65 protein-coding genes and 1 pseudogene (2 of these 66 only partly in view) are annotated in these 52,434 nt (G+C 73.2%); 26 read left to right on the top strand and 40 right to left on the bottom strand.

Features of this window, described 5'->3' with window-relative positions:
• Positions 1–60 carry the 5' portion of a LysR family transcriptional regulator gene (locus KSNIM_RS35805; protein WP_263107353.1) on the bottom strand. The gene continues 792 nt to the left of window position 1, outside the view, so only the first 60 of its 852 coding nucleotides appear in the window; it begins with the start codon at positions 58–60; the stop codon falls past the left edge of the window.
• An 81-nt stretch (positions 61–141) separates the two neighbouring features.
• On the opposite strand from KSNIM_RS35805, the gene KSNIM_RS35800 reads away from it, so the two are divergent.
• Positions 142–636: a cupin domain-containing protein gene (locus tag KSNIM_RS35800; RefSeq protein WP_263107352.1), complete on the top strand. Its 495-nt coding sequence runs from the start codon at positions 142–144 to the stop codon at positions 634–636.
• Between the two features lie 46 nt (positions 637–682).
• Complete coding sequence (locus KSNIM_RS35795; RefSeq protein WP_263107351.1) at positions 683–1,042, top strand: DoxX family protein; 360 nt, start codon at positions 683–685, stop codon at positions 1,040–1,042.
• A gap of 806 nt (positions 1,043–1,848) precedes the next feature.
• Here KSNIM_RS35795 and KSNIM_RS35790 read toward each other — a convergent pair.
• From KSNIM_RS35790 to KSNIM_RS35775, 4 genes are all read right to left on the bottom strand, one after another.
• The gene (locus KSNIM_RS35790) at positions 1,849–2,064 is read right to left on the bottom strand and encodes a hypothetical protein (RefSeq protein WP_263107350.1); all 216 of its coding nucleotides are present in this window, start codon (positions 2,062–2,064) and stop codon (positions 1,849–1,851) included.
• A gap of 40 nt (positions 2,065–2,104) precedes the next feature.
• On the bottom strand, positions 2,105–3,523 hold the full coding sequence (locus tag KSNIM_RS35785) for a mycothione reductase (protein WP_263107349.1): 1,419 nt from the start codon (positions 3,521–3,523) through the stop codon (positions 2,105–2,107).
• A complete protein-coding gene (locus KSNIM_RS35780) occupies positions 3,520–5,796 on the bottom strand; it encodes a catalase (RefSeq protein ID WP_263107348.1) in 2,277 nt (758 codons plus the stop codon). Before KSNIM_RS35780 ends, KSNIM_RS35785 begins: the two co-directional genes overlap by 4 nt.
• A 76-nt stretch (positions 5,797–5,872) precedes the next feature.
• On the bottom strand, positions 5,873–6,136 hold the full coding sequence (locus KSNIM_RS35775) for a hypothetical protein (RefSeq protein WP_263107347.1): 264 nt from the start codon (positions 6,134–6,136) through the stop codon (positions 5,873–5,875).
• Between the two features lie 535 nt (positions 6,137–6,671).
• Between KSNIM_RS35775 and KSNIM_RS35770 the strand changes: the two genes are divergently transcribed.
• Positions 6,672–7,130 (top strand): STAS domain-containing protein, encoded by a 459-nt coding sequence (locus KSNIM_RS35770; protein WP_263107346.1) that lies wholly within the window; start codon positions 6,672–6,674, stop codon positions 7,128–7,130.
• Between the two features lie 252 nt (positions 7,131–7,382).
• On the opposite strand, the gene KSNIM_RS35765 is transcribed toward KSNIM_RS35770, so the two are convergent.
• Together KSNIM_RS35765 and KSNIM_RS35760 are read right to left on the bottom strand one after the other, a co-directional pair.
• Positions 7,383–7,799 carry an ATP-binding protein gene (locus tag KSNIM_RS35765; RefSeq protein ID WP_263107345.1) on the bottom strand — a complete coding sequence of 139 codons (417 nt, stop codon included), beginning with the start codon at positions 7,797–7,799 and terminating at the stop codon, positions 7,383–7,385.
• A gap of 109 nt (positions 7,800–7,908) precedes the next feature.
• On the bottom strand, positions 7,909–8,340 hold the full coding sequence (locus tag KSNIM_RS35760; RefSeq protein ID WP_263107344.1) for an STAS domain-containing protein: 432 nt from the start codon (positions 8,338–8,340) through the stop codon (positions 7,909–7,911).
• A gap of 293 nt (positions 8,341–8,633) precedes the next feature.
• On the opposite strand from KSNIM_RS35760, the gene KSNIM_RS35755 reads away from it, so the two are divergent.
• The 3 genes from KSNIM_RS35755 to KSNIM_RS35745 all read left to right on the top strand — a co-directional run bounded on the left by KSNIM_RS35755 (position 8,634) and on the right by KSNIM_RS35745 (position 11,775).
• Positions 8,634–8,957, top strand: coding sequence for a plasmid stabilization protein (locus KSNIM_RS35755; RefSeq protein WP_263107343.1), 324 nt, complete (start codon positions 8,634–8,636; stop codon positions 8,955–8,957).
• 138 nt (positions 8,958–9,095) lie between these two features.
• Positions 9,096–11,318 (top strand): SpoIIE family protein phosphatase, encoded by a 2,223-nt coding sequence (locus tag KSNIM_RS35750; protein ID WP_263107342.1) that lies wholly within the window; start codon positions 9,096–9,098, stop codon positions 11,316–11,318.
• Between the two features lie 70 nt (positions 11,319–11,388).
• The gene (locus KSNIM_RS35745) at positions 11,389–11,775 is read left to right on the top strand and encodes a hypothetical protein (RefSeq protein WP_263107341.1); all 387 of its coding nucleotides are present in this window, start codon (positions 11,389–11,391) and stop codon (positions 11,773–11,775) included.
• Positions 11,776–11,785: 10 nt separating this feature from the next.
• Here the strand turns inward: KSNIM_RS35745 and KSNIM_RS35740 are convergent, their stop codons facing one another.
• Both KSNIM_RS35740 and KSNIM_RS35735 read right to left on the bottom strand, forming a co-directional pair.
• On the bottom strand, positions 11,786–12,529 hold the full coding sequence (locus tag KSNIM_RS35740) for an MgtC/SapB family protein (protein WP_411543824.1): 744 nt from the start codon (positions 12,527–12,529) through the stop codon (positions 11,786–11,788).
• Between the two features lie 95 nt (positions 12,530–12,624).
• The gene (locus tag KSNIM_RS35735; protein ID WP_263107340.1) at positions 12,625–13,026 is read right to left on the bottom strand and encodes an ATP-binding protein; all 402 of its coding nucleotides are present in this window, start codon (positions 13,024–13,026) and stop codon (positions 12,625–12,627) included.
• A 220-nt stretch (positions 13,027–13,246) separates the two neighbouring features.
• Here KSNIM_RS35735 and KSNIM_RS35730 point away from each other — a divergent pair, with 220 nt between their 5' ends.
• Complete coding sequence (locus KSNIM_RS35730) at positions 13,247–13,603, top strand: STAS domain-containing protein (protein WP_263107339.1); 357 nt, start codon at positions 13,247–13,249, stop codon at positions 13,601–13,603.
• 47 nt (positions 13,604–13,650) lie between these two features.
• Here the strand turns inward: KSNIM_RS35730 and KSNIM_RS35725 are convergent, their stop codons facing one another.
• On the bottom strand, positions 13,651–14,193 hold the full coding sequence (locus KSNIM_RS35725) for a hemerythrin domain-containing protein (protein WP_263107338.1): 543 nt from the start codon (positions 14,191–14,193) through the stop codon (positions 13,651–13,653).
• 113 nt (positions 14,194–14,306) lie between these two features.
• The gene (locus tag KSNIM_RS35720) at positions 14,307–14,777 is read right to left on the bottom strand and encodes a hypothetical protein (protein WP_263107337.1); all 471 of its coding nucleotides are present in this window, start codon (positions 14,775–14,777) and stop codon (positions 14,307–14,309) included.
• Positions 14,778–14,997: 220 nt separating this feature from the next.
• Here KSNIM_RS35720 and ddaH point away from each other — a divergent pair, with 220 nt between their 5' ends.
• From ddaH to KSNIM_RS35700, 6 genes and pseudogenes are all read left to right on the top strand, one after another.
• On the top strand, positions 14,998–15,840 hold the full coding sequence (gene ddaH, locus KSNIM_RS35715; RefSeq protein WP_263107336.1) for a dimethylargininase: 843 nt from the start codon (positions 14,998–15,000) through the stop codon (positions 15,838–15,840).
• Positions 15,841–15,873: 33 nt separating this feature from the next.
• Positions 15,874–16,896, top strand: coding sequence for an iron-containing redox enzyme family protein (locus KSNIM_RS35710; protein ID WP_263107335.1), 1,023 nt, complete (start codon positions 15,874–15,876; stop codon positions 16,894–16,896).
• Complete coding sequence (locus KSNIM_RS39540) at positions 16,839–17,144, top strand: CinA family protein (protein WP_411543906.1); 306 nt, start codon at positions 16,839–16,841, stop codon at positions 17,142–17,144. The genes KSNIM_RS35710 and KSNIM_RS39540 overlap by 58 nt, the downstream gene beginning before the upstream one ends.
• A gap of 7 nt (positions 17,145–17,151) precedes the next feature.
• Positions 17,152–17,331, top strand: a pseudogene (locus tag KSNIM_RS39535) (CinA family protein); the annotation flags it as partial.
• A 105-nt stretch (positions 17,332–17,436) separates the two neighbouring features.
• The gene (locus KSNIM_RS35705; protein WP_263107334.1) at positions 17,437–18,120 is read left to right on the top strand and encodes a HemK2/MTQ2 family protein methyltransferase; all 684 of its coding nucleotides are present in this window, start codon (positions 17,437–17,439) and stop codon (positions 18,118–18,120) included.
• Positions 18,104–18,322 (top strand): CDGSH iron-sulfur domain-containing protein, encoded by a 219-nt coding sequence (locus KSNIM_RS35700; protein WP_263107333.1) that lies wholly within the window; start codon positions 18,104–18,106, stop codon positions 18,320–18,322. Before KSNIM_RS35705 ends, KSNIM_RS35700 begins: the two co-directional genes overlap by 17 nt.
• 190 nt (positions 18,323–18,512) lie before the next feature.
• Here KSNIM_RS35700 and KSNIM_RS35695 read toward each other — a convergent pair whose 3' ends face one another.
• A complete protein-coding gene (locus tag KSNIM_RS35695; protein ID WP_263107332.1) occupies positions 18,513–19,460 on the bottom strand; it encodes an AraC family transcriptional regulator in 948 nt (315 codons plus the stop codon).
• A gap of 221 nt (positions 19,461–19,681) precedes the next feature.
• On the opposite strand from KSNIM_RS35695, the gene KSNIM_RS35690 reads away from it, so the two are divergent.
• Positions 19,682–20,239: a hemerythrin domain-containing protein gene (locus KSNIM_RS35690; protein WP_263107331.1), complete on the top strand. Its 558-nt coding sequence runs from the start codon at positions 19,682–19,684 to the stop codon at positions 20,237–20,239.
• A gap of 274 nt (positions 20,240–20,513) precedes the next feature.
• Here KSNIM_RS35690 and KSNIM_RS35685 read toward each other — a convergent pair whose 3' ends face one another.
• Complete coding sequence (locus KSNIM_RS35685; protein WP_263107330.1) at positions 20,514–20,927, bottom strand: DoxX family protein; 414 nt, start codon at positions 20,925–20,927, stop codon at positions 20,514–20,516.
• A 58-nt stretch (positions 20,928–20,985) separates the two neighbouring features.
• Positions 20,986–21,336 (bottom strand): STAS domain-containing protein, encoded by a 351-nt coding sequence (locus tag KSNIM_RS35680; RefSeq protein WP_263107329.1) that lies wholly within the window; start codon positions 21,334–21,336, stop codon positions 20,986–20,988.
• A gap of 290 nt (positions 21,337–21,626) precedes the next feature.
• Between KSNIM_RS35680 and KSNIM_RS35675 the strand changes: the two genes are divergently transcribed.
• Entirely contained in the window at positions 21,627–21,986 is a 360-nt protein-coding gene (locus KSNIM_RS35675) for an STAS domain-containing protein (protein WP_263107328.1), read from the top strand.
• A 20-nt stretch (positions 21,987–22,006) separates the two neighbouring features.
• Here the strand turns inward: KSNIM_RS35675 and KSNIM_RS35670 are convergent, their stop codons facing one another.
• The 6 genes from KSNIM_RS35670 to KSNIM_RS35645 all read right to left on the bottom strand — a co-directional run bounded on the left by KSNIM_RS35670 (position 22,007) and on the right by KSNIM_RS35645 (position 24,685).
• The gene (locus KSNIM_RS35670; RefSeq protein WP_263107327.1) at positions 22,007–22,477 is read right to left on the bottom strand and encodes an ATP-binding protein; all 471 of its coding nucleotides are present in this window, start codon (positions 22,475–22,477) and stop codon (positions 22,007–22,009) included.
• Positions 22,478–22,517: 40 nt separating this feature from the next.
• On the bottom strand, positions 22,518–23,012 hold the full coding sequence (locus KSNIM_RS35665; RefSeq protein WP_263107326.1) for a DUF6480 family protein: 495 nt from the start codon (positions 23,010–23,012) through the stop codon (positions 22,518–22,520).
• A 349-nt stretch (positions 23,013–23,361) separates the two neighbouring features.
• Positions 23,362–23,724 carry an STAS domain-containing protein gene (locus tag KSNIM_RS35660; RefSeq protein ID WP_263107325.1) on the bottom strand — a complete coding sequence of 121 codons (363 nt, stop codon included), beginning with the start codon at positions 23,722–23,724 and terminating at the stop codon, positions 23,362–23,364.
• Between the two features lie 83 nt (positions 23,725–23,807).
• Positions 23,808–24,023, bottom strand: coding sequence for a hypothetical protein (locus KSNIM_RS35655; protein WP_263107324.1), 216 nt, complete (start codon positions 24,021–24,023; stop codon positions 23,808–23,810).
• A 28-nt stretch (positions 24,024–24,051) separates the two neighbouring features.
• Positions 24,052–24,438, bottom strand: coding sequence for a DUF2267 domain-containing protein (locus KSNIM_RS35650; protein WP_263107323.1), 387 nt, complete (start codon positions 24,436–24,438; stop codon positions 24,052–24,054).
• A gap of 34 nt (positions 24,439–24,472) precedes the next feature.
• Positions 24,473–24,685, bottom strand: coding sequence for a hypothetical protein (locus KSNIM_RS35645; protein WP_263107322.1), 213 nt, complete (start codon positions 24,683–24,685; stop codon positions 24,473–24,475).
• A gap of 322 nt (positions 24,686–25,007) precedes the next feature.
• Between KSNIM_RS35645 and KSNIM_RS35640 the strand changes: the two genes are divergently transcribed.
• From KSNIM_RS35640 to KSNIM_RS35630, 3 genes are read left to right on the top strand one after another with little or no spacing between them, the layout of a single operon-like run.
• The gene (locus KSNIM_RS35640) at positions 25,008–25,646 is read left to right on the top strand and encodes a nucleotidyltransferase family protein (protein WP_263107321.1); all 639 of its coding nucleotides are present in this window, start codon (positions 25,008–25,010) and stop codon (positions 25,644–25,646) included.
• The gene (locus KSNIM_RS35635) at positions 25,643–25,924 is read left to right on the top strand and encodes a hypothetical protein (RefSeq protein ID WP_263107320.1); all 282 of its coding nucleotides are present in this window, start codon (positions 25,643–25,645) and stop codon (positions 25,922–25,924) included. Before KSNIM_RS35640 ends, KSNIM_RS35635 begins: the two co-directional genes overlap by 4 nt.
• A gap of 41 nt (positions 25,925–25,965) precedes the next feature.
• Positions 25,966–26,715, top strand: coding sequence for a metallophosphoesterase (locus KSNIM_RS35630; RefSeq protein ID WP_263107319.1), 750 nt, complete (start codon positions 25,966–25,968; stop codon positions 26,713–26,715).
• A 365-nt stretch (positions 26,716–27,080) separates the two neighbouring features.
• Here KSNIM_RS35630 and KSNIM_RS35625 read toward each other — a convergent pair whose 3' ends face one another.
• Positions 27,081–27,467 carry a hypothetical protein gene (locus tag KSNIM_RS35625; protein WP_263107318.1) on the bottom strand — a complete coding sequence of 129 codons (387 nt, stop codon included), beginning with the start codon at positions 27,465–27,467 and terminating at the stop codon, positions 27,081–27,083.
• Positions 27,468–27,597: 130 nt separating this feature from the next.
• On the opposite strand from KSNIM_RS35625, the gene KSNIM_RS35620 reads away from it, so the two are divergent.
• Positions 27,598–29,472, top strand: coding sequence for a transketolase (locus KSNIM_RS35620; protein WP_263107317.1), 1,875 nt, complete (start codon positions 27,598–27,600; stop codon positions 29,470–29,472).
• 108 nt (positions 29,473–29,580) lie between these two features.
• Here the strand turns inward: KSNIM_RS35620 and KSNIM_RS35615 are convergent, their stop codons facing one another.
• Complete coding sequence (locus KSNIM_RS35615) at positions 29,581–29,748, bottom strand: hydrophobic protein (RefSeq protein ID WP_263107316.1); 168 nt, start codon at positions 29,746–29,748, stop codon at positions 29,581–29,583.
• Between the two features lie 90 nt (positions 29,749–29,838).
• On the opposite strand from KSNIM_RS35615, the gene KSNIM_RS35610 reads away from it, so the two are divergent.
• Positions 29,839–30,210: a low affinity iron permease family protein gene (locus tag KSNIM_RS35610; protein WP_263107315.1), complete on the top strand. Its 372-nt coding sequence runs from the start codon at positions 29,839–29,841 to the stop codon at positions 30,208–30,210.
• A gap of 326 nt (positions 30,211–30,536) precedes the next feature.
• The gene (locus tag KSNIM_RS35605; protein WP_263108236.1) at positions 30,537–31,292 is read left to right on the top strand and encodes an SDR family NAD(P)-dependent oxidoreductase; all 756 of its coding nucleotides are present in this window, start codon (positions 30,537–30,539) and stop codon (positions 31,290–31,292) included.
• A 96-nt stretch (positions 31,293–31,388) separates the two neighbouring features.
• Here KSNIM_RS35605 and KSNIM_RS35600 read toward each other — a convergent pair whose 3' ends face one another.
• A complete protein-coding gene (locus KSNIM_RS35600) occupies positions 31,389–31,952 on the bottom strand; it encodes a hypothetical protein (RefSeq protein WP_263107314.1) in 564 nt (187 codons plus the stop codon).
• 426 nt (positions 31,953–32,378) lie between these two features.
• Between KSNIM_RS35600 and KSNIM_RS35595 the strand changes: the two genes are divergently transcribed.
• Positions 32,379–33,380, top strand: a complete 1,002-nt coding sequence (locus KSNIM_RS35595) for a pirin family protein (RefSeq protein ID WP_263107313.1) — start codon at positions 32,379–32,381, stop codon at positions 33,378–33,380.
• 480 nt (positions 33,381–33,860) lie between these two features.
• Here the strand turns inward: KSNIM_RS35595 and KSNIM_RS35590 are convergent, their stop codons facing one another.
• On the bottom strand, positions 33,861–34,712 hold the full coding sequence (locus tag KSNIM_RS35590) for an SDR family NAD(P)-dependent oxidoreductase (protein ID WP_263107312.1): 852 nt from the start codon (positions 34,710–34,712) through the stop codon (positions 33,861–33,863).
• A gap of 104 nt (positions 34,713–34,816) precedes the next feature.
• Between KSNIM_RS35590 and KSNIM_RS35585 the strand changes: the two genes are divergently transcribed.
• Positions 34,817–35,425, top strand: coding sequence for a CGNR zinc finger domain-containing protein (locus tag KSNIM_RS35585; protein ID WP_263107311.1), 609 nt, complete (start codon positions 34,817–34,819; stop codon positions 35,423–35,425).
• 186 nt (positions 35,426–35,611) lie between these two features.
• The gene (locus KSNIM_RS39530; RefSeq protein ID WP_411543823.1) at positions 35,612–36,355 is read left to right on the top strand and encodes a hypothetical protein; all 744 of its coding nucleotides are present in this window, start codon (positions 35,612–35,614) and stop codon (positions 36,353–36,355) included.
• Here the strand turns inward: KSNIM_RS39530 and KSNIM_RS35580 are convergent.
• From KSNIM_RS35580 to dnaK, 9 genes are all read right to left on the bottom strand, one after another.
• Positions 36,273–36,713, bottom strand: a complete 441-nt coding sequence (locus tag KSNIM_RS35580; RefSeq protein WP_263107310.1) for a DUF1931 family protein — start codon at positions 36,711–36,713, stop codon at positions 36,273–36,275. The two genes, KSNIM_RS39530 and KSNIM_RS35580, sit on opposite strands and share 83 nt — an antisense overlap.
• A 47-nt stretch (positions 36,714–36,760) precedes the next feature.
• Positions 36,761–38,437 carry an FAD-dependent oxidoreductase gene (locus KSNIM_RS35575; RefSeq protein WP_263107309.1) on the bottom strand — a complete coding sequence of 559 codons (1,677 nt, stop codon included), beginning with the start codon at positions 38,435–38,437 and terminating at the stop codon, positions 36,761–36,763.
• Positions 38,438–38,529: 92 nt separating this feature from the next.
• Positions 38,530–38,793, bottom strand: a complete 264-nt coding sequence (locus KSNIM_RS35570; RefSeq protein WP_263107308.1) for a UBP-type zinc finger domain-containing protein — start codon at positions 38,791–38,793, stop codon at positions 38,530–38,532.
• On the bottom strand, positions 38,790–39,323 hold the full coding sequence (trxA, locus tag KSNIM_RS35565) for a thioredoxin (protein ID WP_263107307.1): 534 nt from the start codon (positions 39,321–39,323) through the stop codon (positions 38,790–38,792). The genes KSNIM_RS35570 and trxA overlap by 4 nt, the downstream gene beginning before the upstream one ends.
• 8 nt (positions 39,324–39,331) lie before the next feature.
• Positions 39,332–41,947, bottom strand: a complete 2,616-nt coding sequence (gene clpB / locus KSNIM_RS35560; RefSeq protein WP_263107306.1) for an ATP-dependent chaperone ClpB — start codon at positions 41,945–41,947, stop codon at positions 39,332–39,334.
• Positions 41,938–42,216, bottom strand: a complete 279-nt coding sequence (locus tag KSNIM_RS35555; RefSeq protein WP_411543822.1) for a chaperone modulator CbpM — start codon at positions 42,214–42,216, stop codon at positions 41,938–41,940. The genes clpB and KSNIM_RS35555 overlap by 10 nt, the downstream gene beginning before the upstream one ends.
• 107 nt (positions 42,217–42,323) lie before the next feature.
• Positions 42,324–43,301 carry a DnaJ C-terminal domain-containing protein gene (locus KSNIM_RS35550; protein ID WP_263107304.1) on the bottom strand — a complete coding sequence of 326 codons (978 nt, stop codon included), beginning with the start codon at positions 43,299–43,301 and terminating at the stop codon, positions 42,324–42,326.
• Positions 43,302–43,308: 7 nt separating this feature from the next.
• Positions 43,309–43,881, bottom strand: coding sequence for a nucleotide exchange factor GrpE (locus KSNIM_RS35545; protein WP_263107303.1), 573 nt, complete (start codon positions 43,879–43,881; stop codon positions 43,309–43,311).
• Between the two features lie 9 nt (positions 43,882–43,890).
• Positions 43,891–45,804, bottom strand: a complete 1,914-nt coding sequence (dnaK, locus tag KSNIM_RS35540; protein WP_263107302.1) for a molecular chaperone DnaK — start codon at positions 45,802–45,804, stop codon at positions 43,891–43,893.
• 563 nt (positions 45,805–46,367) lie between these two features.
• Between dnaK and KSNIM_RS35535 the strand changes: the two genes are divergently transcribed.
• Positions 46,368–47,918: a PucR family transcriptional regulator gene (locus tag KSNIM_RS35535; RefSeq protein WP_263107301.1), complete on the top strand. Its 1,551-nt coding sequence runs from the start codon at positions 46,368–46,370 to the stop codon at positions 47,916–47,918.
• 209 nt (positions 47,919–48,127) lie between these two features.
• Here KSNIM_RS35535 and KSNIM_RS35530 read toward each other — a convergent pair whose 3' ends face one another.
• The 7 genes from KSNIM_RS35530 to KSNIM_RS35500 all read right to left on the bottom strand — a co-directional run bounded on the left by KSNIM_RS35530 (position 48,128) and on the right by KSNIM_RS35500 (position 52,067).
• Entirely contained in the window at positions 48,128–49,252 is a 1,125-nt protein-coding gene (locus KSNIM_RS35530; RefSeq protein WP_263107300.1) for a hypothetical protein, read from the bottom strand.
• Positions 49,253–49,511: 259 nt separating this feature from the next.
• On the bottom strand, positions 49,512–49,745 hold the full coding sequence (locus KSNIM_RS35525; protein ID WP_263107299.1) for a DUF6296 family protein: 234 nt from the start codon (positions 49,743–49,745) through the stop codon (positions 49,512–49,514).
• 13 nt (positions 49,746–49,758) lie between these two features.
• Positions 49,759–50,163: an STAS domain-containing protein gene (locus KSNIM_RS35520; RefSeq protein ID WP_263107298.1), complete on the bottom strand. Its 405-nt coding sequence runs from the start codon at positions 50,161–50,163 to the stop codon at positions 49,759–49,761.
• Between the two features lie 139 nt (positions 50,164–50,302).
• A complete protein-coding gene (locus KSNIM_RS35515; protein WP_263107297.1) occupies positions 50,303–50,701 on the bottom strand; it encodes a DUF2267 domain-containing protein in 399 nt (132 codons plus the stop codon).
• Between the two features lie 57 nt (positions 50,702–50,758).
• Positions 50,759–51,163: a DUF2267 domain-containing protein gene (locus KSNIM_RS35510; RefSeq protein ID WP_263107296.1), complete on the bottom strand. Its 405-nt coding sequence runs from the start codon at positions 51,161–51,163 to the stop codon at positions 50,759–50,761.
• 45 nt (positions 51,164–51,208) lie between these two features.
• Entirely contained in the window at positions 51,209–51,358 is a 150-nt protein-coding gene (locus KSNIM_RS35505; protein ID WP_263107295.1) for a hypothetical protein, read from the bottom strand.
• A 274-nt stretch (positions 51,359–51,632) separates the two neighbouring features.
• Positions 51,633–52,067 carry an Hsp20/alpha crystallin family protein gene (locus KSNIM_RS35500; RefSeq protein WP_263107294.1) on the bottom strand — a complete coding sequence of 145 codons (435 nt, stop codon included), beginning with the start codon at positions 52,065–52,067 and terminating at the stop codon, positions 51,633–51,635.
• A gap of 109 nt (positions 52,068–52,176) precedes the next feature.
• On the opposite strand from KSNIM_RS35500, the gene KSNIM_RS35495 reads away from it, so the two are divergent.
• Positions 52,177–52,434 carry the beginning of a type III effector protein gene (locus KSNIM_RS35495; RefSeq protein ID WP_263107293.1) on the top strand. Its footprint extends 432 nt past the window's final position, so 258 of the gene's 690 nt are visible here — the first part of the coding sequence; its start codon is at positions 52,177–52,179; the stop codon falls past the right edge of the window.

The following is a 52,434-nucleotide window of genomic DNA, read 5'->3' as shown; positions in this document are numbered from 1 at the left end:
CCGGCCGAAGTGGAGTTCCTCGGCGACGGCCACGAAATAGCGCAAGATCCGTAGCTCCACGCTGCAACGATACTCATGGAGTATCGGCGCTGCGGGACGGGTCTTGGACACCGGCAGGCCGCCGGCGGTGCACTGGTGACCATGACCGAAGAAGCAGAGGCCAACGCGCCGCAGGCCGACCCCGCCGTGTCGGTAGTCGGTCCCGGCGACGGCGAGACGATCGTTCTGGGCACCACACGCATGCGCGTCCTGGAGGACGGCAGCCACACCGGGCACCGCCTCGCGATCGCCGAGTCCGTCCTCGCCCCGCACACCCAGGGACCGCCGCAGCACCGCCACGCCCGGCACGACGAGGGCTTCTACATCCTCTCCGGCACCGTGCGGTTCACCGTCGGGGACAAGAGCCACGACGCCACCACGGGCACGCTGGTGATGGTTCCGCCCGGCACCCCGCACACCTTCGCCAACCCGACCGACCAACCCGCCGTCATGCTCAGCACGTTCACCCCCGACCTGTACGTGCAGTACTTCCGGGAGCTCCAGGAGGTGCTCGCCGGCGGCCGGCCGCTGACGCCGCAGGCCAATGTCGACGCGATGAGCCGCTACGCGACCGAGCCTGCCACCGACCTCGCCTGAAACAGCCGCCGGGTCCCCGTGCACCGGGGCCCCATGAACGGGAACCATGAACACCACCTACTGGATCGTCGCGGGGCCGCTCGCCCTCTTCTACCTCTACGCGGGCACTCTGAAGGTGATCCGCAGCCGCGACCGGCTCCGACCGATGATGGCCTGGGTCGATCGCGTACCACTGCCCGCCCTCAGGGCGCTGGGAACGGTCGAAACACTCGGCGCGATCGGCCTGATCCTCCCGCCGCTGACGCGCATCGCACCCCTGCTGGCGCCGGGCGCGGCCTGCGGCTTCGTACTCCTCCAGGCCGGAGCGATCGCCGTCCACCTGACCGGCGAGGACCGCCGGATCGCACTCAACATCGGCCTCATCACCACCGCGGCCGTGACCGCCTGGCTGGCCAGCGGGCTGTGACGGAGCACGGCCTCCGGTCCGACTCCGCGCCGACCCGGCCACCCCATCACGGCCTGCGACGACTCCGAATCCCATTCTGAAACCAGCAGTCGGCCGCCCGGGGAACGGCTCACGAACGCGACCACGCCCTGGACAGCGATCACTCCCGACGTGCCCGTCGGAGGTGATCGCTCGTCAGGTCCACGTCCCACCTTTCCTGTCCGTGGATGCTGCCGGTCTGCTCGTCGCGGCCTGTGGTCAGCCGGCGGTGTGGTCTCCGGTGTTGCCGGAGGGTGAGCTGCTGGTCCTCTGCGACCCCTTGAAGACCCAGCCGTCGGCGGTGATCGTGAGGCTGGCGGGCAGGGCGGGGGCGCCGCTGCGGACCCGCAGCCGCTGCTTGACGTTCAGTCACCGTGCGGCTCAGACAGCCCTCCCCCGCCTCGACCTCCTCGTCGGAGGCGGGGAGCCGGGTCTCGGAGGCGACGGTGCCGACGACGGTGCGGTCCCCGTGGGAGACCCGGTCCTGGGCGGTGGTGGAGGGGAGGCGTTCCTTGCCGTGGGCGAGTACCACGCGCGGGCGGTGCCCGGTGGTCGTGGATCCGGAGCCGGTGACCACGGCGACGGCGACCGTGGAGAGCGTTGCCCGCGATCGCTCCCGAATGACCGTCAGCGCGGCATTGTCGGTTTGGCCCACCGGAGGATCTCTGCGTGGGGTGACGCCCGAGGACGAGGAGTGCCGACCCCGGGCACTCGGCCGTAACAGCAGAGGTTCACGCAGAGACGCTCGACGCCGCCCGGAACGTCCACCCACTGGGCCCACGACGGGCCTACTCGTTCCGGGTCTCCTCGGCCTCGGCCGTGGCGTCGTAGCGTTCCCGTGGCCCTCCGGTCTCCGGGCGTGCGCCGCCGACCGGGTCCCGGGCTCCGGCGGCGCGGTCGCCGTAGGCACGGTCCCCCGCCGCCTCGTCCCAGGGTTTGGTCGTACGGCGCGGTTCCTCCTCCGGGCCGCGGGTGTCGGGCGGGTTCTGCCGTCGATTTCTCATGGGTGCTCCTCTGTGCGGCTGTGCGGCGCGGCGGTCGGCGCTACTCCGTCCGGAGGCCGAGCAGGGTGTTCTCGACGACCTCGGTCAGTGCGGGGTGGATCCACAGCTGCCGCCGGGCGGCCTCGTGGGCGGTCATGCCGATGGCCATGGCGAGGACCAGGGGTTGGAGGAGTGCGGCCGCCTGAGGTCCGATCAGGTGGGCGCCGAGAAGTCGTCCGGTGGACCGCTCGGCGAGGATCTTGCAGAATCCCTCGGTGTTCTCCAGCGCCCAGCCGTAGGCCACGTCCTCGTACCGGTGGACGGCCACCTGGTGGTCGATGCCCTGCGCCCGGGCGTCCTGCTCGGTGAGCCCGACCTTGGCGATCTGCGGCCGGGTGAAGACGCCGGAGGGCACCGCGTCGTAGGACATCGTGCGGGGCGTCCCGGGGTGGAGCAGGTTGTGCGCGACCACGTCCGCCTCCCGGTTGGCGACGTGTTTGAGCGGTACTCCCGTCACGATGTCGCCGAGCGCCCAGACGCCCTCGGCGCTGGTGCGCATCTGTCCGTCGACCCTGACGAGGCCCTCGTCGGTGCAGGCGATGCCGCCCTTCTCCACGGCGAGGCGGTCGGTGTTGGGCCGGCGGCCGACCGCGACCAGCAGCGTGTCAGCCGCCACGACCGCGCCGTCGTCCAGGACCAGCCGCAGGGCGCCCGGGGCGCCCTCGACCCGCGTCAGCTCGCGTCCGAGGCGCAGGTCGTAGCGGGACTCCACGGCCCGGGTGAAGGCGGCGGAGACGTCTTCGTCCTGGTCGGTGAGGAGCTGCTCGCGCTGTTCGATGATCGTGATGCGGCTACCGGCCGCGTGGAAGACGTGGGCGAGTTCGGCGGCGATGTAGCCGCCGCCGAGTACGGCGAGGTGCGCCGGGGGCACCGGGGTGCGCATGACGGTGTCGGAGGTCTCGTAGGGCAGGCCGGAGTCGGCGACGGCCGGGGGGACGGTCGGCCGGCCGCCCGCCGCGAGCACGACACGCCGGCCGGTCACGTCCAACGGTCCCTCGGCGGTTTCGACGCACAGCCGCCGGGCGCCCGTGAACCGGGCCGTGCCGCGGTGGACCGTCACGAAGGGCGAGGAACGGCGCCGGTCCTCCTCCTTCCCGGAGACGGCGTCGAGCCGGCCGAACACCCGGCGTTGGACGTCGGGCCACCGCAACCGGTGGAGGGTGGCGTCCGCGTCGTGCCGGCCGGCGTCGCGGACGGCATCGGCGACGTCGGCGGTCACGGCAAGCATCTTGCTGGGGATGCAGCCCGTGTTCAGGCACGTCCCGCCGAAGGGGCCTTCCGCGACCACCGCGACGTCCAGGTGCGCGAAGCGGTCGTCGACGAGCGCGTTGCCCGTGCCCGCGCCGACGACCACGAGATCGTGGCGGCGCGCGGAGGGAGCGGGTCCGTCCGCGGGGGAATCCTGCTGGGCGGGGGTCACTCGGTGGTTCCCGGTGGCGGGAAGCGGTCCCAGACGCGGTGGGCGGCGAGGAGGTCGGTGATCCGGCCGAGGACGGACTCGCCGTCGTCGCCGAGCACGACGCCCGGCGCGTCCGCGGGGATGCCGGCGGCCCGCAGGGCGCGTTCGGCGCCGTTCCAGCCGCCGATGGCCTTGGCATGCCGCCAGGCCTCGCCCACCATCAGGGTGATGCGGGGGTCGACGTCTGCGGTCGGGCCGGAGGGGCCACCGGCCTTGGCGTCGCGGCCGCCGTCCGCGTCACCGCCGGGAGCGGGGGCACCGGCGAGCAGCACGGCGTCGAATTCGACGGACCGTGCGGTGGCGAAGGTCCGCTGGACGTCCACCGGGTCGGCACCGTCGGCCGTCAGCCGTCCCCCGGTGGGTGCGACGACCAGCGGCACCATGTCCGCCGCCAGGACCGCTCGGCGAGCGGCGGCGAGTGCTTCGAGTTCGCCCGCCGGACCGGCGACGATGCCGACCACCCGGCCGTCGGTCGGCCAGCTCCGGCCGACCTGGGAGAGGGCGGGGCTGGGGGTCGCCTCCGGGTGCGCGCTCGCCTCCGGCGCGGGCAACCCGAGTCCGTGGGCCACCTCCGCACAGAGTTGTGGGTCGATCTCGGCCAGCACCTTGAGGTTGCGTTCCTTGACGGCCTGTTCGTAGCACTTGGCGAGTTCGAAGGTGTACGCGGCGACGATGTGTTCGCGCTCGGGCGGACTCATGCTCGCCCAGAACAGCCGGGGTTGGCCGAAGTGGTCGTCGAAGGAGGCGGGTGCCGCACGGACCTTCGCCGCGGCGGGCAACGGAACGGGGTGCTCGATGAAGGCGTGCTCCTCGGTGCCGGCGAAGAACGGGCAGCCGCCGCCCAGGGAGTTCGGCTTGTACGGCGCCACCCCGTCGTGCACCGCGTCCTGGTGGAAGCCGTCGCGCAGCATGTCGTTGACCGGCGCGTGGGTGCGGTTCACCGAGATCTGGGCGAAGTTGGGGCCGCCGAGGCGGGTGATCTGGGTGTCGAGGTAGGAGAACAGCCGGCCCGCGAGCAGCGGGTCGTCGGTGACGTCGATGCCGCGGACGAGGTGACCGGGGTGGAAGGCGACCTGTTCGACCTCGGCGAAGAAGTTCGTCGGGTTGCCGTTGAGGGTCAGCAGGCCGACCGGCTGCACCGGGGCCAGCTCCTCGGGGACGAGCTTGGTGGGGTCGAGCAGGTCGATGCCCTCGAAGGTCTGCTCAGGGGTGTCGGGGAGCGCCTGGACGCCCAGCTCCCACTGCGGGAAGGCGCCCGCCTCGATGGCGTCGTACAGGTCGCGGCGGTGGAAGTCCGGGTCCGCCCCGGCGATCAGCTGCGCCTCCTCCCAGGCCAGGGAGTGCACGCCGAGCTTCGGCTTCCAGTGCCACTTCACCAGGCAGGTGCCGCCCTCGGCGTCGACCAGGCGGAAGGTGTGCACGCCGAAGCCCTCCATCGTCCGGTAGGAGCGGGGGATGCCGCGGTCGGACATGTTCCACAGGGTGTGGTGGGTCGCCTCGGTGTGCAGGGAGACGAAGTCCCAGAAGGTGTCGTGGGCGGACTGCGCCTGCGGGATCTCCCGGTCCGGGTGCGGCTTGGCGGCGTGCACGACGTCCGGGAACTTGATGGCGTCCTGGACGAAGAAGACCGGGATGTTGTTGCCGACCAGGTCGAAGACGCCCTCGCTCGTGTAGAACTTGGTGGCGAAGCCGCGGGTGTCGCGCACGGTGTCCGCGGAGCCGCGGGAGCCGAGCACGGTGGAGAACCGGACGAACACCGGCGTCTCGACGTCCTCCGCGAGGAAGGCCGCGCTGGTGAGGGGCGCCGCGGTGCCGTAGCTGCGGAACACGCCGTGGGCGCCGGCACCGCGGGCGTGCACCACGCGTTCGGGGATGCGCTCGTGGTCGAAGTGGGTGATCTTCTCCCGCAGGTGGTGGTCCTGCAGCAGGACGGGTCCGCGCGGGCCGGCCTTGAGGGAGTGGTCGGAGTCGGCCGGCCGGGCGCCCTGCGCCGTGGTGAGGAACTCCCCGTTCTGGGCGCGTACCCCGGGCTCCGAGCCGGCCGAGCGGCCGGTCGCCGAGACGGGGCGCGGGGTGGTCTGGTCGGGCTTCGGCGGCAGCGGGGGCCGCGGCTCGGTGGGCTCCGCCGCCTGCGGCGGCTCGGACCCGGGTGCGCCAGGCCGGTCGGGCCGTACGTCCCCCGTCGTGTCCGCAGGCTCGTCCACGGCCTTCTTCGCCTGTCCTGGCTCGTTCATCTCGTCCTCCCGGGTCACTGTCGCCGCACGGGTACGCGCCTACCCCCGAGGACCGGACGAAACGGCGGCAGGCCGATCACCTGCTGCTGAGCGGCTGCGGGTACAGCGTTCTGATCACGCTGTCGGCCCACCGCGTCTGACGCGGGGTCTGCGGACGGCGGTCGGTGGCGAGGCCGGGTGCAGGCGGCCGTCGCGGGTGGCGTGCCACCTGGGCGGGCATCTCCCAGTGGTGGGAGTTCTCGGTGGCGGCGAGGTGGAGAAGCCGCAGGTCGTCCGGCAGCAGGCCGCTCTTCGGACGCCGCCCGAGGGTGTCGGCGGTCTGCGCCTGGGCTGTCGCCACCGGGCCCGGGCAGGGCGAGGCCGTACGTCGGTGCCGGAGCGCGGCGCCAGGTACACGGCAGTGCGGCGGGCCACCGCAGTCGGGCGCGGGTCGACGCACACCGGCGACGGCCAGTCCGGCTCGTTCGCCGACGTCGACCACGCCGACGTCATCGCCCTGTTCGGGCACACCATGGCGGAGACCCGACCGGTGCTGGGGATGCCGGTCCCGGACCGCCTCGCCGCGCCGACCCGCCACGGCTCGTCGGAGGCGGCCCGGCGTGCACCCGGTCCGCCGCCGGCCATGCGGCTGCGTGACTGCGCCGTCCCGGCAGGCAGCCGACACGGTCCGCCCGGCCTCGGACGCTCGTCCGTGCAGCCGGCAGGTCGGGCGGCGAGCCCCGCCGCGCGACCTTCGTGGAACGGCCTGCCGGAAGCGGCGGCCTTCGTCCCGGGGGATGCGGACGCGGCGGCGGTGCCTCCAGGCTGTCAGTGCGGGAAGGTGCGGGAAGGCAGGACTCGTCCGAGGCAAGCAGACCGATCGGCAGGAGACCGAGGTGCAACCTGTGCTCGGCATCGCCCATCGCAGTGGGCCGGGAGGCGTGCGGGTGGTGGCGGTCTCCGGTGACGCCGACATGGACACCACCGACCCCCTTCGAACGGCCCTGCGCACGGCGGTGGGCGCGCGACCGGTCCCGGCCGCCGTCGTGGTCGACTGCAGCGGCCTGGAGTTCTGCGCGGCCGCCGGACTCAACGAGCTGTTGCGCGCCCGCGAGGCCGCCCTTGCCGCCGGCATCGCCTTCCGCCTCGCGGCTCCTCGGCGGCAGATGCGCCAGCTGCTGCGCCTCACCGGGGCCGACCGCGTGTTCGCCGTCGACCGGAACTGCCCGGCGGTCACGTCAGCCGAATCCGGCCGGGCCGGGCACGGGATGCCTCGGACGAACGGCCGTCCGCACCCTCTGGGCGATCCGGGAACGGGAGTTCCGAGCGCGGCAGATCCGGTCCGCCGGCCCTGAGCGGTGCCGGGCGGGCCCGCCGCCCGGGTCGGCAGGTGGTCTGCATGGACAGTGTCGGCGAGTGGTCGACGGTGTCGGAGAAGGCCGAGCACACGGGCCTCACCGTCCCGCTCGCCGTGACGGTGGCCTGCTCCGCCGTCCCCGGGCGCCTTCCGCAACATCGCCGCACCGGGGGTCGGCCTCCACTCACCCTGATCCGGGTTCGTCATATCGAAGCAGGCCGCGCCACCCGTGGTGCGTGGTGAGGTGGCCTCAGGGCAGGTGGAGTTCGGCCCAGACGGTCTTGCCCGCGGCATTCGGACGGCTGCCCCAGGCCGCGGCGATGTGGTCGACGATGCGCAGCCCTCGGTGGTGCGGCTCCAGCGGCCGGACGGGCCGGATCCCCGGTTCGGCGATGGCTGCGTCGTCGACGTCGATCCGCAGGCGGTCGGCCCGCCGGTCGAGACGCAGCTCCATGGCCAGTGGGCCACCGGCGTGGTCGACGGCGTTGGCGAGCAGTTCGGCCGCCACCAGGATCACGTCGTCCGCGACCGCCGGGTCGGTGCCGGGCCGCCATTGCGCCAGGGTGAGGCGGGTGAAGTCGATGCCGCGGCGGACGCAGCCTCTCCGCTCGCCCGGATCGAAGGCCAGGCGGCGATGGTGGTTCGCAGAGGTGGCGAGCGGTGGCATGAGTGTTCCCGAGCGGACCGACAAGGGCGTTCGCTGGTGCTCGCGTGTCCCCGCTCCGCGGCGTCCTACACCCCGTACGCATCGCTCGGCGACGGGGATGCGCCCCGGTCTACACCCCGTACGCATCGCTCGGCGACGGGGATGCGCCCCGGTTGGACGCGCCCTGGTGGGCCAGCGCCTGCTCGACGGTCGGGAAGACCGGAAGGACCAGGTGGGCCTCGGTGATCTGCAGGACGCGCCACACGCTCCGGCTCGGGGCCACCAGGACCATCGGCACTCCCTCGGCGTGTGCGGCACGGCGGGCGACGAGCAGCGCGTTCAAGCCGCTCGAGGTGAACACCTGCACGGCGGACAGGTCGACGGCGAGGACGGCCGGGCGCCGGCCGATGGCCTCGCGGAGCGTCAGCCCCACCTGGTCCTCGCTGTCCAGGTGCAGGTTCCCGGCGAACGAGCAGGTCACCGCCTCCCCCGCCGAAGCGGTGCAGGCTTTCAGGTCCGGCGCCGGCGCGACGGGCGGCGCAATGCGGTCGAAGGAAGCCATGACGTGCCCTCCGAGCCCACCGAAGGCTCCACCTCACGGTGGGCCGGGGCAACATGTCCTCGCGGGATCGGGAGACAGTGCGGCGACAGCCGACGGGCATCCGGCGAACGTCACGATGACGACCCCCGGTACACCACCCCTACCCCCGATCGCCCGCCCCACCGCCCGCCGGCCCGGCCAATCCGACGGAACCCTGCGTGTCACGGTCGAGCGCCGACCGCCATGCGTGAGCGGGGGTGCGCGGGGTAGGCGCGCGGCCAGGCACACGGCACCAGTGAGCCCGAGGAGGAGCCATGCCGGCCGGTTCGAGCAAGAAGCGGGAACGCCAGTACGAGCACATCAAGGACAGCGCGCTGGACCGCGGCGAGAGCGAGAAGCGGGCCGAGGAGATCGCCGCCCGGACGGTGAACAAGGAACGCGCCCGGCACGGCGAGTCGAAGACCGCCAGCCGCAGTTCGCTCCAGGACATGTCGTCCTCGCGGCGCGGCGGGCAGCGCTCGCACTCCGGCGCCCAGGGTCCCACCTACGACCAGCTCTACAACGAGGCCAAACAGCGCAACATCCACGGTCGTTCGAAGATGAACAAGAAGCAGCTCGAGAACGCGCTCGGCCGCTGACACCCCGCGCTGCGGCCCCCGGAGGACGGCCGGTGCCCGACGGCGCCGCCGCCGCTCCGGGGGCCGCGCCACCTCCCGCGAGCCCTCCCACAGCGCCGGCCCGGTGACCGGATCGGCGGCACGTCCGGAGGCCCCCTGATGGACACCCCTGCCGAGCAGGAACCCCGGCACGAGCCGGCCGGTCCGGACGCGGAGCTGGACGCCGAGCTGACCGCGACCGTCCGCCGGACGGGTGCGTCCGCAGGGGCCGTCCACCTCCTCGGCCGGGATCCGGTCCTGGTGATGGCCGTGAGCTTCGGCCTGCCGTCGGGCCTCGCCGCGGCCTGGCGGCGCATCCCGCTCGGCGCACCGCTGCCGGTCAGCGACGCCGTGCGGGACGAGGAGTTCGTCTGGGTCGGCTCCCAGCAGGACCTGGCCCGGGCGTACCCGCGGCTCGCCGCCGCCCTGCCGCACCCGCTCGCCCTCGCCGCGGCGCCGCTCACCGGCGCCCGCAGGGTGTGGGGCGCCCTCCTGCTGCTCTTCCCCGCCGACCATCCTCAGCGGGCCACCCCGCGCGAACGCGGCCACATCACCGGCCGGGCCCGCCGGCTCGCCCGCCTCCTCGACGACGCCGAGCACCCGCCGACCCTGCCGGACCGGCCGCGGACCGCTCCGGACCCGCCGGCCGGGCCGGAGCCGGCACAGCCGCCGCCGGCCGCGGCGGACTTCGCCGAGCGGCTGCCCGGGGCCAGCCTCGCCCTGGACCTGGAGGGCCGGATCGCCTACGCCAGCGCCGGCGCCGGCAGGCTGCTCGGCCGCACCCCGGAGCAACTGCTCGGCGCCCTGCCCTGGCTGGCTCTGCCGTGGCTCGACGACCCGGCCGTCGAGGACCGCTACCGCACCGCGGTCATCAGCAGGGAACCCGCCGCCTTCACCGCCTTGCGGCCGCCGGACACCTGGCTGGACTTCCGGCTCTACCCCGACCGCAGCGGCATCAGCATCCGCGTCACCACGGCGCACACCGGACCTGACGCCGACGGCCGGACCGTCCCCGCACACGGACCCCCGCCGGAGGACGAGCACCCGGGCGGCCGCCTGTACCAGCTGCTGCATCTCGCCGCGGCCCTCACCGAGGCGGTCGGGGTCCGCGACGTGGTGGAGACGGTCGCCGAGCAGGTGCTGCCGGCCTTCGGCGCGGACGGGCTCGTCCTGTCGGCCGTCGACGCTGGCCGACTGAAGATCATCGGCCACTGCGGCTACCCCTCCGCGAACATCGACCGGCTGGACGGCCTGCCGCTCGACACCCGCCTCACTCCCGCCGGCCAGGTGCTGGCCACCGGCTCCCCCGCCTTCTTCTCCGACCCGGACCGGATGGCCGACCTGTACCCCGGTGCCCCGCAGATGAGCGGCAAGCACGCCTGGGCCGTGCTCCCGCTGATCGTCTCCGGGCGGCCGGTCGGGGTCTGCATCCTCTCCTACAACCGCAGCCGGACGTTCAGCGCCGACGAGCGCGCCGTTCTCACCTCGCTCGCCGGCCTGCTGGCCCAAGCCCTGGACCGCGCCCGGCTGTACGACGCCAAGCACGACCTCGCCGACGACCTCCAGCACGCACTGCTCCCGCACTCCCTCCCGCAGGTCCCCGGCATCACGGTCGCCTCCCGCTACCTGGCAGCCACCCGCGGCCTGGACGTCGGCGGCGACTTCTACGACTTCATCCGGCTCGACGAACGCACCGCGGCCGCCGTCATCGGCGACGTGCAGGGCCACAACACCACCGCCGCCGCTCTGATGGGCCAGGTGCGCACCGCCGTCCACGCCCATGCGACCGCCGGCGCCGCCCCGGACGAGGTGCTCGCCCGCACCAACCGGCTGCTCGCCGACCTCGACCCCGACCTGCTCGTCTCCTGCCTCTACGCCCAGCTCGACCTCACCCGGCGCCAGGCCACCGTCGCCTCCGCCGGTCATCCGCCGCCTCTGCTGCGCCGTCCGAACGGGCACAGCCACGTCCTGACCGTGGAGGCCGGCCCGCTGCTCGGCGCCGCCACGGAGGCGGTCTACCCGCTCACCACGCTCCCGCTCCTCGACGGAACACTGCTGGCCCTGTACACCGACGGGCTGGTCGAGGTTCCCGGCACGGACGCCTCCCGGACCACGGCCGAACTCGCCGGACTCCTCTCGCACAGCCGCGCCGGGACACCCGACCGGCTCATCGACGACCTCGTGCACCACAGCTGGCCCACGGGCCGGCAGACCGACGACATCGCCGTCCTCGTCCTGGACATCGCGCCCGGTGGCGCGGCACGATACGGGACCGGCCGCCCGAGCGACCGCGACACGCCGACGGGCACACCGCGCGGGCGTGCGCCGTCCGGTGCAGGGTAGGTGGCTGTGACTCACGGCGCCCGCAGCCCGGCGTGCGCCCGAACGCTCCGCACCCGGGAGGTCCCCCGCCGTGGCCGCAGTTTCCGTCGTCCAGGAGTCGGCACAGGAGTCCCCACAGGCGTCCGCGCAGGAGTCCGTCCGGGAGCCCGTCCAGGAGTTCATCGCCGTCAGAACGCCCGAGGAGATCGACCGCGCGGCGATCGCCGCCGCCCTGTGCGGGGGCCCGGGTGCGCGCGGCGCGGCAGCGGCCTACCGGTGGGTGCTGACGCCCGGGACGCCCTCCCCCGTCACCGGCACGGTGTGCGTGTGCCGGTACGACGCGGACCTCGCCGCCGAGGAGCGGGCCGCGCTGTTGACCGCCCGGGACACCACGCGGCCGGCGGCCGAGCGGCGGCACGCGCGCGGTGTGGCCGACGCCCTCGGATGGGTGCTCGGATTCGCTCCGCTGAACGACTGACCGCTGCCGGTCAGCCACCGCCCCGCGGCCCGGGCAGGGAGTCCTCCGTCCGGACGGCGACGGAACGGATGCCGGTGAGGCCGGCGAGCTCGGTGGTCAGCACCCGGATGTCCGAGCGACCCTCCAGGGTCAGGCAGAGCCGCATGAGCGCGTCGGAAGGGTCCCCGTCGGGCGGGTGCGGCGCCCGCTCCTGCTCCGTCTCGGTGTCGACGATCCGGAAGCCGGCCGCCGCGCACGCCTCCAGCACCCGGGGCAGCAGTGCATGGCCGATCTCGTAGACCAGGGCGACGCTCACCGGGGCGGCCGCCAGCGACGGAGCCAGCCGCCGCAGCAGGGCGGGGAAGCCGCGGATGATGAGGAAGTAGCCGGCCGTGCAGAACACCGCGACGACGCCGAGCCCTGCGGCGCAGGCCATACCGACGGCGCAGGTGAGCCAGATCGTGGCCGCGGTGGTCAGGCCGCGCACGGCGTCGCGCCGCACGAAGATCAGCCCGCCGCCGATGAAGCCGATGCCGGAGACGATCTGTGCGGCCACCCGGGACGGGTCCCCGGCGCCGAAGCCGTACCGCGAGACGTTGACGAACAGCGCGCTGCCCAGGCCGACCAGGGCGTGGGTGCGCAGGCCGGCGCTCTTCTGCCCCGCCTCCCGCTCCAGGCCGATCAGGCTGGAGAGGACGAGTGTCGCCGCCAGGTCGGCCAGCGGCATCCAGCCCTGGCCGCCCGTGAACTGCCAGAGCGCTTCTGTCCGCTGCACGTGACTCGCCTCTTCCGTCGCCGCCGGCGGGGGCCGGCGGTACCTCACCGGCGCGCCTACCCGGGCCGGGGCGAGCCACCCGCGGCCCGGCCCGGTCAGGGGGCGGGCAGCACGGCCCACACGGTCTTGCCGCTCGGGAGGGGCGTGACGCCCCAGTCCACGGCCAGCCGCTCGACGATGTGCAGGCCGTGCCCGTGCGGCTGCTGCGGGCGGTAGGGGCGGACCACGGGCGGTCGGGGGCTCGCGTCGGTCACCGCGACGGTGAGGACGCCGTGGTCCAGGTCGAGGTCGAGGCAGATCGGACCGGGCGTGTGGCAGTAGGCGTTGGTGAGCAGCTCGCAGGTCACCAGCAGGACGTCGTCCGCCCGCTGCCCCTCGGGCAGGGCGGGGGCCGGGGCCCGGGCCAGCGCGTGCCGTACGTAGGCCACGCCGGTCTGGGGCCCTCGGCCGTCGGTCGACCCGAGCGGCAGATGCCAGTGACGCGCTGTCGGGTTCACGCCTCGTCTCCTGCGTCCGCTTGCGCCCCTGAGTGCGTGTAACCGGATCACGGCCCGCCGTAACCTCCGGAGGCGATGTCAGGCCGCCCGCCGCCCGGGATTTCGTTCAGCGGTCCGCGCTCCCGGGACGCTTCGTTCGCCGGTCGCTGGGCAGGCGCGTCGGAAGCCACTGTCGTGGGAAGCCCTGCCGGGGTGTGTCCATGACGGAGGGAGCAGCACCATGGATGTCGAGCTCCGTGTCACGTCCTGCCCGGCGCCCGCCGGGGAACGCCGACTCGCCGTGTCCGGCCAGGCTGACATGGACACCGCGGGCCGGCTCGAGGAAGCCCTGGACGAGGCGCCGGGCAGCGCCCCGCGGCCGACAGCCCTGGTCGTGGACTGCTCGGCGCTCACCTTCTGCACCTCCGCCGGGCTGAACGCGCTGCTGCGCGCCCGGCTGGCCGCCAGCGCCGTGGGGACGGCCTTCCGCCTGACGGGCCCCACCCCGCAGATGGTCCGTCTGCTCCGGCTGACCGAGGCGGACACCGTCTTCGAGATCGACCCGGCGGGAGAGCCTCCCCTGAAGGAGAGCCGCTGACCGCGGAGCGGGCGACCGGGCCCGCGCCGACGGGGCGCCGGCTCAGGTCATGTGCCCTCGATGCGGAAGAAGTCCCGCAGGTGGGTCTTCGGGCGCGGCCCGGTCGGCGGGAGGTCATCCCGGGGGCGGTCGGCCGGCGAGCGGCGCACCTTGTGCAGCGGCTCGGTCCGGGCCTTCGTGCCCGTGTCCGCCAGCTCCTCCACCGTTGCCGCGGTGCCGAGTTCGCGCAGGATCAGCGCCTGCTCCTCGCTGGCGTGACCGGTGACCTCGCGGACGAGCAGTGCGACCTTGCGGTCGAAGAGCGGGGCGTCCGCGCCGACATGGGACAGGTCGTCGAGCAGGGCACCCATCGTCGCCAGGCCGGCGCGCTCCTGCTCCACGGTCTCCCGGCGGTCCGGGAGGGTGCGCAGCGCCAGCGGGTAGAGGTACTCCGCCTCGACCGCCATGTGGCGCTCCAGCAGGGCGGCCGCCTCGTCGAGGAGTTCGCGGCGCAGCGGGTCCTTCAGCGGGGTGCCGGCCATGCGGCCGAACAGGTTGCGGAGCCGGTCGTGGTCGGTGGTGAGGACGTCGATGAGGTCGCCGGAGGTCATGGTGCACCTCGTCTTCCGTGGTCTTCCGTGGTCTTCCGTGGTCTTCCGGGCCCGGGCGGGCGTTGGTCGGCGGTCGCGGGTACCCGGGGTGGCGTACCTCAGCGGGCGCCGGGTCACACCAGGGCGAGCGCGGCCGTCCCGTGCAGGACGACGCCGTCGTCGCAGGCCTCGCCGATGCTGCGGACGAGCCCGGTGGCCTCGTTCTGCGGGTCCTCGTCGTCCGGGTCGTCCTCGTCCACCAGGCAGGTGCCGGGCGGGACGACGACGACCAGGACCTCGCCGCGCTCTCGGGCCGCGGTCCGCCACTCGGGGGAGGCCGCGGGCTTGGGCACCGGCTCCCAGGACTGCCGGCCGCCGACGAAGAGGAGCCGCTCGACCAGGGGGCCGCGCATCACCACCATGGCGGTGCTCTGCGGCGCCTCGCCGGCCGCCAGCAGGAAGCCGCTCTCCAGGGCGTGGGTGAGCAGTTCGCCGTGCCACCGCCGGCCGACTTCGATGAAGGCCTCCGCGAGGGGAGGGCCGATCGGCTGCTCCTGCACGGTGAGCGCCCACACCGTGGGCTCCGAGTCGTGGTCCTCGCTCATGGTCCACCTCCCTGGTCGGCGTTGCTCTCCTCGGTGTCCTGGCGCGCCTACCCGGGTCGGGCCGTGCCACGCCTGTGCCGAGGTGCCGGCGGGGTCTGCGCCGGGTGGTGACCGGCCGGCCCCGGCGCCGCGGCGGGTGTGCCGTCGGCGGCCGCGGGTAGGCGCCGCGCAGACCGCGTGCCGGACGGTCCCGGCACCGGGCCGACCAGGAGCCTGACCCATGACCCGTCCGCCGATCCCTCCGCCCGCGCCCGTGCCCGTGCCTCGGCGACGGCGGTACCTGCTGTGTCCGCCGACGTACTTCGCCGTGAGCTACGCGATCAACCCGTGGATGGACCCCGGCCGTCCGGTCGACGGCGCGGCGGCCGAGCGGCAGTGGCGGCGTCTGTGTGCGGTGCTGCGCGGGCTGGGCCACGACGTGAGGACCATGGATCCGCTGCCGGGGCTGCCCGACATGGTGTTCACCGCCAACGGCGCCACCGTGGTGGACGGGCGGGTGCTGGTGGCGCGGTTCAAGCACGCGGAGCGGGCGGGCGAAGCCGCCGCCCACCGGCGCTGGTTCGGCCAGGCGGGCTTCCGGCCGGTGCACACGGCGAGACTGGTCAACGAGGGCGAGGGCGATCTGCTGGTCGCCGGGCGGCGGATCCTGGCCGGTTCCGGCTTCCGGACGACCGCGCCGGCCCACCGCGAGGCACAGCGTCTGCTCGGTCTGCCGGTGGTCACCCTGCAGCTGGTCGATCCGCGCTTCTACCACTTGGACACCGCGCTGGCGGTGCTGAGTGACGATCAGATCATGTACTGGCCGCCGGCCTTCTCCCCCGCCAGCCGGCGGCTGCTGGCCGCGCTGTACCCCGACGCCGTCCGCGCCGAGGAGGCGGACGCGGCCGTGTTCGGGCTCAACGCGGTGTGCGACGGCCGGCACGTGGTGCTGCCCCGGGCCGCCACCGGCCTGGCCGGGCAGCTGCACGCACACGGCTTCCGGCCCGTCCCAGTGGAAATGCCCGAACTGCTCAAGGCCGGCGGCGGGCCGAAGTGCTGCACGCTCGAACTCCGCGGTGGGTGAGCCGCACCGCGGCCCTGCGAGGGAGGTTCCCTGATGACGACCGTGCTCCGTCCCGCCGCCGCGGCGGCGCCCGTGCTGCCGTCGGCCCGCGGTCCGCTGTCGGCGCTGGTGCTGGACCTGCTCACCGCCCCGCCGGGCACTGCGCCCGGCCGCCCGGCGGACGTCGGGGACCCGCTGGCCGAGGACGCGCAACTGGCCCTGTACGTCTGCTACGAGCTCCACTACCAGGGATTCCACCGGGTCGACCCGGCATGGGAGTGGGACACCGGACTGCTGGCGCTGCGCGCCCGACTGGAGGCGGCGTTCCTCGCGGCCCTGCGCGAGGCGGTCGGCGAGCCCGGCCCGCTGGCGCAGGTGGTCGCCGACCTGCTGGTGGAGCCCCCGGACGGCGTGGGCCCCTCCTACCACCTGCTGGAGCACGGGGAGCGCTGGCAGGCCCGGGAGTACCTCGTCCACCGGTCGCTCTACCACCTCAAGGAGGCCGACCCGCAGCTGTGGGCCGTCCCGCGGCTGCCCCACCCGGCCAAGGCCGCCCTGATGACCGTCCAGTACGACGAGTACGGCTCCGGGCGGCCCGAACGGGCCCATGCGCTGCTGTTCGCCCGGATGATGGCCGACCTCGGCCTCGACACCCGCTACGGGTACCACCTCGACGCCGTGCCCGCCCCCACCCTCGCCGTGGTCAACCTGATGTCGCTGTTCGGGCTGCACCGGGCGCTGCGCGGGGCGGCGGTCGGCCAGTTCGCCGCGGTCGAGATCACCTCCCCGCCGGGCGCGGCCCGGCTGGCCCGCGCGCTGGAACGCCTCGGCGCCTCGCCGGCGGGCACGCTCTTCTACCGGGAGCACGTGGTGGCCGACGCCGTACACGAACAGCTGGTGCGCCGCAGCGTCCTGGAGCCGCTGGTCGCCGGCGATCCGGCGCTCGCCGCGGACATCGCCTTCGGCATCGCCGCCACCGGTGCGGTCGAGGACCGTTTGGCCGATCACCTGCTCGGCGCCTGGGGCCGGGGCCGCAGCTCGCTCCGGACCCCGCTCGACGACGGGCCGCCGGCCTGACGGCCGTCCCCCGCGAGGATCCGGGCCGTGCCCGATCGCCCCTCCCCCGCAGCCTGCCGGACCGGCCGGACCGGCTCGCCCGGCAGATCACGGCGGCACCGGACGCGGCCGGACGCACCCTCGCCGCCGAGTCGCTGACCGCCGGCGCCCTCTGCCAGGTGCTCGCGGAGGCACCGGGCGCCGCCGGCGTCCTCCGCGGCGGCGTGGTCGCCTACGGCGTGTCTTCAAAGGCGATAGGGCAGCCGTAGGGGGCGCGTGGGGGCACCTGCATCAATCACCCGACTGCCCGTCGCAGACACGCCGCAGGCCCTCTCCGGGTACGGCCCGGCCACCACCGGCGTGGCCGGGCCGGCCCCGCAGGACGGCCACCCGGTCGGCACGGACTTCGTGGCCCTCGCGTCCCCGCACGGCACCACCACCGCCGCACCCCGCACCCCGCACCGACGCGGCCGACCGCGGCGGGATCCACCGTGCGGCCGTCCTCGCCGCCCTGGAGTTCCTGCACGACACTCTCCGGCCGCCCGCCGGCCGAAGGCCACGATGGTTCGGCGCGGGAGCGCCGGGCAGGCGCGGAGCATGCTTCTGATCACCCCGCCGGGCGTGTACCCGGCCCAGGGGGACACCCGGCTGCTCACCGAGGCGCTGGAACGCGAGACGCTCGACGGCCGGCGGGTCCTCGACCTGTGCACCGGCAGCGGGGCGGTGGCGATGGCCGCCGCCGCCCTGGGCGCCCGTGTGACGGCGGTGGACGTCTCCCGGCGGGCCCTGGCCGCGGCCGCCGCCAATCTGCTGCTCAACCGCCGCCGGGTGCGCCTGCGCCACGGCGACCTGCTCGCCCCGGTCGCCGGCGCCCGGTTCGACCTGATCACCGCGAACCCGCCCTATGTGCCCAACCGGTCGGCGCCGCCGCGCCGCGGGATCGCCCGCAGCTGGGACGCCGGCCGCGACGGCCGCGCCCTGCTGGACCGGATCTGCGCCGACGCGCCCCCGCTCCTCGCCCCGGGCGGGGTGCTGCTGGTCGTGCAGTCGGCGCTCGCCGGTGTCCCGGCGACCTGTGCCGCACTCGCCCGCGCCGGGCTGCTGGTCGGCATCGCCGTCCGGCGGCGGCAGCCCTTCGGGCCGGTGATGACCGCCCGCGCGGGCTGGTTCGAGGAGCGCGGCCTGATCGCACCGGGGCAGCGCGAGGAGGAACTGGTGGTGGTCCGCGGTGTCCGGCCCGTCTGAGCGCGAACCTCGGCGGGTCACCGTCGCCGGGGACGGCCCGTTCCTGGTCGAGGGCCCGGTCGAGGTCGTCCTGCCGGACGGCACCCGGCAGGTCAGCGAGCGCCCGGTGGTCGCCCTGTGCGCGTGTCGGCGCAGCCGGTGCTTCCCGTTCTGCGACACCAGCCACCGCCGCCGCAGCAGGCCGCCCGACCCGCAGGTTTGAAGCGCGCCGTACTGCCCAGAGGCGGAACACGGGTGTGTCACGGCGTCCTGCCCCCCTCGCCGTGGCACCCCCGACCTGCTGCCACCCGACGATCGGCGTGGCCGCGCCGGGCCGGACGCCGCCGCGCCGCTCGCCGCGGCCGCCTCTCCACCTGCGGGTCCCTATCCGCCCAGCGGTCGGCGGGCGCCGGTCACCGCTTCAGCGTGACCGAGGGGGCGACCCCGTAGGCGCGCCGGTAGGCCTCGGCGAACCGCCCGGGGTGGGCGAAGCCCCAGCGGGCGGCGACCACGGTGACCGTCACCCCGTCCTGCGGGGTGGCGGCCTTGAGTTCCTCGTGCGCGCGGGCGAGCCGGACGCGCCGCAGGTACCCGAGCGGGGTGCAGCCGGCGTACCGGCGGAAGGAGTACTGCAGCGCCCGGGGCGTGACACAGGCCGCGGCGGCGACGGCGGCCAGGGTGAGGTCCTGGTGGGCGTTGTCGTCGATGAACGCGACGGCCCGGCGCAGGGTCCCGGGCGTGGCGTCCCGGGTGTCGGCGGGCAGCGGGTCGGTGCGGGCGGTGTGCGGCAGGGCTGCGAGGGTGGCGGTGGCCAGGTGCTGGGCCGCGCTGGACACCAGCAGATCGGACTCGCAGGCGGCCGGGTTGTCGAGGACGCCGTCGCGGAGGTAGGCGACGGCGGCGGTCAGCTGCCGGTTCGCCGCGGGCGTGACCGCGCGGGGCCCGGTCAGCCGTACCGGTCCGCCGCCTGCGGTGCCGGCCGGTGCCGCCCCGGCCAGCAGCGCCGTGTCGAACATCGCGATGGTGTACCGGGCGGAGAGGACCTCGCCCCGGTACGGGCGGTCGGGCGGCGCGATCAGGAAGGTCTCACCGGCTCCGAAGACCTCCTCGCGGCCGTCGGTGCGGTCGACGATTGTCCCCGCGTGCATGGTGATCAGGCACACCTTGCCGAGACTGCCCGCGTCGTAGCCCATGGTGTAGCCGAACGAGAGGCGGTCCACCGCAAGCGGGCCGACCGCACGCCGGCTGATCCGCACCCGCGCATCCTCCACCGGCCCGCCGATCCTCATGGGCGTGTACGCGGACGAGAGGAACTCCTCCGTCGCATCCAGACTCGCGCTGTCGAACAGGAACGATTCCATCTCACCGCCAAACTCGGGCCCCGGACCCCCGACGCTACGCCGATCGGCCCGTCCGTGTCGCCACCGCCCCGTCGATACGGCACACGTCCGGGACGCGGAGTCGGGAAGCCACCGCACGCGCCCGGTGACCTTCCGCGCGGACAGCACGTGTGCACCCGGCCCGGCGGGGCAGCCGCCGACTACCGGCCCGCACCTGGCGGGCCCGACCCGAGGAGGCAGCGATGGCAGGCCACGGCGGCGACGTCATCAAGGAACTCGAGACCGACCACCGCGAGGTCGAGGAACTCTTCGCGCAGATCGTCAAGTCCACCGGGGAACACCGGAAGTCGCTGCTCGACGAGGTGACGATCGAGCTCGTCCGGCACTCCGTGGCCGAGGAGGCCTACCTGTACCCCGCGGTCCGTGCACACGTGTCGGGCGGCGACGCGATGGCCGACCGCGAGGTCGAGGACCACGCCCAGGTCGAGCGCCTGCTGAAGGAGATCGAGGGCAAGGACGCGGACGACCCCGCGCTGGCACACCTGGCCGCGACCCTGGTCGACGACGTCACCTCGCACATCCGCGACGAGGAGCAGAACCTCTTCCCGGCCCTGCGCGCGGCCTGCAGCCAGGCCGACCTGGAGAACCTGGGCAACCAGGTGCGCCGCTCCAAGACGACCGCGCCGACGCGCCCGCACCCGAACGCGCCCTCCTCGCCGGCCGCCCGCAAGCTGCTGGCACCGGGCGTCGGGCTGATCGACCGGGTGCGCGACTACGTCTCCGACCGGGGCGCGGCGTAGGAGCGGTGCCATGAGCATCCGACGCAGGGCTTACCCGGAGGCACGCCGCGACCGGGACCGACAGGAGGACGGCGGCACCGGCCTGCCGGAGAGCAGGCGGGACCAGGAGCGGACCGCCGACCGGAAGGCTGCGGGCGGGGGCACCGCGTCCTCGCCGGCAGCCGGACGCCACGACGACAGTCCGGAGCCACCGCCGGCCGACACCGCGGCGCCGTAGGGAGGCATGTCGAGGGACGCCGGGAACCTCGTGGTTCCCGGCGTCCCGCGGCGTGCCCTACCTACGGATCAGGTGGTGTCCGTCCTTGTCGGCGGCGGCCATCAGAAGACCGCCGAGCATGGAGAGGTTCTTGAGGAAGTGGATGCGCTGCTGGGCGCGTTCGCCCTCGTCCTCGGCCTCCCAGAAGCGGTGACCCGCCCAGGTGACCGGGAGGAGGGTGCAGGCGAGCACGGCGGCCGACAGCCTCGGCAGCTTCCCCGCCGCGAGCATCAGGCCGGAGGCGGCCTGTACGCCGCCGTTCAGACGGACGGCGTTGACCGTACGGTTCGGCACTCCGGGCAGGTCGGAGAGTGCGTCGACCACGGGCCGGGCAGCGGGTGCGAGGCGCTCGGGGCGCCGCACCGCGTCCGCCCCGCCGGCGATGAACATCGAGGCCAGCAGCGGGCGTGCACAGATTCTGACAACAGTCATGACAAGCGGCTTTCCAGCAGACCGGCCGCCCAATCACCGCCGAGCGGACGGAAGGCGCTCACGTCATGGATTCGAGCAGGCCGGCGGGCTCGATGTCGAAGAGCGGGTGCGTCCCGGTCACACGGAGGAGCTGCTCGAGCTGCTCTTGCGGTTCGCTCAGCCGGAAGGCGATGCCGTCGGCGGCCGCCCGCTCCCGGGCCGTGAGCAGTTCGTTCAGGCCCGCGGTGGTGCAGAACTCCAGGCCGGAGCAGTCCACCACGACGGTGTGGGGTGCCGGAAGGCGGCTCAACGCCTTGTCGAGGGCGGCCCGCAGCGTCTCGGTGCTGCCCGGGTCGGCCTCCCCCGCCAGCTGGACGACCCGCAGACCCGGCGTGGGCGAGCGGTGGGTGACGCGGATGACGGGATGCACGGGAGCCTCCTTCAGGCACGCGGAAGCCGCCCGGTCCGGGCGCTCCCGCCCCGAATGTGTGCCCACCCGCCTGCCCGGCCCGCGGCCCGGGAAACGAAGCGGAGCTCGGTGTGCCGTTCGCGGAACGGGAACGGTCCGTCGGACGGGCGGCTGCCGGCAGATCTTCGTTATCGGGACCGGCGTCGCGGCACTGTTTCGCCCACGGAGCTGTGGCCGGGTGCGCTGGTGGGCCAGTGTCGAAGTGGAGACCTCCCGCCGCGGGAGGTCCGGCCGACGAGAGGAGCCGGATCGTGGGAACCGAGCTTCGCGTCACCCGTCGCCCCGCTCCGCCGGGCGTGTGCAGACTGGCACTGGTGGGGCAGGCCGACATGGAGACCTCGGACGCCCTGGCCGAGGCCCTGGGCGGGGCGCTCGGGCAGGAGCCGGCCCCGGAACTGCTCTCGGTGGACTGCGCCGCACTGGACTTCTGCGGCTCCGCCGGCCTGAACGAACTCCTCCGTGCCCGGCAGAGCGCCCTGGCGGCGGGCATCGCCTTCCGCCTGGCCTCCCCCAGCCCCCAGGTGGTCCGCCTGTTGGAGGTCACCGAGGCGGACACCGTGTTCGACGTCGAAGGCCCGGACCCCTGCCGGTTCGAGGACACCGCCTGCTGATCCGCAGTCCGCTGCCGGCCTCACCCGAGCCGGTCCCGGTCGACGGGGACACCGTTGACCGGGGCGAGCGGCGGCAGCACCTCGGCCCACACCGTCTTACCGCCCCCGACGGGCCGGTGCCCCCAACGGAGGGCCACCCGGTCCACGATCTGCAGTCCGTGGCCCGTCGGTGTGTCGGGCCGCCGGGGGCGGCGGAGAACGGGCGGCGCGGAGCCCCCGTCCGTGACGGAGATGCTCAACCGCCGGCCGACGCGGTCGAGGTCGAGACGCGTCGGCCCGGAGCTGTGCGCGCACGCGTTGGCGACCAGTTCGTCGGCCACCAGGAAGGCGTCCTCCCGCACGCGCGTGGTCTCGGGCCGGTCGCGACCGGCCGGGTACCAGTCGTCCAGGGTCTGCCGGACGAAGGCCATCGCCGTCGCCAGCGCGTGTTCCTGCCCGGGCAGCAGGTGGCGGACGCGGTGGTCCGGCAGTCCCGCGCGATCGTCGGTCATGACGTCCACCCCGCTCGTCCTCCGTGCTCGGGGATGCTGGTCAGGCGATGACGCGCGCCACCATGAAGACCAGCACGCAGAGGACGAGCAGCCCGATGATCAGCAGCGGCCACGGGCCCCAGGCCTTGCGCAGTTCCGGCGGTTCGGGAACCGAGATGCCCGCCGTGGTGCTGGACTCGGCCGGCGGTGTCTCCTCGGGCCGTTCGCCTCGGACGGTCTGCGGGGGCCGCTCCGGCCCGGTGCTCGCAGAACGGGGCGGGGTCGGGCGCGGCGAGGTGCTCTGCAGCTCCCGCAGGGTCCCGGTGAGGTCCAGTTCGATGACGCCGGTGCCGGGGCCGGAGGCGCTGGCGTAGGCGAAGGCACCGTCGTGCGTGAAGACGGCCATCAGCGAGCGCCCCGGCCTGCTGAAGAGCAGGCGTTCGTTGCGTGTCCCGTCGCCGGTCTCGCGGCGCACGGCCCAGCCGAGTTCACCGGCCCGCTCACAGAGTGCGGTCTGCTGTCGGCTGAGGGGAAGTCTTCGTGCGACGGTGGCCATGGCTGTGCACCCACTCCGATCGGCCGGTCCGCGTCCCGGTGCCAGGGGGCTCGCACCGGAATCGCCTGAATCCGTACGTCTGCCCGGGAATCGGCGTCTCAACCGGGAGTGGTGGGCTCCGGCCCACGAGCGGTACGAACCCTCGCAGGTTCGGTGGAGCATGCCGGCCGTCTCGTCGGTGACCATGCGGACGAGTCCGCCACCTCCGGTTGTGCCGGCAGCAGTTCGCGCTGCACCCCGCCACGCGCCACCGCAGGGTGCAGGCCGGCCTCGACCAGCATGTGGGCGGCCGCGCGACCGGCACCCCCGTGGCAGGGGAAGCGGGGCGTTGGGGGCGCGGCAGGCCCCGTCACCGGGCTGCGACGTGCCAGCCGCCGACGTCGATCAGGCCGAGCGCGTGGCACACGGCGGAGTCCGGCCCGGTCATGCGCAGCTCGATCCCGTGGGCGGCCGCGGCGGAGAGCGCCTCGCGCAGGACGGCGATACCCGCGTCGGAGCAGCGCGACAGTGCGCCCACGTCCACGGTGACCGATCCGCCGGGCGGGCAGTGGCCGACCGCGCTGAGCAGCGCGTGGCGCAGCGCGGACACGGCGGCGCTGCCCTTCGCCTCGGCCGCGACCAGGTGTCCTCGGCGCCGCAGCGGCGGCAGGCCCGCCCGCCCTCGGGGCGAAGGCACCGCCGGGGGTACAGCGGGGACGATGGGGCTGGTCACGACACCAGTGTGGACCCGGCGGTCCGGGAAGTCAGCCCTGGGAACGAAACCCGCTGGTCCGGGGCCCAGGCACGCAGGCGGGCTCAGGCGGTCGCGCCGAGGCCGGTCAGGTCCCGCTCGGGCGCGGGGCGGCGGACGACGATCGACGGCGGGCGGCCGAACCTCGCGTCGCCGGGTCCGAGGGCCGCGAGTTCGTCGAGCAGGTCACCGAGCGCGGCGAGGACGGCCCGCTCGTGGCGCGTCCTCTCCGCGGCGGGGTGCTGCGTCGGGGCGTGATGGGAGTGCGGCTGGTTCGGCATGGGGCCTCCTCACGGGGCCACGGGGCTCTCAGGCGAGTTCGGGGTGGCCGAGCAGGTCGGAGAAGCCTGCGGGCAGTTCTGTGACCAGGGCGTCGAGTTCGCTGTCGTCCACGGCCTCGGCCACCGCCCGCAGCACGGCGGATGCGTCCACGGCGGCCTCGTCGACGGTGGTGTCCCGCGCTTCGGCGAGGCGGCCGATGAACCCCTCGGCCGTCCAGGAGGCGGCTTCGACGTCCGGCTCCGGGAGGACCAGGTCACCCAGTTCGTCCGGGAGTTGGTCCGCCAGGGCCTCGGCGGGGCCGGTCCCCAGCAGTTCGCCGAGCAGGCCGAGCACGGTGGTGACCGCCTCGTCGGTGCCGTCGTCCTCGTAGCCGCCGGCGTCGCGCACCAGGCGGAGGAATTCCTCGTGTTCCATGGCCCGTCCCCTCGTCGGCCCGGGCGGGTGTTGATCAGTCCGACGGGGACGGGCGGTCGTCGCCGGGCGTCGCGTCGGACGAGGACTTCCCGCCTTCGGGCTCCTGTTCGGCGACCGGGGTGCCCGCGCGCACGGTCTTCACCGTCGGCGTCCGCCGGTCGTCCTGATCGTCGTGGTGGTGTTCGCGGGGTTCGTCGCCGTGGTGGCCGGGCACTCCCCCGGCGCCGCCCTGCGGGATGTCCTCCATGGCTCCTCCTCGGGTCGCGCGGTCACGGAGTACCGGTCCCGCCTGCCCGGCTGCCGGCCTGGCAAAACGCGGCCGGGCGGCCTCGGCGGGCGGGCCGCTTGTTTCGCCGGGGCCGGGCTGGCAAGAAGCCGGACAGCCCGTCCCCCGACGGAGCCCGACACGGTGTCCCGGACGGACGGCCGGCCGCCCGGGGTGGTCGGACCGGTGCCGGACGGGGCTCCGCCCACGACGGCCCGCCGACACGGCGGTGCAGGTCCGCACGGGCCGGCGCGGGCCGGCGGCCCGGCGGACCGGCGGACCGGCGACCACAGGAGGTCCCAGCGTGACCGACCCCGGTGCCACCCGCTTCGAGCCGACCGCGCCCCCGTCCGCAGGGGGCGGGAACGGCGCGCAGGACCCGTCGCAGGGCATCCTGGAGGCGACCAAGCAGGTCGCCCGCCTGCTCAAGGCGAGCGGCCACCGCTTCGCGCTCGCCGGCAGCGTCGCCGCCTACGCGCACGGCGTGCCGCGGCGGACGCTGCACGACACCGACTTCTGCGTGCTGCGGGACGAGATCGACGCCGTCACCGAGGTCCTCGGCGGTTCGGGGATGCACGTCTGGTCGCCGCCGGAGGACTGGCTGGTCAAGACCGAGTTCCAGGGACAGCAGATCGACCTGATCTTCTCGCTGTCCGACCGGCCGGTCAGCCCGGACCTGCTGGAGCGGGCCGTCGCCCGGTCGGTGGACTCGGTGTGGATGCCCGTGCTCGCGCCGACCGATCTGATGGTCAGTCAGCTCACCCCGTTCTCCGAACACCACTGCGACTTCAGCCGGGTCCTGCCGCTCGCCCGGACGCTTCGCGAGCAGATCGACTGGGCCGAGGTCCGGTCCCGCTGCCACGGGCTGCCCATGGCCGAGGCCTTCCTCTACCTGCTGGAACGGCTCGACGTGATCGGGCCGTCCGGGGAGGAGACACCGTGAACACCGCCGACCCCGGGCCGGGTGCCGCCGGCTCCCGGCCCGCCGAGTACCGTGCCGCGCGGCTGCAGGAGCGGCTCGCCGCCGGGCCGTACGCCGAGCTGGCGCTGCGGATCGAGTTCCGCGGCGACGCCGTGCTGGTGCGGGCCGTGGCCGGCAGCCCGGCCTGCCGCAGCTACCTCCTGGACGCCGTGGCCGAGGAGTTCACGGGGCTTCGGGTGCACACCGACATCGCGCTGGCCGACACCGGCGTGCCGGACCATCCGGAGGCCGTGCAGTGACCGGCGGTGCAGCGGCCGACCGGGCAGTGGCCGACCGGGGGGTGAGCGGGCGCACGGCGCGGATCGCCGCCATCGGTGACATCCACCTCGCACCGGATGCCGCGGGCCGCTACCGCCCGGCCTTCCAGCGCCTCGGCGGGGTCGCCGACCTGCTGCTGCTCGCCGGGGACCTGACCCGGCACGGCACGGTCGCCGAGGCCCGCACGGTCGCGGCGGAGGTGGCCGGCCTGGACGTGCCGGTGATCGCCGTCCTCGGCAACCACGACCACCACGACGGCTGCCCGGACCAGGTGGCGGACGTGCTCCGGGAGGAGGGCGCCGTCACCGTCCTCGAAGGCAGTTCGGCCGTCGTGCCGGTCGGCGGCATGCAGGTGGGGGTGGCGGGCACCAAGGGTTTCGGCGGGGGCTTCGCGGGCCGGTGCGGGTCGGAGTTCGGCGAGGACGAGATGAAGGCCTTTGTCCGCTACTCCCGGTCGCTCGCCGACGGCCTGCGCACGGCCCTGGCCGAACTGGCCGGCTGCGACCTCAGGATCGCGCTGACCCACTTCTCCCCCGTGCCCGACACCCTCGCGGGCGAGCCCCTGGAGATCTACCCGTTCCTCGGCAGCTACCTGCTGGCGGAGGCCGTCGACGAGGGCCGGGCGGACCTGGCCGTCCACGGCCACGCCCACGCCGGGACCGAGCACGGCCTGACGGCCGGCGGGGTGCCCGTGCGCAACGTGGCGCAGCCGGTCGTCCGGCACGCCTTCGCCCTGTACGAGCTTCACCCGGCCGAGGCGGCCGGGTGCTGAGGCTCTTTCCGGTTCGTGTTCGGGTCGACGTGGTGTCATCGGTCGACGCTGTGTCCTTGCTCTCTGATGCTCATCGGTCGACGATGCTCATCGGTCGACGTCGTGTCAGTAGGGCAGCGGGCGGCCGGACGGGGTCCGCAGGTCGAGCGGGGGCCGCGGGCGGCCTCGGCCGGGCCTCGGGGCGATCCGGATCTTGGCCATCACCCTCACCTCCTCGCTTCGGGCCTGCCGAGCGTCTGCCCGGGCGGAGCGGTTCCACTCCTCCAACTGCCCTGTGCGGCAGCGGGACCCGCTGCGGCGGGGGCCGACACCCGCTGCACGCTCTGCAGTTCGCTGCCGACGGACGGGCGCCGCCGCGGCCGGGCTCACCGGTCGTGCCGGCCCCTGCCCTGCCCCGCGGCCATGCGGCGGCGGATCACCATGAGGTCGAGCGCCGCGATGCCGGCGAAGGCCAGGCAGAGCAGCGCGAAGACGGCGAAGGTGGCGCGGTTGGGTGCGATCCCGGTGCCCGCCGTCGCGGCGAGGACGGCGAAGGCCACCGTCCCCACCACGAAGAAGCCGAGGAAGATCCGCGAGAGCAGGCGCCTGAGCTCCAGGTCGGTGCGGGCCGTGACCGGTTCGGTACCGCGGCGCACCGGGCCCTGGGGCCGCCACTGCGGTGCGGTGCGGCCCGGTCCGTGCGGGGCGTGCGGGTAGTCGTGCCGTTCCCCGGGCCTGCGGTCGCCGTCCGGGGTGTGCTTCCGGCTGTTCATCGGGGGCTCCTCGAGGCCGCTGGTTCCTCTCCCGCGACTGCCCGCTCCGGACGGGGCCCACGCGGTGCCGAACGGGCCGATTCCGGATCGCCGGGGCGGGCAGGCGCGGGAAGAACGGAAGGAGAGCGCCATGACCACCGAACGCACACTCACCGCCCCGATCGAACCCGGCACCGACCTGCGGCAGGTCGCCGAGCTCGCCCAGCAACTGCGCGTCGACTCGGTACGGGCAAGCACCGCGGCGGGCTCGGGCCACCCGACGTCCAGCCTGTCGGCCGCCGACCTGATGGCCGTCCTCATGGCGCGCCACCTGCGGGTGGACTGGCTCGACCCCGACAACCGGGCCGCCGACCACCTGGTCTTCTCCAAGGGCCACGCGTCGCCGCTGCTGTACGCGATGTTCCGGGCGGCCGGGGTGATCGGCGAGACGGAGCTGCTGACCACCTACCGCCGCATCGGCGCCCGGCTGCAGGGCCACCCCACGCCGGAACTGCCCTGGGTGGACGTGGCGACCGGCTCGCTCGGCCAGGGCGTGGCGTACGGGGTGGGCATCGCGCTGGCCGCCCGCGACCTGGACGGGCTGCCCTCGCGGGTGTGGGTGCTGTGCGGGGACAGCGAGATGACGGAGGGCTCGGTCTGGGAGGCGCTGGGCGCGGCCGGCCGGCATCGCCTGGGCAACTTCACCGCCGTGGTGGACGTCAACCGGCTCGGTCAGTGCGGGCCCACCGAGTTCGGTTGGGACACCGAGGCGTACGTCCGGCGGGCGGAGGCGTTCGGATGCCGGGCGATCACCGTGGACGGCCACGACCTGCAGGCCGTCGACCGGGCGCTGGCCACCGCTGCGGACGGCCGGGCGCCCACCGTGGTGGTGGCGCGAACGGTCAAGGGCCGGGGCGTGTCCGAGGTCGCGGACGCCGACGGATGGCACGGCAAGCCGCTGCCCGAGGACCTCGCCGCGCGGGCCGTCGACGAGCTCGGCGGGGTGCGGCATCGGACCGTACGCGGCCCCCGGCCGCCCGACGCACCGCGCCGGAAGTCCTCCCCGGGCTCCGGGGCCCCGGTGGAGCTGCCGCGCTTCGAACACGGCGAGGAGGTCGCCACCCGCTCCGCCTTCGGCAAGGCCTTGGTCGCCCTGGGAGCCCGGCCGGAGACGGTGGTGCTGGACGCAGAGGTCGGCAACTCCACCCACACCGAGGACTTCGCCGAGGCGTACCCGGAGCGGTTCTTCCAGAACTTCATCGCCGAGCAGCAGATGCTCGCCACCGCCGTCGGCATGGCCGTGCGCGGCCGCCACCCGTACGCCGCCACCTTCGCCGCCTTCCTCACCCGGGCCCACGACTTCCTTCGGATGGCCGCGATCTCGCAGGTCACCCTGACGGTGTGCGGCACCCACTGCGGCGTGGAGATCGGCGCGGACGGACCGTCCCAGATGGGCCTGGAGGACCTGGCGATGATGCGCGCCGTGCACGGCTCCACGGTGCTCTGCCCGAGCGACGCCACCTCCGCCGCCGCACTGACGGCTGCCGCGGCCGACCTGGACGGCATCTCCTACCTGCGGGCCACCCGCGGCGCGTACCCGGTGCTGTACGGGCCGGAGGAGTCCTTCCCGGTCGGCGGGTCCAAGACCCTCCGCGGCAGTGCCGACGACCGGGTCACCCTGGCCGGGACGGGCGTGACCGTCCACGAGTGCCTGGCGGCCGCCGACCTGCTGGCGGAGCAGGGCGTCGCCGCACGCGTCCTCGACCTGTACTCGGTGAAACCGGTGGACGGCGAGGCGCTCGCCGCCGCGGCCGACGAGACCGGGCGGCTGGTCGTGGTGGAGGACCACCACCCGGAGGGCGGCCTCGGCGAGGCGGTGCTCGGCGCCCTCGCGGAGCACCGGCGGTGCCCGGCCTTCGCCCACCTGGCCGTGCGGATCCTTCCCGGCTCCGGCACCTCCGCCGAACTCCTCGACGCCGCCGGCATCTCCCGCAGCCGGATCGCCGACGCCGCCCGGCACCTATGAGGTGTCGGCCGTGCCCGGCGGAGACCGAACGACGGCGGGGCCGGCAGCACCGTGGTGCTCCCGGCCCCGCGCTCGCGCCTCAGGCGTCCGGTCCGAGGCCGTGCGCCCTCACCACCGGTACCACCGGGACCGGCCGGCGCCCGAGGACCCGCGGGCGAAGAATCCCACCAGCCACAGGACCAGCACGACCAGCGCGATCCACCACAGCAGGTGGACGGCGAACCCGGCGCCGAACAGCAGCAGGATCAGAAGCAGGACGAGCAGCAGCGCAATCATGTGCGATCACCTTCCCGCTCGGCGTCTGCCCGGCGCGGACCGGGCCAATCCACACCGCTCCCGCGGGGTGGGCGACGAAGGGACCGGGCCATGACCCTGCAGCACCCCGCGCAGAAGGGCGAGGACGGCCGCCGGGGCCGGTTCGAGCAGTTCGCCGAGCTGGCGTCGAACTTCACCAGCTCGCCGCTGTTCGCCGGGCTGTGCCTGCTGCTGGTGGCGGCGTTCGTGGCCGTCCACGCGGCCGGGCTCGGTGCGGAGTGGCAGCTGGTGGTGGGCGACACGATGACCGCCGTCACGCTCCTGCTGCTCGCCATGCTGAAGAACTCGGAGCGCCGCGCCGAGCATGCGATCCAGCGCAAGCTCGACGCGATCGCCGAGGCCCTGCTCGAACTCCAGGAGGACCAGCCGGGCGAGGCCCACGACCGTCTCCGCGAGGCCGTCGGCATGGAGGAGCGGCTGTAGGACCGGTGATCCGCACCGCCAAGGCGCTGCGGGACGGCGCACCGACCGGGGCGTGGATACGCTTCGCGCAGGCATCTCGCCCCGCAGCCGCGGCTCGGATGCGGGCCCCAAGCCGGTCAGCGGCCCGCCGGTGCAGGGGCCACCGCCGAACGGCGGACCGTTTCCCGCGCGGACGGCGGGTCAGGCCCCCACGATCCGGCCCTGGCTGACAGCGGAACATATGATCCGAAGCACCGACAGCACCCATGACAGCACCGAGAACGACATGTACTGCGGGGTGCCCGGCTCACCGGTGGCACTCGGACGGGAGACCTGTGGACGTGAGCATGGACCGGGACGGGTTGGACGGCGCGGTCGTCGCCGTGGCGGGCGCGGCCGGCCCCGCGGGCCGGGCGGCGCTGCTGCGGCTCGCCGGGGCAGGTGCCACGGTCGTGGCGGCCGACGCGGACGCCGCGCGGCTCGCTGAAGCGGTGGACGCCGCCCGCTCCGCGCGCGGCGGCGCCACCGTGACCGGCGACACGGTCGACCTGCTCGACCCGGACGCGACCCGTGCCTGGGCGAACCGCATCGACAGGGACTTGGGCCGCGTCGACGGCCTCGTCCACCTCGTCGGCGGGTGGCGTGGCTCGGCCACCTTCGCCGAGACGAACCTCGGGGACTGGACCGTCCTGGAGGACCTGCTGGTCCGCACCGTCCAGCACACCTCCCTCGCCTTCCACGACGCCCTCCTGCGCAGCGGAAGGGGCCGGTTCGTGCTGATCAGTGCGGAGGGCGCCAGCCGGCCCACCGCCGGGAACGCCGCCTACGCGGCCGCGAAGGCCGCCGCCGAGGCGTGGACGCTCGCCCTCGCCGACGACTTCCGCAAGGCCGGAGGGGACGCCGGGCCACGGGCTGCAGCCACGATCCTGGTCGTGAAGGCACTGGTCCACGACGCCATGCGCGCCGAGCGCCCGAACGCGAAGTTCGCCGGCTTCACCGACGTGAAGGACCTCGCGGACACCATCGCCGGCCTCTGGGAGAAGCCCGCCCTGGAGATCAACGCCGCCCGCCTGTGGCTGGCCGCACAGCCCCCCCAACCCTGATCGAGGTTCCTGCCTCCGAGCTGCCGCCACGCGAACCGGACGACGTACGCCACCAGCACCGTCGACGTCCCTGGCCGCCCCGAGTCTGCGCGGTCGTCAGCTGGGTGTGGGGGTGGGGGCGACGCCGAGCACGCTGCCCAGCCGGGCCACGACGGCCGCGTAGTCGGTGTCGCCCTTGTCGAGTGCGGCCTTGGCCCGGGCGACCTGGGCGGCGTCGTTGGCGGTGGCGCCGGTGAGGCAGTCGGTCGCCCCTTGCCGCAGGTTCGTGAGCGCCGAGGACCACAGCGCCTGGGACTGCGGATCGGGAATGGGATCGAAGTCCTTGATGATGTTGAGGTCATGGTCGAGGTCGTTGCACGCCGACCGGATCGTCGTGAAGTCGCCAGGCGCGGCAGGGGTGATGGCCACGCTGCGCCTGAAGTCGCCAAGGCCGTGGTCGATGGCCCGCATCCCCTGCTTGTGGCGAGTGTCCGCGAACCACGCGGCAAGCTTGACCTGGGCATCCGCGGACAGCGTCGGCGCATTGACAACGGACGGCGCGACAGAGGCCGCCGGCGCGGCCGTGGACGACGCCGGGCTGCCGGAGGGCGAGCCGTCACTGCATCCGGCAAGCGGGAGCACGGAAACAGCGACGATCAGACCGAGCAGATGTAGACGCATGGAGACCCCCCTCGAGCGAAGATCAGAAATACTACCGCGCCCCTCCGACAGCGGCCGCGCCGAGCAGACCGATCCGCCACTCGTGGGATGACCGACCGTCATGGTGTGTCGGCAGGAAGGCGGTCCGCGGCCCTGTTCGACGTCCGCCTCGCCGGCTACGTGCGCGCTCCGCCTGCCGCCCGGACCCCTCACGCCGGTCCCGCCCGGTGCGCTGCGGCGCCGGTCCGGCCGGCCGGCGCTGCCACCGGGCAGCCTGCCGCCTCCGGGCCGGACACGGCCGTCGAGCCCGGACCGGGCCCACCGCTCGGAGCCGGGACCACGGCCACGGCCCGGTCATGAAGATCGAGTGCCTGGAGCGTGACATGCCCGCGGGCCGCCCGGCCACTAGACTGGATCGGACCTTCCGACCCCATCGGGGAGGGTGTCATGCCCGCCGTGACCGTGGACAACGTGCTGGACCTGCCGCGTATCGCCGAACCCGATCCCCATGTCTCCGTGCAGCGGACAGTCAGGGCCGTGACCTCCGCGCCCAGCGGGTTCGAGGGCGAGGGCTTTCCGGTGTACCGGGCCTTCGCCGGTGTTCCGACGGAGGCGCTCGACCCGTTCGTCCACATGGACCAGATGGGCCAGGTCGACTACGCACCGGGCGAGCCCAAGGGCACGCCCTGGCACCCCCATCGGGGCTTCGAAACCGTCACCTACATGATCGACGGTCTCTTCCAGCACCAGGACTCGCACGGGGGCGGCGGTCTGATCACGGACGGCGCCACACAGTGGATGACCGCGGGGAGCGGGATCCTGCACATCGAGACGCCGCCCGAGGCCCTGGTCGTCTCCGGCGGTCTGTTCCACGGCATCCAGCTGTGGGTCAACCTGCCCAGGGCCAGCAAATGGAACCCGCCCAAGTACCAGAGCATCGAAGGCCCCGAGGTCACGCTGCTGTCCTCCGCCGACGGCGGCGCGCTGGTGCGGGTCATCGCCGGGGACCTCGACGGACACACCGGCCCCGGCTCGACGTTCACGCCGATCACCCTCGTGCACGCCACCATCACTGCCGGTGCGCGCCTGGTACTGCCCTGGCGACCCGACTTCAACGCGCTGGTCTACGCCCTGGCGGGACACGGTTCGGTGGGGACCGAGGGTCAACCCCTCGCCGCTCACCAGCTCGCGGTCCTCGGCGCCGGCGGCGCCCTGACCGTCACGGCGAGCAGCAGCCCGGACGGCGACACGGCCGACCTGGACGTGCTGATCCTGGGCGGGGAGCCGATCCGGGAGCCGGTCTTCCAGTACGGGCCGTTCGTGATGAACACCAGGGCCGAAATCATCCAGGCCATGGAGGACTACGAAGCAGGCCGGCTCGGGGTGATCCCGGACGACGCGATCATGCCGCACACCGCGCGGGGAGCCGATCGTCGCCCGGAACGGTGACGGCAGGGCGTGGCTCGCCGAATCGTCGCTGCGTCCGACCTGATGCCCCTGTGCCCACCGGCAGGTCGGTCCCCGGCCCCGGCCTCGTCGGCGAGGCCGCGACATGCCTGCCCCACCTGAAGCGGCCCACTCGTACACCCGGCTGCCCGGCACGATCGCCCGGGCGCCGCTCGCCAAGTCCGTCCGGCGCGCAGGGGGTTGGCCGGCTGGCCGGTCCTCCAGCCGGGCGCCGGCGGCGGCGCCCGATCCGTCGCCGGCGTTGTCGGAGACCCAAAGGAGGCGAACCTTCCGGCCCCGGGTCTGGACCGGCGTTGGTACCACGAGAGTGATCCGGCCGCGTGTTGCGAAGGCAGGCGCCTTGCGCTCCGGTGTGAGCTCGAGCCGAGCCGCAGATCGAGCGCTGGGCTCCGAATGGTCACGGCCGGACGGTGACGGCCGGGCCGCCTCCGCCACGACCGTGTGCCCGGCGGGATTCGCGGCTCACTGCCTGTCTACGGCGTCGGTCACACGCCGCCAGCTGTCCAGGTCTGCGATCCGCGCCTCCAAGGCGGGGCGCATGCCCGTCGCACTGGAGGCGCCAAGAGCCAGGCGAAGCGGAGGGTTGGGGCTGTCGACCGCGGTCCGGATGCCTGCGGCGATCCTCGCCGCGGCGGAGAACGCGGACGCCGGCAGCGATCCGATGTCCTTCTGGACCTCACGGACGGTCTGGTCGTAGTCGCCCAGGCCGGCTGCGACATCGAGGTTGGCAAGGAAGGGGGTCGCGGTCATCCCGGGCTGGATGATCGTGACCTTGATGCCGAGCGGTGCGACCTCGGCCGCGAGCGCGTCCGACAGGCCCTCGACGGCGTACTTGGTGGCGGCCAGCAGACCCACGCCGGGATGGGCTGACTGCCCGTAGACCGACGACCCCTGGAGGATGTGCCCGGACCGCTGGGCCCGGAGCACCGGCAGCGTTGCGCGGAGCACGTTGAGCACTCCGAAGACGTTGGTGTCGAACACGGCCCGGACCTGCGTGTCGGAGGCCTCCTCGACGGCTCCGAACAGTCCGTATCCCGCGTTGTTGGCGACGACGTCGATTCGGCCGAACCGTGCGAGCGTGCCGTCCGTTGCGTCCTGGACGGCTCGCTCGTCACGTACGTCCGCCGGGATGCGAAGCAGGCGCTCGCCGTGCGCCTGCGCCAGGTCGTCCAGCGAGGAGGTGTCGCGGGCGATCGCCGAGACGTTGTCGCCGTTCTCCAGTGCCTGGCGTGTCAGTTCGCGGCCGATGCCGGACGTCGCACCGGTGATCAGCCACGTGCGGAGGTGGTTCCGGTGGTTGGATGTTCCATTCATGTTGCGACCGTAAGCCGTTAGATCGCAACGCGTCAACCCGGATCGGCTGGAAGGTTGCCCACTAGCCGCATTAGCCTCGATCACGCTGCTGGTATCGTGGGAGGATGATCACTGCGGCAGCCGGATCCCCCAAACCCAGCCCCCGCACCGTCACGCCGGCGGTGGAGACCGTTCTCGCGTTCGTGAACACGCGCGCGGACGGATCGGGCCGCCGAGAGCTGTTCGGGGACGGGGACTCGTTCGCGGCATGGCTCGTGGAGCGCGACGAGTTCGGCGGCGAGACCGTGGTGACCGACGCCGACGCGGCGGTCGCGCGCGAGCTGCGTGACGCCTTGGTGACCCTGTTGCTCGCGCACTCGGGCGATGAGGAAAGTCTGGGCGAGCCGCTGCTGCGTGCCGAGCGGCACCTGCGACGTGTGGGTTCGCTCTACCCGCTGGCGACGGTGGTCACGGCCGGCGGTGCAGAGCTGGCCTCGCCCCAGGCGGGGGTGCCACGCGTGTTCGGAACCGTACTGGCTGCGGTGACGACGTTTGCGCAGACCAGCGACTGGGGTCGCATCAAGGCGTGCCGGAACCCCCCGTGCCATTTCGGCTTCTTCGACCGCACCCGCAACGGAGGAGGCCTGTACTGCAGTACTGGCTGCGGCTCTCAGGTGTCCATGCGCAAACACCGCCGGCGGCAGCGCCATGACAGCGGTGCGCCCGAGGCGTGAGACCGCCGAGCACGAGAAGCGCCAAGCGCACTACGGAGCCGGTCGTGGACTGGGTACGTCCGGAGCCGATGCTCACGGTCGCGGTGAGCGGTCCTGAGCTTCTGCCGGGATGGGCGGGAGAGCCGGAGTGGGACGGTTCTCCAGACACGAGAAGGTGTCTCACCGGGTGCGCGCGCCGGCCATGACGTGGACGCTGCCGGAGCCGATGCCGGCCCTCGCGGTGAGCGAGCCCGCGCTGCCCTCCGGCCACGCCGCAGAGCCCAAGTTCGACGACTTCCGGACCGGGCTGTCGTCCGTCCTGTCGGCCGGGTCGTTCTGTGCTCGCGGCGTGGCGCCGACCTGGCTGCTGCCTTCCCCGAGATCCGGCAGGCCGCGCTCGCCGAGCTCCCCACCGGGGCGCGGCTGGACGGGGAGCTGGTCGTCTGGGAGAACGACCGGCTCGCGTTCGAGCGGCTCCAGGCCCGCGCCGCAGCGCGCGGTGCCCGGGCGGAGGCGGCGTCACGGGAGTGGCGGACGCGGATCGCCGCCTTCGACCTGCTGCACCTGGGCAGGGACGCTCTCACCTGCTGGCCGTACGCCCGGCGCCGGGCCGGACTGGGTGACCTGTTGGCCGGCCAGGGCCTGACGGCGCCGCTGACATTGTGCCCCTCGACCACGGACACGGCGACGGCCCGCGGCTGGCCGCAACGGGCGGCGGTCGGCGTGGAGGGTCTGGTGTTCACGCGCCTGGCCGATACCGGTACGTCAGGCTATTGGTATGTGCGGAATGGGGACCTTGCTGATCGTCTCCGGTACCCGCGGGGGCCCGGCACGGCCGGCGGAACCGCCGGCCTGGTGGATGCCCCGCTCAGATCAGCAGGTCGAAGAGTTCGAAGGCCTCATCCCACTGGTCCGTCGAGGGGCGGCGGGTGTCGCGGGCGATGGTTTTGAGGGCGCGGGCGAGGGCGACGCTGAGGCCGCCGGCCAGGACGGGCAGCCACTGCTGGGTGTCCTCGGCGGCCTCCATGCCGAGGGTTGGGCGGGCGGCGAGCTGGTCGAGCAGCGGGCGCAGTTCGATGTCCTCCTCCAGCTTCTTGAAGACGTGGACACTCTCCTGCAGGCCCTTGGTGACGGGGAGGTCCTGCGGCTCGATGATGTCCCGGCCGTTGGCCTTGGCATTGGCCGTGCCGATGAGAAAGAGGTCGTAGAGCTTGGCGTCCACGAAGTCGTTGTAGCGCTTGAGGTCGTTCTTGTTGACATCGAGGCCGGCGGCTGCGCGGAAGAAACGCTCGAACTTGGGAATACCCATGACGGGCATGGCATTTTTCCTTTCTCGCGTCGATGGATGAGCTGAGGTCATCGGATGACGGATGGCCTCACCTCCTCGAGGTGCTCGTGGGCCAGGCGGACGGCCATGGCGCCCTCGCCTACTGCGGAGGCCACCCGCTTGACCGAGCCGCTGCGGACGTCGCCGACGGCGAAGACCCCCGGCAGGCCGGTCTCCAGGGCGAGTGGGGCGCGGCCCAGGGGCTTCCAGAGGTCCGCTGCCACATGGGCCACGTCCTGCCCGGTCGGAATGAAGCCGCGCGGGTCCAGAGTGAGGGCGCCAGCGAGCCAGGAGGTGGCAGGGCGCGCCCCGATGAAGACGAATAGGGCACGGGCATCCAGCACCTGCTGCTCGCGGGTGCGGTTGTCCTGGACGACGACGGCTTCGACCCGGTCCTCGCCGGTGACCTCCTGGACCTCGGTATGCAGCCGGACATGGATCCGTGGGTTCTGCTCGATCCGGTCGATCAGATAGCGGGACATGCTGTGGTCCAGGTCTCCGCCGCGGACCAGCAGATGCACGGCGGGCGACTCGCGCGCCATGAACAGGGCTGCTTGGCCGGCAGAGTTGCCGCCGCCGACGACGGCCACCGCGTCAAGACGGCAGGTCCGTGCCTCCCAGAGGGTGGCGGCGTAGTGGACCCCGAACCCCTCGAACCGCTCGACGCCGCGGGCGGTCAGCCGCCGGTAGCGAGCGCCGGTGGCCACCACCACGTTGTTGGCGGCGACCGTGCTGCCGTCGGCGAGCCGCACCACGTTGGCACCGTCGCGCTGTTCGAGGCCAGCGGCCTCGGCGGGGACGGTGATCCGGGCGCCGAACCGGGTGGCCTGCACGACGGCGCATTCGGCGAGCTCCATGCCGGAGATCCCGGCGGGGAAACCCAGGTAGTTCTCGATCCGGGAGGACGTAGCGGCCTGGCCGCCGGTCGCCACCGCGTCCAGGACGACGGTGGAGAGCCCCTCGGAGGCGCCGTACACTGCTGCGGCCAGGCCTCCGGGCCCCGCGCCGACCACCATGAGGTCGAAGACCGCCCTCGCGACGGTCCCGGTCCGCAGCCCGATCACCTGGGCGAGTTCGGCGTTGGAGGGATTGCGCAGCACCCGGTGCTCGTGCCAGACGACGATCGGAGTGTCCTCCGGAGCGATGCCAAGACGCGTCAGCAGCGCCTCAGCCTCGGTGTCCTTCTCCAGATCGGCCCAGCGGTGCGGGAGGCGGTTGCGGGCGGCGAAGTCCAGCAGCCGCCGGGTGTCGGGGGAGAAGGCGGAGCCGATGATACGGAAGCCAGTGCCCGCGCCGGCCAGCATCGTGCGGCGCAGCAGGTAGGCCCGCAGGATCACGTCGCCGAGCGCGGGTTCTCGGCTGAGCAGGTCGCGCAGGGCGGCCAAGCCCACCGTGAGAACCTCGCCAGGCGTGCTCACCACCGCGCTGAGGAGGGCGGTCTGGCCCTCCAGTACGCCGAGTTCGCCGAGGAAGCTGTGCGCATCGTGCAGGTGGACGACCTTTTCCTGCTCGCCGTGGCCGTCGACCACGGCCACCGTGCCGCTGAGGACCACGAAGAACTCCTCGCTGGGGTCGCCCGCCCGGAAGAGATGTTCCCCCTCGCGGACCGGCCGTACCTGTCCGCAGGGTCTCAGGATCGCGATCTGGTCGTCCGACAGCAGCGGATAGGCGCCGTAGACGTCAGCCGTCGGCGTGAGCGTCGGCACGATGAACTCCCTTCGGTGGAAACGGAGGCGAAGGCGGAAGGCGGATGCGGGGAGCGGCGGCGGAAGCAATGGCGCTGGAAGAGACGGTGGGCTCAGACCATCGCCTCGTGCACGAAACACCACCGCCAGTCCTCGCCGGGTTCGAACGACCGGACGATCGGGTGCCCGCGGGTCGCCGCGTGAGCGCGGGCGTGCCGCATCGGCGAGGAGTCGCAGCAGCCGACGTTGCCGCAGGTCAGGCAGAGGCGCAGGTGCAGCCACGGAGTCCCCGTGCGCAGGCAGTCCTCGCAGCCCTGCGGTGTTCTGGGCGCCACGGGCCGAACCATGGACAGGTGCGGGTCGGGAAAGCTGGTCATCGCGGCCTCCCGGAGGTGGAGTCGGCCGGTCCGCGGGGCGTCGAGAGCGACTCGCCCACCCACCGGCGCAGCGCGTTGGCGGGCGCGGCTCCGGTCTGGCGGGCGACGGGCCTGCCATGGTCGAGGATCAGCAGGGTGGGTACGGCTTGGACCTCGAACCGCCGTGCCAGGGCCGGCGACTTGTCGATGTCGACCTTCACGAGCTTGATCCGGCCGGCCATATCCTTGGCGACCTGTTCGAGGGCTGGGCTCACCATGCGGCAGGGACCGCACCAGGTGGCCCAGAGGTCGACGAGCACGGGCAGGCTCGCCTGCTCGGCGACCTCCCCGAAGTCGGTGTCGCCCGCTTCGGCGATCCACGGCAGCGGGGCCCGGCAGTTTCCGCAGCGCGGGCTGCCCTCCGCCGCGGCGGGCACGCGGTTGGTCCGGCCGCAGTTGGCGCAGACGACCGTCGGCAGCGAGGCCCGGGAGCCGTCGGTACTGCCGTCACGGCCCCTGCGGGCGGCGCGGCCTTCTGGAGAAGTAGTCATCACCGCTCCTACAGCTCTTCCTGGAGAGTGACGGTCAGTTCGGCGGCGCTGGCGTCGACCAGGATGGTCACGCCTTCGCGTGCCTCGCCGCTGAGCAACGCGCGGCCGATCCTGGTCTCCACCTCGTGCGCGATGAAGCGGCGCAGCGGCCGGGCGCCGTAGACCGGGTCGTAGCCCTCGGCCGCGATCAGCCGGCGGGCGTCCTCGGTGAGTACCAGGTCGATCCGCTGCTCGGCGAGGCGGTGGCGCAGGTCCTCCAGCAGCAGGTCCACAATGCGCTCGATCTGCGCGATGCCGAGCGGGTGGAAGAGCACGATGTCGTCCACCCGGTTGAGGAACTCGGGCCGGAAATGGCCGTTGAGTTCGCCCATCACCAGGTCCCGCACCTCAGGCTTGATCTCGCCGGCCTGGGTGGTGTCCTGGAGCAGATGCTGGGAGCCCAGGTTCGAGGTCATGATGATGACGGTGTTGCGGAAGTCGACGGTACGGCCCTGCGCGTCGGTGATCCTGCCGTCGTCCAGCACCTGGAGCAGCGTGTTGAAGACGTCGGCGTGCGCCTTCTCGATCTCGTCGAACAGGACGACCGAGTACGGCTTGCGACGCACTGCCTCGGTCAGCTGACCGCCCTCCTCGTAGCCCACGTATCCGGGGGGCGCGCCGACCAGGCGGCTGACGGTGTGCCGCTCCTGGTACTCGCTCATGTCGAGGCGGATCATGTTGCTCTCGCTGTCGAACAATGCGGCGGCCAGCGTCTTGGCCAGCTCGGTCTTCCCGACGCCGGTCGGGCCGAGGAAGATGAACGAGCCGATCGGCCGGCGCGGGTCGCGTACCCCGGAGCGGGCCCGGATCACCGCGTCGGCGACGAGCTGGACGGCCTCGTCCTGGCCCACGACCCGCTCGCGCAGGATCTCGTCCAACTTGAGCAGCTTCTGCCGCTCGCCCTCCTGGAGCCGGGTGACGGGGATGCCGGTCCACGCGGAGACGATCTCAGCGATCTCCTCGGCGGTCACCACCTCACGCAGCATCCGGCTCTCGCCCTGCTTGTTGGCGAGCTGTTCCTCCTCAGCGGCCAGTCGGCGCTCCAGTTCGCTGACGGTTCCGTAGCGCAGTTGGGCGGCCCGGTTGAGATCGTAGGCTCGTTCGGCCTCCTCGGCCTCCTGCCGGGCGCGTTCCAGTTTTTGGCGCAGTTCCTGGACCTTGCGGATGGCTTGGCGCTCGGCCTCCCACTGGGCGTGCTTGGCGTCCACCTCGCCCCGCAGGTCGGCCAGTTCACGCCGCAGGTCCTCCAGGCGGGCGCGGCTGGCCGCGTCGGTTTCAAGGTCCAGCGCGGCCTCCTCGATCTCCAGCCGGGTGGCCCGGCGGGTGAGTTCGTCGAGTTCGGCGGGCATGGAGTCGATCTCGGTCCGCAGCCGCGCGCAGGCCTCGTCGACCAGGTCGATGGCCTTGTCCGGGAGGAAGCGGTCGCTGATGTAGCGGTGGCTGAGGGTGGCGGCTGCGACCAGCGCGCCGTCCTGGATCTTGACGCCGTGGAAGATCTCCAGCCGCTCCCGGATGCCGCGCAGGATGGAGATCGCGTCCTCGACGGTCGGCTCGTCCACCTGGACCGTCTGGAAGCGGCGTTCCAGGGCCGCGTCGGACTCGATGTGCTTGCGGTACTCGTCCAGCGTGGTGGCGCCGATCATGTGCAGCTCGCCGCGCGCCAGCATCGGCTTGAGCATGTTGCCCGCGTCCATCGCGCCCTCGGCGGCGCCGGCCCCGACGACGGTGTGCAGCTCGTCCACGAACAGCAGGATCCGGCCCTCGGCTCCCTTGACCTCGGACAGCAGGGCCTTGAGGCGCTCCTCGAACTCGCCGCGGTATTTCGCCCCGGCCACCAGCGAGCCCATGTCGAGCGAGAACACCGTCTTGTCCCGCAGCCCTTCCGGCACGTCGCCGCGCACGATCCGCTGGGCCAGGCCCTCCACGATGGCGGTCTTGCCGACGCCCGGTTCGCCGATCAGCACCGGGTTGTTCTTGCTCTTGCGGCTGAGGATCTGGATCACCCGCCGGATCTCCGCGTCACGCCCGATCACCGGGTCGAGGCGACCGCTGCGGGCCTCGACGACGAGGTCGCGCCCGTACTTCTCGAGGGCCTCGTACGCTTCCTCGGGATTGGCGGAGGTGACCCGTTGATTCCCGCGCACCGTGGTGAGGGCGGTGAGGAAGGAGTCCTTGTTGACGCCCTGTTCACCGAGCCGCCGGCCGGCTGCGGTGGTCGAACCCTCGTCCACCAGGGCCAGCACCAGGTGCTCGGTGGAGACGTACTCGTCCTTGAGCCGCTTGGCCTCCTGCTCCGCGGTGTCGAGCAGTCGGGCCAGCCGCTGGGTCACCATCACTCGGCCGGGGGCGGCGCCCGGACCGGTCGTGCGCGGACGCTTGGCGAGATCGGCCTCGACGGCGGCCCGTAGGGCTGCCGGGTCTGCGCCGGCAGCGGCCAGCAGACGGGTGGTCAGGCCGTCTTGCTGATCGAGCAGGGCCAGCAGCAGATGCTCCCCGTCGACCTCGGTCTGGCCCATCCGTACCGCGACGTTCTGCGCTTCCTGCAGCGCTTCCTGGGACTTCTGGGTGAGGCGATTCATGTCCATGGTGTGGGCTCCTTGGCGGCTCGTTCGCCGCGCCGCAGTGCGACTTCCAGACGTTCGATGCGGTCGAGCAGGTCCAGGACGACGCCGATGGCCGCGTAGTTGAGGCCCAGTCCGGTCCGTAGCCGCTGCACCCGGGCGATAACCGACGGCGCGCTCGGCCGGAACCACAGCCGGCCCCGGGCATCACGCTCGGCGTCCACCAGCCCGAGGGCGACGAAGCGGCTGACGAGTTCGGGCGGCAGTCCACTCCTGCTGGCCACTCCTGCCATGGGGACCTGATAGGGGCTGGGGCTGGTTCGGTAGATCCGCACCAGGGGATAGGCAGCCCTGGTGCCGGGCTGTCCGGTGCCTTCGGCGGGAGAACGCTGTTCGGCTCTCATGTCTGCTTCCTCGGGTCGAAGGAGGAGACGGCGGCCAGTTCCTCGAACAGCTCGCGCTCGCGCGGGGTGGGCGAGGGCGGCACCATCACCTGGATTTCGGCGTAGAGGTGACCGGGGGAACCTTTGGGGTCGGGCATCCCCTCGTTGCGCAGCCGCAGCCTGCGGCCGGTGGAGGTACCGGGCGGCACATGCACCTTGACCGTCCCGCCCGGACCGGAGACCGGCACCGTCGCCCCCAGCGCGGCCTCCCAGGCGGTCACCGGCAGTTCGACGTGGATGTCGCGCCCGACGAGCCGATAGCGGGGATGGGGGGCGATGCGGACCACCAGATAGAGATCCCCGGCGGAACCCGGGCCGCGGCCCCGGCCGCCCTCCCCCGCGAGCCGAATGCGCTGCCCGTCGACGACGCCGGCCGGGATGGTGACGTCGTAGCTGCGCTCCCCGCCGGGACCGCCGAGGGTGATCTTCCGCCGGCCGCCGCGGTACGCCTCCTCCACACTGAGCGTGAGTTCGGCCTCCTGGTCCGCGCCGGGGATGGGGCTGCCCCGTCCGGCGCCCCCCGCCCGGCCGCCGAACATACCTCCGAAGAGATCTTCGAAGTCCACGCCAGAGGCGCCGAAGCCGGTCTCCGTCCAGGTGCGGGCGCCTGCCCGGTCGGCGCCCCGGGCGCCTCCGAAGGGACTGCCGCGGTACGCGCCGGCTCCGCCGCCGAAGCCCTGGCCGGCCGCGACACGCTCGTCGTAGTCCTCCGGAATCTGCCGGAAGTCGGGGCCGAACCGGTCGTAGCGGGACCGGGTGTCGGGGTCGGACAGCACGCTGTATGCCTCGTTGATCTGCTTGAAGCGCTCCTCCGCGGCCGGATCACGGTTGACGTCCGGATGGTAGCGGCGGGCCAGGGTACGGAACGCCCGCTGGATCTCGGCGGCGTCGGCGGTCCGGGGGACGCCCAGCACCTCGTAGTAGTCGTCTGCCATGGCGGGCTCACTCCTGCTTGCGGCTGACCGCTACCGCGGCCGGCCGCAGCTGGTGGCCGGGTTCGCCGTACCCGGGCCGCAGCACCTGGACGACGGTGCCCGCAGTTGTGTCCGGTCCATCCACCACGGACACCACCTCGTGCTGCTCTGGGTGGAACGGGACGCCGGTCTCGTCGTACCGGGGGTAGCCGAGGCTTCTCAGCACCTCGACTGCCTGGTCGCGTACCGCCCGGACTCCGCTGACGATCGTGCCGGGGTCGTCGGCGCCCGCGTGGGCGAGGGCCAGTTCGAGGTTGTCGACGACCGGGAGGAACGCCGCGGCCACCTTGGCCCGCTCAGCCTCCCGTTCCCGGGGAAGCTCACGGGCGTAACGCTTGCGGAGGTTGTCGAGGTCAGCGAGGGCTCGCCGCCACCGATCCTCCAGCTCCTCGACCTCGGGGCGGCGGGGCGGCTGCTCCTGCTCCCCGGCTTCGGGGGCCCGTGGGATCGTCTGCGGTGTGGGCGTCCGCTTCGGCGACGTCTGCTCGGGCTCGGGAGGAGAGCGGTCCTCGGCGGGACGCGTCTGTTCCTTATCGGACATGTCGCCGCCTCAGCTCCTGTCGAATTCGGCGTCGATGACGTCGTCGTCGCCCCGCGGGGAGCCGCCCTTGGCACCCTGGCCGGGCGCCGCCGCGCCGGGCGGGGTTCCGCCCCCGGCTTCGCCCGGTCCGGCGGCGTGGGCGGCCAGCGCCGCGTAGATCTGCTGGAGTTCGGAGGCCAGGCTCCGGGATCGTTCCGTCGGCGCCTCCTCCTTGACAGCGGAACGGGCCTCGTCGATGAGCAGTTGGGCGCGGGCGCGCTCGTGCTCCGGAGCGGCGTCGCCGAGGTCGTCCAATCGGCGCTCCACCTGGTATGCGGCGGCGTCGAGCTCGTTGCGGGCGTCGATCGCCTCGCGCAGGGCCAGGTCGCTGGTGCGGTTGCTCTCGGCCTCGTTGATCATCCGCTCGACCTCGGCGGGGTCGAGGTTGGAGCCCTCACTGATGGTGATCGACTGCTCGGCGCCAGTGTCCCGGTCCTTGGCGCTGACCTTGAGGATGCCGTTGGCGTCGATGTCGAAGGTGACCTCGATCTGGGTCTCCCCGCGCCGGGCCGGCCGCAGGTTCTCCAACCGGAAGCGGCCCAGCACCCGGTTGTCGGCGGCCAGCTCGCGTTCGCCCTGGAGCACGACGATATCCACGGCCGGCTGGTTGTCCTCAGCCGTCGAGAAGGTCTCGGACCGGCGGGCGGGGATGGTGGTGTTCCGATCGATGATCTTGGTCATCACGCCGCCGGCTGTCTCCACGCCCAGCGACAGCGGGGTGACGTCCAGCAGCAGGACGTCCTTGACCTCGCCCTTGAGCACGCCGGCCTGGATGGCGGCGCCCAGCGCCACGACCTCGTCGGGGTTGACGCTCATGTTCGGGTCCTTGCCGCCGGTCAGCCGGCGGACCAGGTTCTGCACGGCCGGAATGCGGGTCGAGCCGCCGACGAGGATGACCTCGTCGATGTCGTTGTCGGTGACCTTGGCGTCGCCCATCGCGGTCCTGACCGGCTCGAGGCAACGCTCCACCAGGTCCGAGGTGATCTGCTCGAAGGTGGAGCGGCGGACCGTCTCGGTGAGGTGCTTCGGCCCGGAGGCGTCCGCCGTGATGAACGGCAGGCTCACCTGGGTCTGGCTGACCGAACTCAGCTCGGTCTTCGCCTTCTCGGCCGCCTCGAACAGTCGCTGCAGAGCCTGCGGGTCCTTGCGCAGGTCGATGCCCTCGGCCTTCTGGAAGCCGTCCGCCAGGTGGTCCACCAGACGGCGGTCGAAGTCGTCGCCGCCCAGGTGGGAGTCGCCCGCCGTGGCGCGGACCTCCACCACACCGTCGCCGACGTCCAGCAGGCTGACGTCGAACGTGCCGCCGCCGAGGTCGAAGACCATGACCGTCTCGTGGCCCTTCTTGTCCAGCCCGTAGGCCAGCGCCGCGGCGGTCGGCTCGTTGATGATCCGCAGCACGTCGAGGCCGGCGATCCTCCCGGCGTCCTTGGTGGCCTGGCGCTGGGCGTCGTTGAAGTAGGCAGGTACGGTGATGACCGCCTCGGTCACCTTCTCGCCGAGCGACTTCCCGGCATCGTCGGCGAGCTTGCGCAGCACCTGCGCGCTGATCTCCTCCGGCGCGTACTGCTTTCCCCTCACCTCGAAGCGGGCCACCCCGCCGGGCCCCTCGACGACGTCGAAGGAGACCGCCTTGGCCTCGTCGGAGATCTCGTCGTAGCGACGTCCGATGAACCGCTTCGCGGAGGTGATGGTGCCTTTGGGGTTGAGGATCGACTGCCGGCGCGCGAGCTGTCCGACCAGCCGCTGGCCGTCATCGGAGAAGGCGACCACCGACGGGGTCGTCCTGGCCCCCTCCGCATTCGGGACGACCGAGGGCTCACCGCCCTCCCAGACCGCGATGACCGAGTTGGTGGTGCCGAGATCGATGCCAACTGCCTTCGCCATGGGAATCTCCTCCGTCGCGACGCGGGACCGGCCGGCGGGCAGCCAGGCGTACCGACGGCATGCCACACCAAGGAGCAGCCTCGCGCGGTACGCGGCGCACTTCCTCGCCTCGGCAGGACCAATCCGCGCTGCGGTTCCGGTCCCCGAGGACGGGGACCGAAACGGTTCGGTCGTGGGAACGCGTGTCGAGCGGCGTAGCGTGTAACCCAGGGAGGCCGCTGTCGAGTGCAAATGGACTTGCTATGGACGCTGTGCCTTCTCCGACCGCCGGTCCCCTCCACCCCGTCCCGCAGCCGGCGGCCGCGCAACACGCACTGCTACGCCTGGTGACGGTCATGCTCGACGGTGAGGACGAGCGCGAGGTGCTGTGGGGGGGCATGGCAGCGATCGCCGCCACCGGCCCTTTCATCGCCGAAGCGGCTTATGCCATCCACAACGGTCTGGCGCGGCGCTGCTCACCACGCCGGGTGGCTTCCTCCGCGGTCGCCCGGCCGGGGGATGGGGCGTGGGAACCTGAGGGGAGCCGGGCCGGCGAGGCCCCAGCTGAAGCAGCCGCTGCCGACGTGGTGGCCGCCGACCTGCTCGACCGGCGGATCGACTCTCTGGACGGCCGCAGCCGCCACCTGCACAAGCCGGGCGGACTGTGGGTGCGGGCCATCGCACTGCGGTACCGGGAAACCTGCCTCGGCTATCTCGTCGTCCGGTCCCTGACCACACCCTCGGCCGAGGAGACCGCCCTGACCGATCTGCTCGCGCGGCAGACCGGGATAGTCCTCGCGCGTCTCACCAGGCGCCGCGGCGAGCCAGCCGCCGGGTCGGAGGACATGCCGGGGAGCGGGGACCCGTTTGATGCCGGGAACCCGCCGGAGCGCGAGGACGGGTCACCCGCCGTGGCTCTCGGCAAGAGAACTGCCTTCGCCCTGGCCTCGCGGCTCGCCACCTATGATGCGCTCTCCCGCGCCGCCGTCTCCGGCAGGGGCGAGGCGGGAATCCTCCAGACCCTGCACGAGCACACAGGATTCGCGGCCCTCACCGAGGACCGCTTCGGCAATCCGCGGGCCTGGGCGGGCCCCCCCGGAGGTGGCCCCCAGAGGGGAGTCGGCAGCGGAACCCGCCCCGGGTCGGAGAACCGGCGCCGGGACGCCCTGATGCACCGCGCGCGGCGCCAGCCCGGCGCCGTCCGGGACCGTGACCGGCTGGTCATGCCCATAGAGATGGCGGGAGACCTGCTCGGTGTCGTCGTGCTGGATGATCCGGACCAGCGGGCGGCGGAAGCGGACACATCGGCGCTCGAACAGGCCGCTCGGGTGCTGGCCCCCCTTCTCTTCCACGAGCGCAGACTGGCTGAGCTGGAGCCCCGGCTGCGCCGCGACCTGGTCGACCAGCTGGTCTCAGGCGAGGGGACCGAGGACGCCTTCACCCAGGCAGCAGCCCTGGGCCACGACCTGCACCGGCCGCACAGAGTCGCCGTACTGGAGTGGCCGGGGGCACCCGAGGGGGCCGTGCTCTGCGACGCGGTGACACGGGCGGCGGAGCGGCTGCGCCGGGACGTGCTCATCGGCTCTCGTGGCGCGACAGCGGTCGTCCTGGTGGCCGGTGAGGACCCGCGTGATCCGGGAGAGGAGCTGTACAGGGCCGTCTCGGAGGGCCTGGGCACCGGCGCAGGCGCGATCGGGGTCGGCGGCCGGTGCGAGGTCCTCGCCGATCTGCCGCAGTCCTACGACGAGGCCGTCCGTGCCCTCGCCGTCCGCCGCCGTTCCCAGGACCCGTACGGCAGTACCGCCTTCGACGAGCTGGGCCTGTGCCGCATGATGGGCACCGGCGAAGGCGAGCGGGAAGCCGACCTCTTCGTCCACGTATGGCTGGGCCGCCTGCTGGACTACGACGCCCAGCACCACACCGAGCTGGTGATGACACTCTCGCGCTACCTGGAGAGCGGCTGCAGCTACGACGCGACCTCTGAGATGCTCCTCATCCACCGCAGCACGGTCCGCTACCGCCTCCAGCGCATCGGCGAGATCACCGGCCACGACCTCGGCGTCGTCGAGACACGCCTCAACCTGCACATTGCCACCCACATCCGCAACGTGCTCGACCCAAACCCACCGCGTTGAGTCGCGGGCGAGCCCGTGGTGGTCACGTCGGGTGACGATCCTGCGAGCAGCCGCTCCGTCACCGTCAGACCGCCTCGGAGCAGCGCCGCGCGGTGCTGGCCCGGCCCTTCGCGCGAGGACCTGCCACAGATCGGCTGACACGACTGCCGGCCTCCCGCGGGTCCAGGACGCGAACTCACCGGTACGAGCCCCGGCCGGCCCGCATGCGGTCACTGGTCACCGTGGTCGTCGTGCAGCAGTTTGCGACGTTCCTGTTCGCGCTTGGAGTAGGCGGCTGCCCGGATCGCCTCGTCGCTCTCCAAGCCCGATCCGAGGGCGCCGCCAACGGTGGCGACCGAGGCGACAAACCAGGACAACGTCCAGTACTCCGTGGCGTTGAGCGGGGTACGTGTCATGGAAGCGAACACTCGGTCGTTGAGGATGAACAGCGCCCACACCCAGTTGATGACCATCAAACCCACGTAGCAGACGAGCACCCCGATCCCCACGGTCACGACGGTAGAGGCGTTGTAGAGAGCCGCCCTCTGCCTCGCCTCCGGCGAGCTCTCCGGTGATCGATGCCACAGGTTCGCGTCCACGATCAGCCAGCCGATCATGGTCGCCACAGACCCGACCGTGGCGATCACGAGGCGTGGCGTGCTCAGGGACGCGGCCAGGCTCCAGACGGTGGAGTTCACGGTGGCGACTGCTCCCGTGGCCAGTGCGGCCGCCAGGGCTTTCGACAAGCCCGTCACCAACCGCCACGGCCGGTTGGCGCGGACCATACCGGCGAGCACCCGCAGGTAACCGCGCGGCCCGCTGACGACGTACCGAACATCGTCGGTCTCCCTCTCACCGGATTGGCCCGCATGAACAGGCGGGAGTCGATTGACGACGGGCCCCGGAAGCGGCTGACGTCGCAGAGGTCCTTCATCCCCAGTGGTTTGCGGACCCGCCAGGCCGAGCACGGCTTCCTCAACGGCCTGCCGGGCCCTCGTCTGCAGCCGCAGGCCCCCCAGTGAAGGAAGGGAGAGCAGCACCAAGCCGTCTTGGTGATTCAGACACACAGCGAGCCTGCGCCCGTGTGAGTGCAGCGGAAGGTCGGTGAGGGCCACGACGATGTCCCAGTTCTCCGCACGCCCACGGTCCATGATCCGGCGCATCAAGGTGGGCGGGTCCTCGGTCCCCGAGGTGAAGGGCTCACTGACCACCTCGACGTCGAACCGTCGCCCCTGGCCTGACTTGTCGGCGAGCCGGTCAGGAAGTGTCCGGGCCATGCGCTGAGCGATCTCCGTCGGCGCGTCCGGGTCCGCGAGGAGCGCCACGACCGTTACGCCCTGCGACGACACCGGCATCGTTGGACCCTTCTCGCGTTGGTTCCCGCGATCGCAAGTGCCCACAGGATGCCCCCGGGGTGGCGTCGGCGCCATGTGACACGCTGGCTCCCGCCGGCCGGTGCGGGCGGTACGGCCAGACTGCCTCGTTCTCCCAGGACAGGGCCTGCTCTCACCACCGAGGTCATGATCGCGTGTCAGCGCGAACAGCCGAGGGCAGCGGCGGCGGTGACGAAGATCCGGTCTTGGTGCCCGGGAACCGAGGGCGGCGAGCACCGGGTCAGGGCAGTGGCACGGCGTGAAGGCAGGTATGGCGGCCGGGCCCCGGCATCGCGGTGAGCGGCCGGGCCGCCTCTCCTTCGATCGCCACCCGGAATGCGCCCGCCTCATCTGCGTACACCGGCGCCCCGGCAGCGGTGTACGCGCCGGTGGGATGGACGACGACGACCTCGGGCGGCCCGTGCCGACCGGGCGGGCCGGGCAGGGTGACCGCGTAGCGCCGGGGTCTGTCCATCGGTCGCCTCGCCTCATCCGGTGTGCGGTTCGGTGGTGGCCAGGGCGGCGCGGACGCTGTCGTGGATGGTGAGCACCTCGTCGGCGCCGGTGATCTCCAGCAGTCGGCAGGTCTGGGGGGTGGGTGCCGCGAGCACGAGTGGAATGCCGGCGGCGCAGGAGGCGATCCGGGTCTTGAGGAGCGCGTTGAGGCAGGTGGAGTCACAGAAGGTGAGGCCTGCGAGGTCCACGACCAGTCGGGGCGGGCACTCGGCCACGGCACGCTCGAGCGCGCTCTCCAGCCGCCGGCGCTGGTCGTGGTCGCTCTCGCCGTGGAGGTGGAGGACCTGGGCGGTGCCGCTGATGGTCGTGGTGGTGATCCGCAGCAGCGGCACGCAGACACCCGCGTTTTCGGAGCGTGTGCCGTTCCGGGAGGACATGAGGGCTCCCTTCCGGCCGGGGAAAGGTGTCCGTTCGCAAGCCTGCCCCGGGCCGGTGGCCTCGGCCGAGAGGACGCGATCGCCGAAACGAAGGCCCGCCGTCGAAGCGCTCCCGCGCCGGCGGGTCGGACCCGCTGCTTCAGGCGACGGCCGCCAGGTCCGCGCGGCCGAACAGCAGGGCGTAGCCGCGGGGCAGGTGGGCGAGGAGGCGGTCGGTGAGGTTGTCGTCGGTGAGGGTGGTGAGGGCGGCCAGGACGGAGGAGGCGTCCCAGCGGGCGGCGGTCAGGCTGGTGCCCAGAGTGTGGGCGAGGCTCTCGACGAAGGCGGGGGCGGTGATGGGACGGGGCAGGGGGATCTGGGCGGCAAAGACGGCGCGGGCCCGTTCGGGCAGCACCGCGGCGAGGTCGCAGCGTTCGTCTCCGGTCAGCTGGGTGCCGAGGAGGGCCAGGACGGCGTCCAGGACGCGTTCGGCTTCCTCGTCGGTGGTGTAGCGGCCGAGGTTGCGGACCTGCTGGAGAAGGTGGCGGTGGCGGGTCATGACCGTGGGGCCTTCCAGGGGCTGGCCGCCGGCGGGCCAGCGGCGCGTGAGGGGTGGTCAGGGTCGGGTCCCTGCGGTCCGGCGGCCGAACAGCAGGTCGTAGCCGGGTGGCAGCTGGAGCAGGATGCGCCCGGTGAGGTCGTCGCCGGCGGCGTCGGCCACCGTGGACAGGACGGCGCCGATGTCCCACAGGGCCGTGGCTTCGGTGGCGCCCTCGATCCAGGCCGCGGTCGCCCGTACGAAGCGTTCCCGGCTGAGCGGCTCGGCGGCCTGCAGGGGGTTGAGCAGGATCAGGGCCATCGTCTCGGGCAGGCGGGCGGCCAGTTCGGCGCGCACGTCGCCGACCAGGTGGGCGCCGAGCAGGGCCAGGACGACCCGGGCGGCGCGCTCGGCCTCCTGCGGGGTGTCGTACTCACCGCGTTCCTGGACTTCCTCCAGGAACGCCTCCCATCGAAGAGTCACCGCGGTTCTCCCTTCGTCCCAAGGGCCGGTGCGACCGGGCGCCGGTCAGGGCTCGACGGTCAGGCGCCGGTGCACACCGGTGAGCTTGTGCGGCCGCACCGGGCAGCGGCTGGTTCCGCGCAGGGCCGGGCGCCTGCCGCTGCGGTCGGCCTGGTTGCGGGCCCGGACAGGGGCGCCCGGGCCCGCGCAGTCCATGAACGTCACCTCCGGCGCTCGAGCACCGTCTCCCGGTGCGACCCGTGCGCGGGCTGCCGGCTCGCCGCGCGAGCGCGGGGCGGTGTCGGGGTCGATCTCGCCGTGTGCCCGCACCACGAAGGGTTCGCTGCTCTCTGGCCGTTCACGGCGTTGCCCCGTCTCAGCGGGTGGGCCGGACTCGGCGAGGGTGTCCGGCGGTCGGGGGGTGTTCCGGCCGCCCCTTCGACCGAGGGGGGAGAGATCGGGGGCGGCACGGAACGGCATCGGGGAGCGGTCAGGCCCGGATCTGCTTGCGGTCGCCGTTGTGGGCGATCGCGATCTTGCGAGGCTTGGCCTTCTCGGCGACCGGGATCTTCAGGGTCAGCACGCCGGCGTCGTAGTCGGCGCTGATCCCGGCGGGGTCGAGGGTGTCGGAGAGCATGACCTGGCGGGAGAAGATGCCGAGCGGGCGCTCGGACAGCTCCCACTTCACGCCGTCGCCTTCCTGGCGCGGGCGGCGCTCGGCCTTGACGGTCACCATGTTCCGCTCGACGTCGATGTCGATCGCCTCCGGGTCCACGCCCGGCAGGTCGAAGCAGATCACGTACTCGTCGCCGGCGCGATAGGCGTCCATCGGCATCGGGGTCGGCCGGGACCACGTGCCGGTCGTGTTGATGAACTGCTGGGTCAGGCGGTCCAGCTCGCGGAACGGGTCAGTGCGCAGCAGCATCGCGAAACACCTCCACTGATCGAATGGGTGCCAGTGCGCTTCACCTGACACCTTTCTAGCGCGTCATCCATCCGATGACAAGTCGACGCGTCGCCTATAGAGTGACTGCATGAGTGAGAAGCCCCGCAGACCCGCCGCTGGTCCTCCCCAGCCGGTCGAGCCCGCCTCGTTCCTCGCGGCCGCATCCGCGCTGGCCGCCATAGACGACGCCGTCCGCACCGCCCAGAACCCCGCGCCCCGGACTCCCGCCGCCCCCGAGGCGCAGGACGGCCCCGAGCAGGCCCTGGCCGCCCTGCTGCTGCTGCGCGAGGTACGCACCCAACTCGCCGGCTGGGAAGCCGGACTCGTGGAAACCGCCCGGGAAGCC

Origin of the sequence: Kitasatospora sp. DSM 101779, assembly GCF_025655475.1 — a bacterium.
Classification (GTDB): domain Bacteria; phylum Actinomycetota; class Actinomycetes; order Streptomycetales; family Streptomycetaceae; genus Kitasatospora.
Note: the sequence above shows the minus strand (reverse complement) of the source record. Positions and strands in the feature narration are given on the sequence as shown.

Excerpts from the sequence above, each read along its gene's own strand:
- KSNIM_RS35610 (WP_263107315.1), top strand. The coding sequence starts at position 29,839 with ATGACCCTGCAGCACCCCGCGCAGAAGGGCGAGGACGGCCGCCGGGGC.
- KSNIM_RS35725 (WP_263107338.1), bottom strand. The coding sequence starts at position 14,193 with ATGACCTCCGGCGACCTCATCGACGTCCTCACCACCGACCACGACCGG.
- clpB (WP_263107306.1), bottom strand. The coding sequence starts at position 41,947 with ATGGACATGAATCGCCTCACCCAGAAGTCCCAGGAAGCGCTGCAGGAA.
- KSNIM_RS35605 (WP_263108236.1), top strand. The coding sequence starts at position 30,537 with ATGGACCGGGACGGGTTGGACGGCGCGGTCGTCGCCGTGGCGGGCGCG.
- KSNIM_RS35795 (WP_263107351.1), top strand. The coding sequence starts at position 683 with ATGAACACCACCTACTGGATCGTCGCGGGGCCGCTCGCCCTCTTCTAC.
- KSNIM_RS35625 (WP_263107318.1), bottom strand. The coding sequence starts at position 27,467 with ATGAACAGCCGGAAGCACACCCCGGACGGCGACCGCAGGCCCGGGGAA.
- KSNIM_RS35665 (WP_263107326.1), bottom strand. The coding sequence starts at position 23,012 with ATGGCCACCGTCGCACGAAGACTTCCCCTCAGCCGACAGCAGACCGCA.
- KSNIM_RS35590 (WP_263107312.1), bottom strand. The coding sequence starts at position 34,712 with ATGAATGGAACATCCAACCACCGGAACCACCTCCGCACGTGGCTGATC.
- KSNIM_RS35570 (WP_263107308.1), bottom strand. The coding sequence starts at position 38,793 with ATGACCAGCTTTCCCGACCCGCACCTGTCCATGGTTCGGCCCGTGGCG.
- KSNIM_RS35790 (WP_263107350.1), bottom strand. The coding sequence starts at position 2,064 with ATGAGAAATCGACGGCAGAACCCGCCCGACACCCGCGGCCCGGAGGAG.
- KSNIM_RS35595 (WP_263107313.1), top strand. The coding sequence starts at position 32,379 with ATGCCCGCCGTGACCGTGGACAACGTGCTGGACCTGCCGCGTATCGCC.
- KSNIM_RS35710 (WP_263107335.1), top strand. The coding sequence starts at position 15,874 with ATGACGACCGTGCTCCGTCCCGCCGCCGCGGCGGCGCCCGTGCTGCCG.
- KSNIM_RS35750 (WP_263107342.1), top strand. The coding sequence starts at position 9,096 with ATGGACACCCCTGCCGAGCAGGAACCCCGGCACGAGCCGGCCGGTCCG.
- KSNIM_RS35500 (WP_263107294.1), bottom strand. The coding sequence starts at position 52,067 with ATGCTGCTGCGCACTGACCCGTTCCGCGAGCTGGACCGCCTGACCCAG.
- KSNIM_RS35780 (WP_263107348.1), bottom strand. The coding sequence starts at position 5,796 with ATGAACGAGCCAGGACAGGCGAAGAAGGCCGTGGACGAGCCTGCGGAC.
- KSNIM_RS35530 (WP_263107300.1), bottom strand. The coding sequence starts at position 49,252 with ATGCCGGTGTCGTCGCAGGGCGTAACGGTCGTGGCGCTCCTCGCGGAC.
- ddaH (WP_263107336.1), top strand. The coding sequence starts at position 14,998 with ATGACCCGTCCGCCGATCCCTCCGCCCGCGCCCGTGCCCGTGCCTCGG.
- KSNIM_RS35650 (WP_263107323.1), bottom strand. The coding sequence starts at position 24,438 with ATGGAACACGAGGAATTCCTCCGCCTGGTGCGCGACGCCGGCGGCTAC.
- KSNIM_RS35615 (WP_263107316.1), bottom strand. The coding sequence starts at position 29,748 with ATGATTGCGCTGCTGCTCGTCCTGCTTCTGATCCTGCTGCTGTTCGGC.
- KSNIM_RS35800 (WP_263107352.1), top strand. The coding sequence starts at position 142 with ATGACCGAAGAAGCAGAGGCCAACGCGCCGCAGGCCGACCCCGCCGTG.
- KSNIM_RS35730 (WP_263107339.1), top strand. The coding sequence starts at position 13,247 with ATGGATGTCGAGCTCCGTGTCACGTCCTGCCCGGCGCCCGCCGGGGAA.
- KSNIM_RS35545 (WP_263107303.1), bottom strand. The coding sequence starts at position 43,881 with ATGTCCGATAAGGAACAGACGCGTCCCGCCGAGGACCGCTCTCCTCCC.
- KSNIM_RS35695 (WP_263107332.1), bottom strand. The coding sequence starts at position 19,460 with ATGGAATCGTTCCTGTTCGACAGCGCGAGTCTGGATGCGACGGAGGAG.
- KSNIM_RS35515 (WP_263107297.1), bottom strand. The coding sequence starts at position 50,701 with ATGACCCGCCACCGCCACCTTCTCCAGCAGGTCCGCAACCTCGGCCGC.
- KSNIM_RS35600 (WP_263107314.1), bottom strand. The coding sequence starts at position 31,952 with ATGCGTCTACATCTGCTCGGTCTGATCGTCGCTGTTTCCGTGCTCCCG.
- KSNIM_RS35645 (WP_263107322.1), bottom strand. The coding sequence starts at position 24,685 with ATGGAGGACATCCCGCAGGGCGGCGCCGGGGGAGTGCCCGGCCACCAC.
- KSNIM_RS35520 (WP_263107298.1), bottom strand. The coding sequence starts at position 50,163 with ATGTCCTCCCGGAACGGCACACGCTCCGAAAACGCGGGTGTCTGCGTG.
- KSNIM_RS35585 (WP_263107311.1), top strand. The coding sequence starts at position 34,817 with ATGATCACTGCGGCAGCCGGATCCCCCAAACCCAGCCCCCGCACCGTC.
- trxA (WP_263107307.1), bottom strand. The coding sequence starts at position 39,323 with ATGACTACTTCTCCAGAAGGCCGCGCCGCCCGCAGGGGCCGTGACGGC.
- KSNIM_RS35620 (WP_263107317.1), top strand. The coding sequence starts at position 27,598 with ATGACCACCGAACGCACACTCACCGCCCCGATCGAACCCGGCACCGAC.
- KSNIM_RS35580 (WP_263107310.1), bottom strand. The coding sequence starts at position 36,713 with ATGGGTATTCCCAAGTTCGAGCGTTTCTTCCGCGCAGCCGCCGGCCTC.
- KSNIM_RS35655 (WP_263107324.1), bottom strand. The coding sequence starts at position 24,023 with ATGCCGAACCAGCCGCACTCCCATCACGCCCCGACGCAGCACCCCGCC.
- KSNIM_RS35755 (WP_263107343.1), top strand. The coding sequence starts at position 8,634 with ATGCCGGCCGGTTCGAGCAAGAAGCGGGAACGCCAGTACGAGCACATC.
- KSNIM_RS35555 (WP_411543822.1), bottom strand. The coding sequence starts at position 42,216 with ATGGCAGGAGTGGCCAGCAGGAGTGGACTGCCGCCCGAACTCGTCAGC.
- KSNIM_RS35525 (WP_263107299.1), bottom strand. The coding sequence starts at position 49,745 with ATGGACAGACCCCGGCGCTACGCGGTCACCCTGCCCGGCCCGCCCGGT.
- KSNIM_RS35690 (WP_263107331.1), top strand. The coding sequence starts at position 19,682 with ATGGCAGGCCACGGCGGCGACGTCATCAAGGAACTCGAGACCGACCAC.
- KSNIM_RS35720 (WP_263107337.1), bottom strand. The coding sequence starts at position 14,777 with ATGAGCGAGGACCACGACTCGGAGCCCACGGTGTGGGCGCTCACCGTG.
- KSNIM_RS35705 (WP_263107334.1), top strand. The coding sequence starts at position 17,437 with ATGGTTCGGCGCGGGAGCGCCGGGCAGGCGCGGAGCATGCTTCTGATC.
- KSNIM_RS35670 (WP_263107327.1), bottom strand. The coding sequence starts at position 22,477 with ATGACCGACGATCGCGCGGGACTGCCGGACCACCGCGTCCGCCACCTG.
- KSNIM_RS35760 (WP_263107344.1), bottom strand. The coding sequence starts at position 8,340 with ATGGCTTCCTTCGACCGCATTGCGCCGCCCGTCGCGCCGGCGCCGGAC.
- KSNIM_RS35505 (WP_263107295.1), bottom strand. The coding sequence starts at position 51,358 with ATGGACTGCGCGGGCCCGGGCGCCCCTGTCCGGGCCCGCAACCAGGCC.
- dnaK (WP_263107302.1), bottom strand. The coding sequence starts at position 45,804 with ATGGCGAAGGCAGTTGGCATCGATCTCGGCACCACCAACTCGGTCATC.
- KSNIM_RS35765 (WP_263107345.1), bottom strand. The coding sequence starts at position 7,799 with ATGCCACCGCTCGCCACCTCTGCGAACCACCATCGCCGCCTGGCCTTC.
- KSNIM_RS35685 (WP_263107330.1), bottom strand. The coding sequence starts at position 20,927 with ATGACTGTTGTCAGAATCTGTGCACGCCCGCTGCTGGCCTCGATGTTC.
- KSNIM_RS35550 (WP_263107304.1), bottom strand. The coding sequence starts at position 43,301 with ATGGCAGACGACTACTACGAGGTGCTGGGCGTCCCCCGGACCGCCGAC.